A 54,630-nucleotide genomic window follows, 5' to 3' on the forward strand; every position below is an offset into this window, starting at 1 on the left:
GCGAGCCGGCGCGGAAGGCAATGCGAGCGGTCAAGGCTGTTCCGGCAAATACGCGCCGGCGCGATGATACGCCGTCTGCAGCTTCGACGGCGTGCGCCATTTCCCTCGTTTGCCGCGTGAAGAGCCTTACGAGGCGGACGCGGCGACCTTCGGGCGTACGCCGCGTCCGAACTCGACGTCCCAGCTGCATTCCGCCGGCGCGGCTTCGCCGCTCAGCCCGAGCTTCGGGAACAGCAGTTCCGCGACGTTGAAGACCTCTTCCAGATGCGGATAGGCGGACGCGATGAGCGTTTCGATGCCGATCTCCTGATACTCGCGGATTCGCGCTGCGACATTGTCGGGATTGCCGACGAGCGCGGTTCCGGCGCCGCCGCGCACCAGCCCGGGACCGGCCCACAGATTCGGACCGATGACCAGCTGGTCGCGCCGGCCCTGATGCAGCGCCGACATACGCTTCTGCCCGACCGATTCCGAGATGTTGACGAATCCGTTCTGGGCTTCGGCGATCAGGTCGTCGGTCACATGGCTGATCAGCCGGTCGGCGGCGGCCCAGGCCTCGTCCTCGGTTTCGCGCACGATCAGATGAATGCGCAGGCCGAAGCGGATCGTGCGGCCTTGCGCCGCCGCCGCCTTTTTCACGCGGTCGATTTTTTCGGCGAGCTGGTCCACCGGTTCGCCCCAGCTCAGATAGGCGTCCACATGCTTGGCGGCGATCGCGATGCCGGCATCGGATGAGCCTCCGAACCAGAGCGGCGGATGCGGTTGCTGAACGGGCGGGAAGGAGATGTCGGTGCCGTGCGCCGAAAGGTATTTGCCCTCGAAATCCGCCGGCTCACCGGAAAGGATCCGCCGCCAGATGGTCAGGAATTCGTCGGTCTGCGCATAGCGCTCGTCGTGAGCGAGCTTGTTGCCGTCGCCGGCAAGGTCGGCCGGATCAGCTCCGGTGACGACGTTGAGCAGCACCCGGCCGCCGGAAATGCGGTCCAGCGTGGCCGCGTGGCGCGCGAACAGCGCCGGCGTCCCGCTGCCCGGCCGGAGCGCCACCAGGAACTTCAGCCGTTCGGTGAGCGGGATCAGCCCGGCGGCCACGATCCAGGCGTCCTCGCAGCGGGTGCCCGTGGGCAGGAGCACGCCCTTGAAGCCAAGCCGGTCGGCGGCTTGGGCGATCTCCTTGAGATAGCCGAAGGTCGCCGGCCGGTGGCGCTCGTCGGTGCCGAGATAGGGGCCGTCGCCATGCGTCGGCAGATACCAGTAGAGATCGAGCGGACGGGTGTCGTTGCTGGACATCGGATTGTTCCTTCAGCGATTGCGGAATCTGGGAGCAAGCCTCAGAGCTTGCCTTTCCAGGGGATGAGGCGGTGCTCCAGCCAGCGCATGCCGCTGGTGAAGGCGAAGGCGAGGATGGCGATGACGATCAGGCCGACGAACACGACATCGGTCGCGAGGAAATTGGCCGCCGACATGATCATGTAGCCGAGCCCTGACTGGGCCGCGATCAGCTCGGCCGCGACCAGCGTCGACAATCCGGCGCCGATGGCGATCTTCAGCCCGGTCAAGATTTCCGGCAAGGCGGACGGCAGGACGATGCTGGTGAACAGCTGCAGCCGGCTGGCGCCAAGGGACAGCGCGGCGTTGATGCGTTCGACGGGCACCGAACGCACACCCGCCTGTGCCGCAAAGCAGATCGGCGCGAAGGTCGACAGCGACAGGAGAACGACCTTGGAGGTCTCGCCGATACCGAGCCAGATGATCAGCAGGGGCAAATAGGCCAGCGGCGGCAGGCCCCAATAGAGATCGATCGGCACGCTGAAGATGCCCTTGACCCAGCGGTTGAGCCCCATGAGCAGGCCGAGCGGAATGCCGACGAAAATGCCGACGCCGAGCGCCGCGGCAATGCGGCCGAGGCTTGCTAGCGTGTGGTCGAGCAGCGTGCCGTTGGCATAGCCGTCGGCCGCAACGGCGCTGAATTGGGTCAGCACGTCGGCCGGCGACGGCAGGAACAGCGGCGACGCCCAGCCGAAGCGCGCGGCGAGGAACCACAATGCGATCAGCCCCGCCAGCGTGACCAGGCTGATACCGAACGTGCTTGCCGATGCGGCCCGGCGCGGTCGGGGAGAGGGCCTTCGTTGAGTCGTCGCGGGCGGGAACGAGGTGGGGGAATTGGCGGCAAGCGTCATTGCAAGGTTCCTGTGCGGGCGCCTTCCGGCTGGTGGATGAGCGAGCGGATTTCCTGCCGCAGTTCGATGAAACGCCGGTGGGACTGGATCGGCCCGATGTCGCCGCTTTCGGCGAAGTCGCGCACGAAGTCGGCGTCGAAGCGGGCGACGATGCGGCCCGGCCGGGGCGACATCACGACGATGGTGGTGCCGAGCGTCAGGGCCTCCTCGATCGAGTGGGTGATGAACAGGATCTGCTTGCCGGTCTTGACCCAGACCGAGGCCAGCAACTGCTGCATCGTCTCGCGCGTCAGGCTGTCGAGGGCGCCGAACGGCTCGTCCATCAAGAGGATTTTCGGATCGGTGGCCAGCGCCCGGGCGATGCCGACCCGCTGGCGCATGCCGCCCGACAGTTCGTAGGGCGGCTTTTCGGCGAAATCGGCGAGGCCGACCAGTTCCAAAAGGTGCCTCGACCGCTCATGGCGCTCGCCGCGCGACACGCCCCGGTACTTCAGGCCGAGCGCGACGTTGTCCAGCACATTGGCCCAAGGCAGCAGGGTGTCCTTCTGGAACACGACACCGCGATCGCCGCCTGGCGCCACGATTTCCTGCCCGTCCAGCGTGATGGTGCCTTCGGAGAGCGGCAGGAAGCCGGCGATCGCGTTCAGCAAAGTCGATTTGCCGCACCCGGAAGCACCGACCGCGACAACGATGGAAGCGGGAGCGATATCGAGCGAGACGTGATCGAGCGCATGCACGTCCTGGCCATCGGAAGCCGGAAAGGTGACGCTGGCATCGCGGATTCGAAGCATGGGTGGCCTCCGGGCGATTTGGCTGGCAAGCCAGCCAAGTCGGCGTTCCTTCAGGGATTGCTAGTTTGAGGCCTTGGCCACTTCGACATATTGCGGATCGGCGAAGGCCGCGTAGCTGTCCTTGACCGAGGTGATCTTGTGCTGGTCCTTCAGGAAGCCCGCGGTGTCCTTGAGGATTTTCGCGACCGCGCTCTTCTCGCCGCCGCCCAGCCATTTGTCGGAGACCTGCTCGTCGAGCGGCGGGACGACCGTCGTCTTCAACTGCTCCGAATTCTCGGCCGCCGTGCCGCCCTGCAATTTTGCGATTGCCTTGGCGCTCTCGGAGTCCGGGCCCCAGGCGGCAGGGTTGCTCAGATAGGCCTGGTTGTAGCCGTCGATCAGCCGGACATACTGGCCGAGGAACTCCGGATTGGCCTTGGCGAACGCGCCGGTAACGACCAGCGCGCTGAAGGTCGGCGCGCCGCGATCGGCGACCTGGCCGGCCGTGAGCAGGACCTTGCCGTTCTTCTTGAGTTCGGACAGCGCCGGATCCCAGACGAAGCCCCCGTCGATGTCGCCGCGCTTCCAGGCCGCGACGATCTCTGGCTGCGGAATGGCGATGACCTGGGTTTCCTTTTCGGAGATGCCTTCCTGCTTGAGCACGGCCAGAAGCTGGTAATGGTCGGTCGAGACCGGCGCCGCGGCGAGCTTCTTGCCGCGCAGATCCGCCGGCGACTTGATTTCGGGCCGCACCACCAGGGCCTCGCCGTCACGCGAGACCGACGAGATGTAGAACGCCTTCACGTCGATGCCCTTGCTGGCGGCGGCCGAGAACGGGCTCGACCCGACATCGCCGATCTGGACATCGCCGGATGCGATGGCGGCGAAGATGTCGGCGCCGGAATTGAAGCGGCGGAATTCGATGTTCCAGCCGGTCTTCTTGGCAAGGTCGCCATTGGCGATGCCGAGATTGTAGGGGTTGGCGCCGGTCTGGTAGGCGATGACGACTTTCTTGTCGTCCGCGGCGTTCGCCGCGGTGTGCGCGGAAGTCAGGGCAAGCCCGAAAAGGGCGGCGGAAATCAATTTTCGCATGGGCTTTAATCCTTTGAACTGAGGGCACAGCCTCGATTGCAGCCACCAGAGGGCCGTGAATTAAAGTCCACTAACCCGATAGAATTAGACAGGAATGATATTCCGAAAGGACGATCCGCGATGAAAAAGAATTGAGCTGAAATGCGAGGTGACCCCGCAGGGTCATTCTACGCAGGCGCGGTTCGCGCGTCGCAAAGGCCCGTCAACGGCGAGGCCGAAGCGTGGCGTTACGACTGCCTGGCGGCAAGGACCGCGGTCATCCGCTCGGCCAGCTCCGCGACCGGCCCCGTCTTTTCCCAGGCATAGAGCGAAACCACCATCGAGGGCTCCGCGCCAAGCGGCACGTAGGGGCGGACACGATGCCCGATCGTCACGCTCCGGGGCAGCAACGACAGGCCTAGCCCGGCCTCCACGCCGACCAGCACGTTGCGCAGGCTGCTGCCGGAGAAGGCGATGTACCAGCGGCGCTGCTCGCGCTCGATCCGCTCGAACATGGCCTCACGATAGAGCCCGCCTGGCGGGAAGGCGACCAGCGGGATGGGATCGGCCCAGTCGGATCGGGCCGGGTCGGCGCGTTCGAACCACGCCATGGGTTCGGGAAAGCTCGCGCGGCAGTCGGGTTCGGCGGTCGCTTCCTTGACCACCACGATGTCGAACTCGCTGGCGCGATAGCGCCGGGTCAGATCGCGACTCAGGCCCGTGGTGACGTCCAGCCGCGCCGCGCGGTGCCGCCTGGCGAAATCGCCGAACACCTCGGCCATTGTTGTGTTGACGATGTCCTCCGGCACGCCGATCCGCACCGGCGTGGTGCCGGCCGGATCGCCAAGCGCCGTTTCCGCTTCATGCTGCAGGGCAAGGATGCGACGCCCATAACCGAGCAGGCGCTCGCCCGCGGCTGTCGGCAGGATTGGCCTCGCGTCGCGATCGACCAGGATTTGGCCGACCGCGTCCTCGAGACGGGCAAGTTGCTGGCTGATTGTCGATTGCGTCATGTTCAGCCGCTCCGCCGCCTGCGTGAAGCTGCCGGCGTCGGCAATCGCGATGAAGGCACGCAGAAGGCGCGGATCGAGCATCTTCCCACTCCGCCGGCGCAAGGTGTCGTCTGGCCATTTAAAATCGTAATGAGAAAGATGCACGCATTTAATTTCTAAATGGTGTCACGCGGACCTATCTGGAAGTGCGGACAAGGCCATGCGTTGGCCGTTACCGCAGGAGCCAGGAATGCGTCGTCTCCTTTTTGCCTTTGCCTTGCTGGCGCTCGCTTCCGTTTCGGCGATCGCGTCAGGAGAAACCATGCGCACGACCCCTTTGCATGCCGCGGCCGCCCAGGATGATGTGGAGGCGATCGGCAAGCTTTTGTCGGAAGGTGCCGAGATCGACGCGCGCGACGGTACCGGCGCCACGCCGCTGCTTGTGGCGACGCACGACAACAAGATAGCAGCCGCCGGGGCGCTTATCGCCGCCGGCGCGAACGTCAACGCCAAGGACAATATCGAGGACAGCCCTTACCTCTACGCCGGCGCGCGCGGGCATCTGGAAATCCTTAAGCTGACCCTTGCCCATGGCGCCGACCTCAAGAGCATCAACCGCTATGGCGGCACCGCGCTGATCCCGGCTTCCGAGCGCGGCCATGTCGAGACGGTGCGCGCGCTGATCGCGGCCGGTGTCGACGTCGACCATGTCAACAAGCTTGGTTGGACCGCGCTGCTCGAGGCCATCATTCTCGGCGACGGCGGCCAGCGCCACCAGCAGATCGTCTCGCTGCTCATCAAGGCCGAAGCCGACGTCAACCTCGCCGATAGCGATGGGGTGAAGCCGCTGCTTCATGCCCGTGACCGCGGCTTCAAGGAGATCGAAAAGCTCCTCATGGCCGCCGGCGCAAGCTGAGAAAATGGGCGACGTCATGAACGGACAAAAAAGTATCGAGGCGACTTCCGGCCGCTTTCTCATGCTTGCCGTGGTCGCCCTGGTCGGGCTCAACCTCAGGCCGTTCATCACCGGGATCGGCCCGCTGGCGGCGAGCGTGCGTGCCGAGACCGGCCTTGGCGCCCAGGGCATCGCGATGCTGACGCTGGTGCCGATGCTGCTGATGGGGATATTCGCCTTTGCCGGGCCGTCCTTGCATGCGCGCCTTGGCGCGAGCCGGGCGGCCATCGCGGCGCTCGCCATTCTCGCCCTTGCTTCGTTCCTGCGCCTCTTCGTGTCGACCGGCCTTGCGATGGTCGGCACCGCGGCTCTGCTCGGCCTTGGGGCCGCTGTCGTGCAGGCGGTGTTCCCCGGCATTATCAAGCGGCAATTCCCGCGCCATGTCAGCCTTGTCATGGGGCTCTATTCATCGATGCTGATGGGCGGCGGCGCGCTTGGCGCGCAACTCGCGCCGCTGATCGCCACGGCTTCGGGCGACTGGCATTTCGGGCTCGCCTGGATGGCGTTGCCGGCATTGGTGGCGGTGGCGCTCGCCGTAGCCTGCTTGCCGCGCGACGTCGCTCGCCCGCAAGGTAAAAGCGCGACCGCGGGTTTGCTCAAGCGGCCTCGCACCTGGCTGCTGATGGCCTGCTTCGGCCTCGTCAATGGCGGCTACTCGACCTCGGTGGCATGGCTTGCGCCTTACTACCAGGAACAAGGCTGGACGAGCGCTTCCAGCGGCGGCCTGCTGGCGGTCATGGCCGTGGGGCAGGCGCTCTCGGCCCTGCTGTTGCCGGTTCTTGCGGGCAAGAGCGTGGACCGCCGGCCATGGCTCTGGCTGACCTTGGCCATGCAGGCAGTTGGTTTTGCCGGTTTGATCCTGCGGCCCGAGACCGCCCCTTTTGTCCTGGCGCTGCTGCTGGGGGCGGGGCTGGGCGGCTCCTTCTCGCTCACCATGATCGTCGCGCTCGAGCATCTGCCGGACCCGGCGGAGGCCGGCGCACTGTCGGCCATGATGCAAGGTGGCGGTTTCCTGATCGCCGCGATCCCGCCCTGGATCGTCGCGGTGCTGCACGATCTCACCGGCGGCTTCCACGCCGGCTGGCTGCTGCATCTCGCCTGCATCGCCATCGTGACAGTGCTGACCTTCCGTCTCGCGCCGCGCAGCTATGCGCCGGCAATGAAGTTAGAGACACCTGAACCGGTCACGGTTTGATGTAGGCTCGCCGGCCTACAGCTTCCTGAAGAAGCCCGACAGAATGTTCGGACCTGCTTCGCCCGGCCTCAGCCTGATCCCGTCCTCGAAGCAGTTCAGCGTCACGCATTCGAAGCCGTGATGCGCGAGGAGCGCAACCAGCGAGTCGCGGTCGAAATGATGCAGGTGTTCGTTGGGCAGGCGCATGCGCCACTTGGCGAACCATGTGTCGCCGTCGGCGCCGAGTTCGCGCCAGCGGCAATAAGGGACGGCGATGGCCAGGTGGCGGGTCTGAAGGCGGGAGAGGAAATCAAGACCGGGGATGTGCTCGAGCACGTCGAACATGGCGACGAGGTCCCACGTGCCGGCGAGCGCCTGATCCCAGTCGACGAAGCTGACGCCCTTGGGCAAGGGGAATTCAGCGATATCGCAGCCTGCGCAATCGGCGACGCCGGTTATTTTGGCGGCTTCGATGAATGTGCCCGTGCCATATCCGATTTCCAGCACGGACCGAGGAATCTCACCCGTGATCCCCAGCACCCAGCCAAGCCGCTGGTAGCCGAGCTTTATGGTCCGGTCGCTCAGGTCCTCATAATAGGAGATGTATTTCTTGTCGTACTTAATCGGTGCGAAGTCGATCTGGTGGATCACGCCGAACCTGTCCACCTCGTAATTGTCCAACATTAGCCGCGCGGCCTCCGGAATTCCTTGCATCGTCAGTTACACGCAGCCGCGGTCTTGAGCGCTTCGGCCCGGGAAGGTGCGGGCAAATTTCCGATCCGTCGCACAGAGGCGTAGAACCTCGGATAGTCGCCGGAGCACAGGTCGAACAAGCGAAGGAACGCCGGAACCTCTTGGCCGTAGACGGCGGTCGCGGCAAGCTTTGCGTTGTTGATGGGGCTATCGAACCAGGCGTCGTATCCGCGGTATCCTGCCCATCGCCTGTCGCGCATTTTCCGGTAGCGCATCCGCAGCTTGTCGATCGTGGCGGCTTTGGCGGCCGCCATCTGCTCCGGGCTGCGCGGGCTTCCATAGACCTGGCTCAACTCGTCCCGGGTTTTCGCGATCAGTCCGAGAAAATCCGCCTTGCGCTTGCGATCGGCTTCGTAGGCGCGCAATCCGGCGCGATTGCCGGTGGCGCGCAGCCATCTCCGCGTGCCGGTGGTTTCGACGGAAACAGCGAAAGCCTCGTTGAACGCGGAGTCGCCGTTCACATAGACCTTCTGATGCGCCAGCTCATGGAAAACAAGGCTTGCGAGGTAGGTGTCGTTCTGACGCAGCATGGTGCTGAGCAGCGGGTCGCTGAACCAGCCCAGTGTGGAATAGGCCGTGATGCCCGTCACATAGACGTCCAGCCCTCGTCGCTGCAACGCAGCGGCATTTTCGAGCGCGTCTTTGCGCGAAAAATAGCCCTTGTAGGGAACGCAGCCGAACACCGGAAAGCACCACGTTATCGGGGCGAGAGAGAATTGCGGCGCGGCAAAGACCGCCAGGGTCACATCGTTCCGACCGACGTCGACATAGCTGCGGTAGCTGCTGTTGTCGGGCAGCGCCAGCTCTTCCGTCGCAAAGCGGCGTATGGCGCTGGCCGACGTCAGCTTGGCGCGCAACGGCTCCGGCGTCGAGGGATCACCGATCAGCTTCGTAACATTCTTGCGCGCCGCCATGATCTCGACATGGCCCTCCAATGACTGCGCATAGTAGGCAATGCTGGTGCATCCGGTCATACCGGACGCCATGATCGCAGCGGCAAGCAATCGAAAAACGCGCTTCAAAGCCAGGTCACCGCCCGCTCATCTCCCATGGAGCAAATCTCTCCATTGCTCCATGTCTCAAACGGGCGCGCCTATTTCGTCAAGACCTGGAGGGCAGCGGGCCGGATTTTCGATTTCTCAGCGCTCGATGAAGATCTCAATCCCGCCTCGCCACCAGCCGCAGCCAGGGAGCAAGGTGGAAGGCAGCCATCAACAGATACATCGGCACCATGCCGCTGAGCACCGAGGCGCCCGACATGCACATCATGTCGTGGCCGCCATAAGCAGCCGTCAGCATCGCCATCGTTGCAAAGGTCGGCGCCGCGGCGAGGCACAGCCAGTCGGCGAGGCCGAAGCCGCTCAGGCCGGCCGGGCGAGGGGAGTCGATATTCATGATATCCACCTTCTGGAGCGATCAGGCTTTCAAGCCCTTGGGAACAAGGGCGTAGCGGGATCGGGCCGGCGGCGCTCGGTTTGTGCCGCCGGTTCCGCTTCATGATCAGGCGTTCTTGTTGCGGAACGCCGCTTCGCCGGCATCCGACACCTCGACCCATCTCTGGTCGGGAGCGGCGCCTGCTTCGTAATTGTCGTGCCAGTTCCACCATTTGTAGGTCTGGGTCTGCGGATAACCCTCGGGCGAATCCTCCCACACCTCCTGGCGGCCGAGCGGCGTGATGTCGAGGTAGCTCCAGACCGTGCCAAACGCTTCGTCGCCGCGGTTGTTGACGAAATAGGTGCGGAAGATGCGCTTGCCGTCATGGATGAAGACGTTGTGGCCGTGCCATTCGTCGACGCCGAAATCCTTATCCCAGCTGTCGGTGATGGTGTACCAGGGCATCTTCCAGTCCATCCGTTCCTTCACCCGCTGGATGTCGGCCTGCGGTGCGCGCGAGGCATAGGCGAGCGTGGTGTCGCGGGCGTTGAGATGGGCGAGGTTGCCGACCTGGTCGGCACCGAGCGAGCAGCCGCGGCAGGCGTGCTCCGGCCAACCAAAGACGCCGGGCTCGAAGAAGGCGCGGTAGACGACGAGCTGGCGGCGGCCTGCGAAGAGGTCGAGCAGGCTCACCTTGCCGTTCGGGCCTTCGAAAACATAGTCCTTCTTGACTTCCATCCACGGCATGCGGCGGCGTTCGGCGGCCAAAGCGTCGCGGGCGCGGGTCAGGGTCTTTTCCTTCACCAGCATCTCTTCATACGCGCCTTCCCACGCTTCCTGCGAAACGACCGGCGGTGTCTTCATGTGTTGGGTCATTGCTCTTGTCCCGTTCTTGGGTTTGGTTGGGGGTGACGAGGACAGACATAGGGCCGCACGCTTCGATGGTGAGAGTTACAAGTGTGACGCGATTTGCTGCGGCAGCCCCTGAGGCGATGGCATGGACTCGCTGATCAATGCCGCCGGCCGCGCGCTCGCCGCTGGCGATCCGCTCGGCGCTTTGAAGCGCGTCGCGCTGCGCGACGACGCGCCGGCGCTGGCGTTGCGCGGCATCGCGATGGCGCAGCTCGGCGACTTCGCCAAGGCCAAGGTGCTGCTGAAGGATGCCGCCCGCGCCTTCAGCCCGAGGGAAGCCGTGGCCCGCGCCCGTTGCGTCGTCGCCGAGGCCGAGATCGCGTTGGTGTCACGCGACCTCGGCTGGCCGGAGAAGGCCTTGCGATCCGCCCGCGCGACGCTCGCCGCGCATGGCGACCGGCTGAACGCTGCCTATGCCGGCAGCCTCGAGGCGCGCCGACTGATCCTGATCGGCCGGCTCGACGAGGCAGAACGCCTGCTGGCGGATTTCGATCCGGCGCCGCTGCCGCCGGTCGCGCGCGTCGCGCATGAATTGGCCGCGGCCGGCATCGCCGTCCGTCGCCTCAGGACCAAGGCGGCGCGCTCGGCCTTCGGCCGGGCATCGCTCGCCGCCTACGAGGCCAACATCCCTGCCTTGCGGGCCGAAGTCGAGGCGGCGTCCCTGGTGCTGAACACGCCGGTCGGACGGCTGATCGCGCGCGGCGCGGAGAAGGAACTGCTGCTCGACGAGGTCGAAGCGCTGCTGGGTTCGGGCGCGATCGTCGTCGATGCCTGCCGCAACGTCGTTCGCCAAGCCAACGCAGTCGTTTCGCTGGCGACCCGTCCGGTGCTGTTTGCGCTGGCGCGCACGCTTGCCGAGGCATGGCCGGCCGACGCATCGCGCGAAACGCTGCTGAGGCGCACCTTCCGGGCAAGGCATGCCGATGAATCGCATCGCGCGCGGCTCAGGGTCGAGATGGGGCGGTTGCGCGCTGAGCTCGCCTCAGTGGCCGAGATCAATGCAACGGCCGCCGGTTTTACGCTGACGCCGCTGAAGGCCGCCGAGGTCGTCGTGCTGGCGCCGCCGGTCGAGGAGGAGCACGGCGCGGTGCTCGCCTTCCTGACCGATGGTGAGTCCTGGTCGAGCTCGGCGCTGGCGATCGCGCTTGGCGCCAGCGCGCGCACCGTCCAGCGGGCGTTGGAGGAATTGTCGTCGCAACACAAGGTGCAGGCGGTCGGGCGCGGCCGGGCGCGCCGCTGGATGATGCCGCCGGTGACCGTATTCCCGACTGTCTTGTTACTCCCGGGTCCGCTGCCGACCGACTAGTGTGCGGCCATTGTTCGAATGGAGATTGAAAATGAAACGAGCCGCTGCCGAGATCCTGCGTGAATACGGACCGTTCCCCGGCGTCGAGCGCGTCAACGGCGTTACCTATGACGGCGAAAACGTCTGGTTCGCCAGCGGCGACAAGCTGAACGCGCTCGATCCGGATAGCGGCATGATCGTGCGTACGATCGATGTCGCCTCGCATGCCGGTACTGCCTTCGACGGCCAGTATCTCTACCAGATTGCCGAAGATCGCATCCACAAGGTGGACCCGAAGATCGGCAAGGTCATCGCAACCATTCCCGCCCCCGGCAACGGGGGTGACTCGGGGCTCGCCTGGGCCGAGGGTTCGCTTTGGGTCGGCGAATACCGGGCACATAAAATCCATCAGATTGATCCTGAAACGGGCAAGGTGATCCGCACGATCGAATCGAAGCGCGTCGTTACCGGCGTCACCTGGGTCGATGGCGAGCTCTGGCATGCCACCTGGGAGGGCGAGGACGGCGATCTGGTGCGCGTCGATCCCGACACAGGCGATGTGCTGCAGGAATTGGCGATGCCCTCCGGCGTGTCGGGGCTGGAATCCGACGGCGGTGGCTGCTTCTTTTGCGGTGGCGGCAGCAGCGGCAAGATCAAGGCCGCGCGGCGTCCGGGCCATAGAGCAATTCCAGGAAAAGTGTGAGCGGTTTTCCGTCCGGAATTGCGTAAAAACAAGGAGATAGGGCGTTTCGCCGTTTCCGTGAAACGGTGAAACACACCTAGCACCGGCAAGTAAGGACTGGTGGAAGGGCGGCCCGATCAGGCCGCTTCGCGCGCCGGCCGCGTCATCGGCTTGTTGGAGGCCTTCGCGGCATTCGGCCTGTCCATATGGGCCCAGGCCGGCCGCTCGAACAGGAAGGTGCCGAAGCCGATGCGCTTGACGATGAAATAGAGCACCACCGGGCTGATGATCGAGACGAGCAACACCGCGAAGCTCAGCATGCCGGTGTCGGTCAGGAGGCCGCTTGCCAGCATGACACCGCGGAAGATCGACATCGGTATGGTGAAGGCGACATAGACGACCAGCGAATGCTCGCCGAGCCACCGTAGCCATTCCATCGAGGCGAACTTCGACAGGAAGCTGCCGGCCACGCAAAGCGCCACCGCGCCGGCGACGGCTAGCATCAGATGCAGCGGCGGCCATGCCGCCAGGCCCATCTGCATCCCGACCGGCTGCACGGCATAGCCCGGCGAATAGACGAGCAGGCCGTTGGCGAGCGCCCAGGCGAGCAGGCCCGCAACGGCGATCGCCGGGCAAGTCTGTGTCCATTCGACCAGCCGGAATATCAGCGGCGCCAGGACGAAGCCGAGATAGAAGAACACGAAATAGGCCGCGAACTGCTCAAGCGCGTAGCTGTCCGGTTTCGGCGCCCACATCTGCAGCGCGGCGGCAGCCAAGATGACGATCCAGTGCGGCACTTTGAATTCGCGCAGTATGCGTATGACGATGCCGAACACCGCAAGCATGTAGATGAACCACAGGACGCCATAGGGCTGGACGGCGGCCATTGCGAGGTCGTGCAGCATTCCGGTCGGATCGCCGCTGAAGATGCCGATCTTCAGCCCGATCGAGATGACCGCCCACAGCACGTAGAAATAGAGATAGTGGACGACGCGCCGGTCGACATAGCGCCGCCATGGCCGGTCGATCACCTGCGACAGGAACAGGCCCGAGATCAGGAAGAACTCCGGCATGCGGAAGGGGGTCGCAAAGCCGATGACATAATGCAGGAAGCCGACGCCGCCGGTGTATTCACCGGTGTTGTAGGCCGAATACATCATCACCACCAGGATGATGGAAAGGCCTTTTGCCGTGTCCACCCACGGCATGCGGTTCGGGTTGCTCATACGCGATCTCGAGGAAATTCAACTGCCGCGATTGTAGCGGACACGCAAATCCCGCGCAGCATCAAGCTTCCATTAACGTAAACGCGGCACTCCGTCTCGGAACCGGTCTCAACTGTCGGCTGATGTCGGAACCACGGCGGCGGAAGGTGTCTCGCGCATCGCTATCGCCACGATCGCGCCCGACAGGAAGGTCAGCGCCGCGATCGCCACGATCGCCGCGGAGAAGCCGAAGAAGTCGGCGATCAGGCCCGCGGCGAGGGCGCCAATCGCATAACCGAGATCGCGCCAGAAGCGATAGACGCTGAGCGAGCGCGCCCGCCAGGAGGGGTGCGATGCGTCCGACACCGCCGCGATCAGGCTCGGATAGACCATCGCCGTGCCGAGGCCGAGCAGCAGGCTCCCCAGCAGCCACCAGCCGAAATCGCGCGTCATGGCGGTGGTGAGAAGCCCCGCCGCCTGCACCCACATGCCGGCGACGATCAGCCCCTTGCGGCCCCACCGGTCGCTCAATGGCCCGGTCGCGACCTGGAAGATGCCCCACACCGCCGGATAGACCGCCTTGAGGATGCCGATGCGCTCGACGCCCAGCCCATTGGCGACGAAGAAGAGCGGAAACAGCCCCCAGCTCATGCCGTCGTTCAGATTGTTCACCAGGCCGGCCTGCGAGGCGGCGAACAGGTTGCGATCCCCGAACGAGGTCAGCATGAAGATCTCGCGGAAGCTGAGCGGCGAAGCCTCTTTTGGATGGTTCGCCAGTTCCTGCCGGACATGCTCGCGCGTGTCGCGCACGAGCAGGATCGACAGCGCGGCGCCGAGGATCGCATAGCCGACGCCGAGATAGATCGGCACCGGACGAAAGCCGTAGCGGCTCGCCAGATAGCCGGTGAGGAAAGCGGTGACGCCGACGGCGAGATAGCCGGCGAATTCGTTGAGCCCGACGGCCAGCCCGCGCGATTTCGGCCCGACCAGGTCGATCTTCATGATCACCGTCATCGACCAGGCGAACCCCTGGTTGATGCCGAGCAGCGCGTTGGCGGCGACGATCCAGCCCCAACTCGGCGCTGAGATGATGATGAACGGCACCGGCAGGCCGAACAGCCAGCCCAGGATCAGCACGCGCTTGCGTCCCCATGTGTCGGCGAGCTGGCCGGATATAAGGTTGGCGCAGGCCTTGACCACACCGAAGCTGACGATGAAGGAGGCGACGAGCGTGGTCGAGGCGACACCGAATTCTTCCGCGCCGATCAGCGGCACCACGGTCCGCTCGATGCCGACCATGCCGCCGACGAAGGCGTTGATCAGCACCAGGAGCGAAAACTGCTTCCAGTTGGCCTTGAGGCCAAGCGCGACGGCGGGCGCCGCTGCGCTCAAGATTTCGCTCCGGCGTTGATGGCCCGGATCCGGGCGGCCTCCGGCGGCGGGGGAGGGATGTCGGCGGTCATGGCGGCGACGAACTCACCCTCGTCCTCGATGCGGAAGGCCTTGTTGAAGCGCCGCTCGAAACCGATCGTCGATGTCGGCTTGCCGCTCAGGGAGCGGCCGCAGACCGAGCCCGAATAGGCGCCGGGCAGCACCTCGATATGGTCGGACAACTCCTTCAGCCGGCGCGCGCTGGCGAAGAGCGCGCGCGCCCCGTCCTCGGCGCTGGAGGCAAGCTCGGTGCGGCCGAGGTCGCCGACCATCAGCGTGTGCCCGGTGAGCACGAACCAGGGTTCGGACGACCGCGTCCGGTCGGTGACCAAAAGGCTCAGATGCTCCGGCGTGTGGCCGGGTGTATGCATCACCGTCGCCGTGACATTGCCGAGCTCCAGCACCTCGCCGTCCTTCACGCGCCGGAACGGGAAGCCTGCCTGGGCTCCTTCGAACAGCACATAGTCGGCGCCGGTCGCCTCGGCCAGCGAGCGCCCGGCCGAGATATGGTCGGCATGGACATGCGTGTCGACGACATAGAGGATGCGCATGCCGGTCGCGCGCGCCGCCTCGACATAGGGCGCGATGTCGCCGACCGGATCGACGACCGCCGCGCAAGCCTTGCCGCCGCAGCCGAACAGATAGGAGGCGGCAACCGGGTCGGTGTGCAGGAACTGCCTCAGAATCATTGCCTTCCCTCCGAACGGACAAACCGCGCCGAGCGAGCCGCCCGGCTTGACAGCAAGTCGAAACTGTCATTCAATTATTCTATTGAATGACGATGCGTCGCAGAAAGGCCGATGTCAATCCGCAATCCGAAGCAGGCGCTCTACGAACAGTTCGCAATCGTCGCCAAGGCGTTCGGGCACCCGTTGCGCCTGGAAATGATCGAGCATCTGGCGCAGGGCGCCCGCAGCGTCGAGGCGCTCGCGGCGAAGCTCGGCCAGCCGGTCGCCAACATCTCCCAGCATTTGCAGGCGCTGCGCCGCGCCGGCATCGTCTCGGCCGAGCGCGACGGCAAGTTCGTGCATTATTCACTGGCCGATGCGAGCGTGCTGTCGGCCGTAGCCGCGGTGCGCGGCCTCGCCGAGCGGCAACTCGCCGAGGTCGATCGCATCGTGCGCGGCTATTTCGACGCGCGCGACGATATGCGGCCGGTCACGCGTGACGAGCTTCAGACGCTGATGCGCGATGGCCTTGTGACGCTGATCGACGTCCGCCCGCCGGACGAATTCGCGCTCGGCCATGTGCCAGGCGCGATCAATGTCCCGCTGGGCGAAATCAAGACCTGGTCCGCCGACGCCGCTCCCGACCGCGAAGTCGTCGCCTATTGCCGCGGCCCGTGGTGCGTGATGTCGTTCGAAGCGGTCGCGGCCCTGCGTTCGCTTGGCTATTCCGCGCGGCGCCTCGAGGACGGCCTGCCGGAATGGAAGGCCGCCGGCCTGCCGGTGGAAATGGCCGCCTGACTGCGGGTTATGCTTGGAATAGCAAACGGCCCGCCTGTTTGAGGCGGGCCGTCGCAAGGATGGCCCTAAAATCTCAGTCCTTGGCGCGCTCGACGTAAGAACCGTCGGCGGTCATCACCACCACGCGCGTGCCAGTGGAGATGTGCGGCGGCACGGTCGTGCGCACGCCGTTCGAAAGCACGGCCGGCTTGTAGGAGGAAGACGCCGTCTGGCCCTTGGTGACCGGCTCGGTCTCGACAACCTCGAAGGTGGCGCGCTGCGGCAGCACCAATGAGATCGGCACGTCGTTGAACTGCGCCAGCTGCACGGCCATGCCTTCCTGCAGATAGGGCGCGAAGTCGCCGACCACGCCTTCCGAGGCCACGACTTGGTCGTAGCTTTCCGGGTTCATGAAGTGAAAACCTTCGCCGTCGGAATAGAGGAAGGTGTGCTCACGCTCCTCGACATAGGCGCGCTCGACCATTTCGGTCGTGCGGTAGCGTTCCGACACCTTCACCCCGTCGCCGATGCGGCGCATGTCGAGCTGGGTCACCGGCGTGCCCTTGCCAGGGTGGATGTTTTCGGCAAAGAGGATGACATAGAGCTTGCCGTCCTTATCGACGACGTTGCCTTTGCGTAAGGAGCTGGCGATGACCTTGACCACGATATTCGATCCCGTTCGAGTTTTTCGGCCTGCAAGCGTCGATTTCCGCGAAGCGGCGACGACGGCCATCGCGTGCGCCGTAGCGCATCTTGCGCCGAACCGCCAGCCTTTCGCGCTATTTTCCTGCCCATGACAGCCGCTTCGCCCTGGTGGACGCCGCATGTCCATGCCGACCGCCGGCCGCGTCTGATGGCACGCAATGCCATCGCCACGGCGCTCCGCGGCTGGTTCGGGACACGCGATTTCATCGAGGTGACGACCTCGGCGCTGCAGGTTTCGCCGGGCAACGAGGCGCATCTTGCCGCCTTTGCCACAGAGGCGATCGGCCCCGACACATCGCGCCGGCCGCTCTATCTCCACACCTCGCCGGAATTCGCCTGCAAGAAGCTGCTTGCCGCCGGCGAGGAGCGCATCTTCAGCCTCGGCCCTGTCTGGCGCAACCGCGAGCGCGGGCCGCTGCACCACCCCGAGTTCACCATGCTCGAATGGTATCGCGTTGGCGAACCTTACGAGCGCCTGATGGATGACTGCGCCGAATTCCTGGCGCTCGCCGCAGAAAGGGCCGGCGCCAAGAGTTTCCGTTTTCGCGGCCGCGAGGCCGACCCCTTCGCCGGGCCGGAACGGCTGAGCGTGGCGGAGGCCTTTACCCGATACGCCGGCATCGATTTGCTGGCGACCGTCTCCGCCGACGGCGGCACGGATCGCGACGGGCTTCACGCGGCGCTGGTCCGGGCCGGCCTGCGCACCGCGCCAGACGACAATTGGGCCGATCTGTTCAGCCGTGTGATGGTGGAAAAAGTGGAACCCGTGCTGGGGCAGGGGCGGGCGACCATTCTCTACGGCTATCCCATTTCCGAGGCGGCGCTCGCCCGGCCGAGCGCCGAGGACCCGCGCGTCGCGGAGCGCTTCGAACTCTATTGCTGCGGCGTCGAGCTTGCCAACGCCTTCGGCGAGCTTACCGATGCGGCCGAACAGCGCCGCCGCTTTACCGCCGAGATGGACGAGAAAGAACGCGTCTATGGCGAGCGCTATCCGCTGGACGAGGACTTTCTCGCCGCGTTGGCCATCATGCCGCAGGCAAGCGGCTCGGCGCTGGGTTTCGATCGGCTGGTGATGCTGGCGACGGGGGCAACAAGGATCGACGACGTGATCTGGGCGCCGGTGGCGTGACCTCGGCTGCGTTGGCCCTTCAGTCCGGTCGGGATTTTCTCTGACCCTGCAAGGCCAGGAAGTGTTTGTAACCTTTGCGCCCCATACGGGCGCGCAGCGCCTCGCGTGTCTCGGCTTCCCCGCAAGCCGCCAGGATCTCGTCGAAATGATCGTTCAAGATATCCTGAATTGCGGGGTCGTTGAAAAATGCGTTCAACGGAACCCCGTCCGGCGCGCTCGGGGCATCCATCAGGGTCCAGAAAGCACGTCCATGGGTCGAGACAAAATCCCGGGCACGTGAAGCCAGTTCGCGCACGATAGCGCTTCGCCGCGCGCGCGAACGCTGGTGGGCGGCTTTGCTGAATGTCCTCAGCTCCGGCATTGAGGGTTGTGCGCCGTGCACGTTGCTTCCGTGAATCCGGTAGGCCGAAAGCGGAAGGTCTATGCAGGCCGAACCAGCCAAGGCATGCACGAACGGCATGAAATAGTTGTCGGTCGCTGCATTGCCGACAACGGCCCGGGTTGGCTTGCATCGGACGAGATAGTGCCGCTTGTACATGTTCGCCGTTCCGGGAGACCAGTGCCAGCCGGGCTCGTGAGGTTCTATCACCGTGGATTGCTGCCAGAGCAACTCGCGCTCTCGCCGTTCCAGAATCATGTGATCTGAATTTGAACCACCGGGATCGAAAGGCTTGCCCGCTCTGCGATGCAGCAACCATGCAAAACCAGAAGACAGCGGCCGCCCGGCATGGTCGGTTTCAAGAACGCCGCTCGATGTTGCGGCGATCGCCGGGCAGTCGCAATGAAGCTGGGCGTGAAAGGCTGCGAAGGTCGCGAACAGGAAATCGTCGGCGTCCACGATGCAGACCAATTCCCCCGCCAGGCGATCCAAGACGTGAAGGAAAGCGCCCATCTGGTGCAGGTTGCTATCCAGATATTCGAACGCCAGCCTTGGGTCGGTATCCTCGAACCTCGCGATGACGTCGCGGCTGTCATCGGTCGAGGCGTTGTCGACGACAAGGCATTCGAAGTCGTCATAAGTTTGCGACAGGACGCTCGATATCGCTTGGCCGACATACCGGCCGTAATTGTAGTTGATGATGAGGAAGCTGATCTTCGGCGCGGCCACTATCGCTTCTGTCCTATCCTCAGAAAAGCGCGGACGTCACGCGACACCGACTTGTGAAGGTGGCGCAGCGGAATTCGGCCTCCGAAACCGGCCCGCAGGATCAACCTGGCCTGTGCGCCGGAAAAACGGTTGGTGATCTCCTTGCGAAATCTCTCGTCGCCGAAAACAGACCTCAGCTGTGGCGCGTTTTGCCTGAAAATTTCAACCGCGAGCTCATTCCTGAAATAGTCGCGCAAAGCGGCCCCGCTCTCGCCCGTGATTCTATCGACAACCGGCCAGAATTCTGCTCCCAGCAGCCAGTCGAAACGATCGCTCTGCCCAATCAGGAACCTCACGCTTTCATATGTGAATTTCTGCGAGTTGGCCGCGTAGCTTCTTGTTCCTCCGCGTATGCCCTCGATGCTTTCGCCAGCCGCAAAGTAGTTGCTTGAATGCAGACGATAGCCCGACAGGGGCATATCGATGAGCGCGCTGCCGGCAACTGCGTGGCAGATCCTATTGAAATAACCATCCGCCGACGTCATCCGCGGGTTGCTGCCGTCGTCCAATCGCAACAGACGCAGCACCGCGGTGCGGAACATGTTGGCGGTGCCCGGCGCCCAGAACCAGCCGGTGTGCCATCGCGGTATGGTCGCGCTGCTGGCGTCGAGGAGCCGGTATTGCGACGGGGAGACCGTCGGCAGCCGCAATACCGCCTGCTCGCCTCGAAGGCCGCGTTGCGCATCCGGTTTGTTCAGCCGGAGTTGCTGGTACGAGGCCGTCAGGGCTTTGCCCGTCGAATCCATCTCGGCCACATTGGCCGACGTGAAGCCGACGCTGCGTTGCAGCGCCATATGCACCTGCACGTGCATCGAAGCGTAATTGTCGAACAGCACGTCGTCCGCGTCCACGAAGGTGACGAACCCGCCATTCACCTTGTCCAGCGCCCAAAGGGCGGCGCCGAGCTGGCCATGGTTCTGCGCCAGCGTTTCCATCCGGAAACGCGGATCACCTTCGATATGCCGGGCAATCACCTCCGCGCTGTCGTCGGTCGAGCCGTTGTTGATGACGATGCACTCGAAATGCGGATAGTCCTGCCGGCGTATGGAATCGATCGTCTCTCCGACATAGCGGCCATAGTTCCAGTTGATGACGACAAAGCTGACAAGCGGCGGCGACAGCGCGCCACCGGCGAGCTCGCCGATGTCGCGCCCCGCAATCGTGAACGACCTGGTCGCGACGATCCCGCTCTTGCGAATGACGACCTGCTCGCCCCGGTGCAACAGCTCGTATTCTCCAGCGACCTGGCTCAGGAAGGCTTCGATCCCTGCCTCGGGACGCCTGGCCATCGGCAGATCCGGTCCCCACCGATAATCGTCCAGAATCATGACACCGTCATTGTCCAGCAGGTCCCAGGCCTGTCGGGCATCGCTGTAGGTGGCTGTGGCGCGATGGTCGCCGTCGACATAGATCACGTCGTATAGCCGGCGTTCGGCGGCAAGGCCCGGCAGGATCGTCACCGAGTGGCCCTTGCGTTTCTCGACCCGGCCGGCGAAAGGCTTGAGGTTGCGGTCGAAGCGTCGTTCGACCTCGGCCATATCCGATACATACTTCGAACCAGGCCCGACATGCTCTTCGCTGCCCTGGAAGCTGTCGACGCAGGTAATGTGGGACTTTGGCAGGAACTGCAGGAAAAACAGCGCGGAACGGCCCTCGAACGAGCCGATTTCGAGCACGGCCGTCGCCGTATCGGCCTTGTCGCCGAGAAGCTCTTCCCAAAGCTTCAGGTGATGGGAGGTCCAGTTATAGGTAAACTCTCCGTCGACGAAGTAATCCATTCTTCCCCCGTTAGCCCCGGCGTCATCAGCTCGGCGCTGACGCACGCGGCCAAACCCCCTTCATCAGAGCGTGAACGCTCTTCCCGCGATCGGAACCCCTTCCTGTCGCTTTTGGGCGATTTGGTCGCGGTATCCTGATTGCCCCGCGCCCATTGCACAAGCGGCAATGGAACAATAGATGGTGCGGGAGCATCCACAAATGGTGCGGTGGCAACCACGGATGGACGCGGCCGGATGCGGCTTGGCAGACTGCGTGAACAAACAGGAACAACCTGATGATCGATAAGCTCGACGCAGCGAAATTGACCGATCGCGTCGCGGCGCTCGTCGAGGCGGCCAGGCGCGCCGGCGCCGACGCGGCCGACGCGGTGGCGGTGCGTGGCCGCTCGGCCGGCGTCTCGGTTCGGCTGGGCAAGGTCGAGGGCACCGAATCGTCGGAGAGCGAGGATGTGTCGCTGCGCGTCTTCGTCGGCCAGCGCGTGGCGAGCGTCTCGGCCACCGCCGCGTCCGACCCGAAGGCGCTTGCCGAGCGTGCCGTGGCGATGGCCAGGGTCTCGCCCGAAGATCCGTTCCAGGGCCTCGCCGATCCTGCGCTGCTTGCCCGCAATCTGCGCGATCTCGATCTCTTCGACCCGACCGAGGTGTCGGCCGACCAGCTCAAGGAAGCCGCTCTTGCCGCCGAAGCGGCCGCATTGGCGGTCAAGGGCGTCACCAATTCCGCGGGCAGCAGCGCCGGCGCCGGCCTGGGCGGCCTGGTGCTTGCCACCTCGCACGGCTTTGTCGGCCAATATGTCGCCTCGCGTTTCTCGCGCTCGGCCAGCGTCATTGCCGGTGAAGGCACGGGAATGGAGCGCGACTACGAATTCTCTTCGCGTCAGCATTTTTCCGACCTCGACGCGCCGCAAGATATCGGCCGCAAGGCAGGCGAGCGCGCCGTGCGCCGGCTCGGTGCTCGCAAGGCGGCGACCGGCCCGGTCGACGTGGTGTTCGATCCGCGCGTCGCGCGCGGCATAGCCGGCCATCTCGCCGGCGCCATCAACGGCGCCGCGGTCGCCCGCAAGACCAGCTTCCTGCGAGACATGATGGGCAAGCAGGTGGCGTCGGCCGCGATCACCGTCACCGACGAGCCGTTGCGGCGGCGCGGCCAGGCCTCGCGCCCCTTCGATGGCGAGGGCGTCGAGGGCGAGAAGCTGCTGATGGTCGAGAAGGGCCTCTTGAACCACTGGTTCCTGTCGACCTCGGCCGCGCGCGAGCTCGGCCTCGTCACCAATGGACGCGGCTCGCGCAGCGGCTCATCGGTTTCGCCGTCATCGACCAACCTTGCCATCGAGCCGGGCGGGCGTTCGCCGGAAGATTTGATCGCGTCGCTGAAGAGCGGCTTCTATGTCACCGAGGTTTTCGGCCAGGGCGTCGACATGGTGACCGGCGAATACAGCCGCGGCGCTTCCGGCTACTGGATCGAGAACGGCGCGCTGGCCTATCCGGTGGCCGAGGTGACGATCGCCTCGAACCTGAAGACCATGTTCCTCAACATGGTGCCGGCGAACGATCTCGACCGCAATTTCGGCACGGCGGCGCCGACGCTCCTGATCGAAGGGATGACCCTTGCCGGCGCTTGACCAATTGACCTCGAGCGCGGCCCGCGACGACCTCGCCCTGTTGCGCGATGCCGCCCGCGAGGCCGGCGTCATCGCCATGGGCTATTTCGGCAACAACCCGCAGGTGTGGATGAAGGGCGGCACCTCGCCGGTGAGCGAGGCCGATCATGCGGCGGACGCCTATCTGCGCGAGACCTTGCTCCGGGCGCGTCCGGATTATGGCTGGCTGTCGGAGGAGACCGCCGACGATCATGCCAGGCTGTCGGCTCGCCGCACCTTCGTCGTCGATCCGATCGACGGCACGCGCGGCTTTCTCGATGGCCTGCATTCCTGGTGCGTCAGCGTAGCCGTTGTCGAGGACGGGCGCTCGCTCGCCGGCGTGCTCGAATGCCCGGCCAAAAGCGAGACCTATTGGGCGCTGCCGGGCGAGGGCGCCTATCTCAACGACAAGCGCATCCACGTGCGTCCGCTGGGGCAGAACGTAGATATCGGCGGACCCAGGCCGCTGGTCGACCTGATGCCGCAGGCTTGGCAGGACCGGCTGCGCCGGACGGCCTACATTCCTTCGCTTGCCTATCGGCTGGCGATGATCGCCGCCGGCAAGCTCGATGCGACCTTCGTAAAGCCCAGCGCGCATGACTGGGACATCGCCGCCGCCGATCTCATCCTCACCGAGGCCGGCGGCGCGCTGCTCGACCGCGCCGGCAAGCCGCCGCGCTACGCCGGCGAGGTGATCAATCACGGCGCGCTCGCCGCCGGCAGCGGCGAATTGCTCAGCGTGCTTGCCGGGGTCATCGCGGGGATTGACCAAGGGTGAGTCGGCCCGCAGTTCCAAAATCGGCTGCTTTGGGCTAAACGTTTCACAAAACTCATGAATATGCGAAGGATCGGCATGGTCGCGGAAGACGGAAAGAAGCAGCTTTTGCACCTGGTGTTCGGCGGCGAGCTGAAAAAACTGGGTGGAACCGAGTTCCGTGATCTCGACTCTCTCGACATTGTCGGCATCTATCCCGACTATCAAACCGCGCTTGGCGCCTGGAAAGCCAAGGCGCAGGCAAGTGTCGACAATGCCCATATGCGCTATTTCGTTGTTCATCTGCACCGTTTGCTCGATCCAGACGCGAAGGTCGGCGGTTGACGTCGATGGAGCATGAAGCGGTGAAAGGGGGGACCCGGCGGCGCGCCGCCAGACGCGGTGGAACGCGCACCCTTTGGCGACGCATCCGCGAGCCGTTGGCGCAGTCGAGTTTCGTCAAGAATTTCATCGCCAGCCTGTTCGCCTGGTTCTTGCGGCTGATTCGCATCACCAGCCCGCTCGTCGAGGGCTCGACGCAGGTAGCAGGCGGCGCTTATGCCCATCTTGAGCCCGGCATCATCGCGCTCTGGCACGGCCAGCATCTTTTGACCCCCGCCTATTACCCCAAGGGCCGGCAGCTAGTCGCCATGGTTTCACGCAGCGCCGACGCCGAGCTCCAGGCGCTGATGATCGAGAAATTCGGCATCGAGGCGGTGCGCGGCTCCGGCGGCCGCAACAGTTCGAGGCATTTGGACAAAGGCGGCGCCAAGGCCTTGATCGCGCTCAAGAGGGCGCTCGTCCTCGGCAAGAACGTCGCCATGATTGCCGACATTCCGAACGGCACGCCGCGCGACGCCGGGCTTGGCATCGTTCTTCTGGCAAGGCTTTCCGGCCGGCCGATCCTGCCCTCGGCCATCGCCACCAGCCGCCGCAAGGTGCTGGAGAAGAGCTGGGACAAGACCACCATCAACCTGCCTTTCGGCCGCTCCGCGGTCATCGTGGGGCCGCCTGTCTTCGTGCCCGCCGATGCCGACGAGGCCGAGATGGAGCGCAAGCGCCAGGAGGTAACGGTCTCCCTGAACGCCGCGACGGCTGAGGCTTATCGCCTCGTGGACGGCGGCAAATGAGCGAGCGCTGGGCGCGTGCCGCCCTCACGGCCTATCGCTATGCGGGGGCGGTCGCCTATCCGCTCGTCGGTCCCTATGTCGCCTGGCGCGCCTCGCGCGGCAAGGAGGATCGCGCCCGCCGCCGCGAGCGCTATGGCGTTGCCGGCCGGCCTCGGCCGGCAGGGCCGGTGATCTGGATCCATGCCGCAAGCGTCGGCGAGACGATCGCGGTGGTGCCGCTGGTCGAGAGCATCCTCGACTATGGCGTCAACATCGTGTTGACCACCGGCACCGTGACCTCGGCGAAAGTCGCCGACGAGCGCCTCGGTGGCCGCATCATCCACCAATATGTGCCGCTCGATCTCAAGCCGGCGGTAAGCCGTTTCCTCGATCACTGGCGGCCGGAACTGGCGATCATCGCCGAATCGGAGATCTGGCCGATGACCATCCTGGAGCTCGGCGCCCGCAATGTGCCGCAGGTTCTGGTCAATGGCCGGCTGTCGGACCGCTCCTTCCTCTCGTGGAAGAAGCGCGCCAGCGTTGCCGAGGCGCTGTTCGAGAACCTCGCCCATGTCATCGCCCAGTCGGATGTCGACGGCGAACGGTTTCGCGCGCTCGGCGCCCGGCCGGTCACGGTTTCCGGCAACCTCAAGGTCGACACCAACCCGCCGCCGGTCGACGAGCGGGCTTTGGCCACCCTGCAGCGCCAGATCGGCGACCGCCCGACCTGGGCGGCGATCTCGACCCATGACGGCGAGGAGGTCGTGGCCGCCGAGGTCCATGCCAGCCTGCACAAGCGCCATCACGGCCTCTTGACCATCATCGTGCCGCGTCACCCCGACCGCGCCGACACGCTTGCCGCGCAGATTTCCGGCATGGGCCTGACGGTGGCAAGGCGCAGCAAGGGCGACCGCATCTCGCCCGACACCGATATCCTCCTGGGCGATACGATCGGCGAAATGGGCCTTTATTTGAGGCTGACCGAGATCGCTTTCGTTGGCCGCTCGCTGACTTCGGAAGGTGGCCAGAACCCGCTCGAGCCGGCAATGCTCGAAACCGCCGTGCTGGCCGGCCGCAACGTGCAGAATTTCCGCGAGGCCTATCAGCGCCTGCTCGACAGCGGTGGCGCCAAGCTGGTGCGCGACCGCGACATGCTGACCGGAGCCGTCAATTTCCTTTTGAGCAACGAAGCGGCGCGCCACGAAATGATGGCGGCCGGTGCTGCCACCGTCGACGAGATGCGCGGCGCGCTTGCCCGCACGCTGAAATCGCTGGAGCCTTATATCCAGCCCCTGGTCGTCAAGGCGCGCCTGAAAGGCGCAAACGGGCGCTAAAGCAATTCCAGGAAAAGTGTGTAACGGTTTTCCGTCCGGAATTGCGTAAAACGAAGGGATAGAGCGCATGACCCCAAAAATCGGATCCGATTTTTGGAAAGGATCATGCGCGAAATCAAATTGCGCGGAACCCACGCGATGACCAGCGAAGCGCCACCCTTCTGGTGGGAAAGGCCGGACTGGCGCGTCTTCGCGCTGTCGCCGGCGTCGGCGGTCTATGGGCTGGTCGCCGGCCGCCGCATGCGCCACGCCCCGCGCGAGAAGGTCGAGGCGCCGGTGCTGTGCGTCGGCAATCTGACCGTCGGCGGCAGCGGCAAGACGCCGGTCGCCATCGCCTTGGCCAAGCAGGCCAAGCGCATGCGGCTCACGCCAGGCTTCCTGTCGCGCGGCCATGGCGGTTCGTTTGCCAGGCCGCATGTCGTCGATGCGCATCACGACGCCGCCAAGCATGTCGGCGACGAGCCGCTGCTCCTGGCCGAACATGCGCCGGTCGCGGTGACGGCGAACCGCGCCGCCGGCGCGAAGCTGCTCATCGAGGGACATGGCTGCGACTTCCTCATCATGGATGACGGCTTCCAGTCGGCGCACATCCATATCGACTATGCGCTGGTCGTGGTCGACGCCCGCTTCGGCATCGGCAACGGCCGCGTCGTTCCGGGCGGGCCGCTCCGCGCCAGGGTCGTCGATCAGCTGGTCTTCACCAGCGGCCTGCTGAAGATGGGCGAGGGGGCTGCCGCCGACGGCGTCGTGCGCCAGGCGGCGCGCGCCGGCCGGCCGATCTTCCTGGCGCATGTCGAGCCGGCGAACCCGTCACGCTTCGCCGGCGGCCGCTTCCTTGCCTTCGCGGGCATCGGCCATCCGGAGAAATTCTTCGACACGGTGCGCGGCGCGGGTGGCGAAGTGGCTCGGTCGCGAGCCTTCCCGGACCATCATTTCTACGCCCAGGACGAGCTAGGCGACCTCCTGACGCTTGCGCGGCAGGAGGGGCTGCGCCTCGTCACCACGGCAAAGGATGCAGCGCGGCTGCGCCACGGCGAGACGCCTGCCGGTTTCCTCGATCAACTGGATGTGCTCGATATCGAGGCTGTGTTCGAGCTCGATCATGTGCCCGAACGCATCGTTGACGAGACGCTCGACGCCTGGCGCCTGCGCAAGATGCGGGGCTGAGCTTCGGGCGTGGTGCCGAAAAGCGTCAAGCGGTCTTCAGGTCTGCCTGGCGCGCGCCGTCAATTGCCGTTGATCAGCCGGCGGAAGTAGCGAACCGTCTCGCCGAGCCCATCTTCGAGAGCGACGCGAGGAGACCAGTCCAGCGTCGATCGCGCCAGGCCTATGTCGGGTTGGCGCTGGCGGGGATCGTCCTGCGGGAGGGGCTTGAACTCGATTTTGGACTTGCCGCCGACGATACCCAATACAAGTTCGGCCAGTTCCAGGATCGTGACTTCGGTCGGGTTGCCAACGTTGAGGGGGCCCACGAAATCGTCGGGGGTAGCCATCATCCTGGCCATCGCGTCCACGAGGTCGTCGACATAGCAGAAGCTGCGCGTGTGGCTTCCGTCGCCGTAGATGGTTATGGGGTCGTCCCGCAGGGCCTGGACGATGAAATTGCTGACCACCCGACCATCAGACGGGTGCATGCGCGGCCCGTATGTGTTGAAGATGCGCACCACCTTGATCGGCACTTTCGACTGGCGCCAGTAGTCGAAGAACAGCGCCTCCGCGCATCTCTTGCCTTCGTCGTAGCAGCTGCGCGGCCCGATCGGATTGACGTGGCCCCAATAGGCCTCGGTCTGAGGATGGACTTGCGGATCGCCATAGACTTCGGATGTCGATGCCTGAAGGATCCTGGCCCCGGAAGCGCATGCAAGATCGAGCATGTTGATCGCTCCATAGACGCAGGTCCTGGTCGTCTCGATCGGAATGCGCTGATAGTGAACAGGCGAGGCCGGGCAAGCGAGATTGAAGATTTCATCCGCCTCGGCCTGCACAGGCACCGTGATGTCGTGCCTCAGCAGCCTGAACCGTACATTGCCCAGGAGGTGCCGGATGTTCTCCTCCGAGCCGGTCGAGAAATTATCGAGACATGTTACGTCTCGGCCTTTTGCCAACAACAGGTCGCATAGATGCGAACCAATAAAGCCGGCGCCGCCGGTCACAAGAACCTTCACTGCAATCCCCCAATACCCACAGCATTGTCTATAGCCGTGGATTCACGAGACTGTCACGCGTATCGGAAGAGGGTTTTTCGCCGCTGCGATCGATTAGCCGATATTTGGCTGCGAACCTGCGTGGGGTTCGATTCCACAAGACGACGGCGTGGGGTCGTGAGCGGCATGCGAAGGCGCGCCTCGCGCGGCCTATCCCCGCTTGCGCAATTCCGGGTGCATCTCGATCTCGCGGGCAAGCGAGACCGTTGCGTTCACATAGGGCTCCTGCCGGGCGACGCTCCAATATTTGAGCTCGTCGAGGGGAATGTTCTCGCTTGTCACCGCGCAGCGCACGAAAGAGCCGGGACTGGTGACCTGGAAGTCGCCGTCGAGATAACGGATCCGGGCTTCTCTGCCGCCCGGGCCTTCGAAACGGTTCATCATGAAAGGACGCTTGAGTTCATCGGGTTTCAATCGCCACAAATCGCCAGCAACGTCAAGCTTGACGCAATGCTCATGCAGTATGGCAGAGCGGCAAAATGGTTTCCGGAAACGGCATGGACATCACCTCGACCCGCTTGAACACACTGATCGGTGAGGCGCTCACCCCGCAGGCGGTGCCGTCGCCCAAGGCCGATCCGGGGGTGGCGGCTTTGATCAAGACGCTGGTCCAGCCGCCGGCGCCCTCGACGGGGCAGGCGGCGCAAATCGCGGCCCAGTCGCTGCAAAGCGCGCAGCCGCGCCCGGCCGCTCAGGCATCGCAACGCCTCTCGTCCTCCGAGGTCGAGGATGCCTACCGGGCCGTCATGGAGCCCGATGCCGCCGCCGACGATGCGTCGGCAAGGCCCTCGACGGGCAGGTCGTCGTCGGATCCCGATCAGGCTCCGCGCGGCTTCGGCTCACCGCAGGCAGCGGTTACCGACAATACGTCCAGGCCCGCGCTTGCGCCGGCATTGTCCACTTTTTCGCCAGCCGTCGCTTCCGCCGCGGTGCTGGTCGCTGCCAACGCCAACGCGCCGCAGCCTCGCGGTGCCGCGGTCCGGCCGGCCGGTCGTGCGCCGCGATCGGAATCCGCGCCGATATCCCTTTGGACGATCTCTGTCGTCACGGCCATCGTCTCGGCGGTGACGGCAACGATCATGGTTCTGCTGCTTCGCTGATCCGATAACCCAGCGCTGCGGTTCTGCGCTAGCCGTCGTCCTGCAGGAATGCCTCCACGGCCTCCGAAGCGAGCCCGGCCTGGTCGGCAATGCGCCTGGCAAGATCCGCCGCCGCCGCGCGCGCCCGGCCGACCGGGCGGTCCATCCAATAAGACACCGGGTTGAGCGCAACGCGCTCATCGACACCAACGATACGGCCGGATTGAAGCTGGTCCGCCGTCAGCGGCGGCCGCGCCAGCGCGATACCCAACCCATGCGCAGCCGCGTCGAGCACCAGATTATAGTCCTCGAAACGCCTGTCCTGCGGACGGGGACGGTAATCGACGTCCTGGGCCGCGAACCAGGCGCGCCAGCCTGACGCGTCGGAATCGTTGATCAGTGGGAACTTCAAGAGCCGGGCAGGGTCGCCTCGTCCGATCTCGTTGGCCAGTTCCGGCGAGGCGATGGGGAAAATGTGCTCCTTGAAAAGCTGCACCGATACACGGCCTGGAATGCGGCCGCGCCCGCAGCGCACCGAAAGGTCGATGCCTTCGTCGGCGAGGTCGGCCTGGCGGTTGTCGACGTCGAGCACGATACGCAGCCTGGTCGGATGGTTCTCGAGCGCCGCCATGCGCGGCATCAGCCACAGCCCGCTCACCGACGGGATCGAGGCCAGCCGCACCACGGCGGTGCCGCGCGGCTCGACCCAGCGGTCGGAGTTGAACGAGATCAGCGCGAACGCCTCGGCGGTCCTCAAATGCAGGCGATTGCCCTCGATCGTCAGCGTCACGCCGCGCGCGTTGCGCTCGAACACTTTCAAGCCGAGCCAGTCCTCCAGCTTGGCGATCTGGCGGCTCACCGCGCCATGGGTGAGGTTGAGTTTTTCGGCCGCCGCGGAAAAACTCCCGGTACGCGCCGCCGCATCGAAGGCGCGCAAGGTTTCCAGTGGCAGTATCTGTTCCGAGCTGTGATCCATGCTCACAGCTGACCCTCGAATTGGTCGTTTGTCAATTGGCCGGCAATGGCGTTTTCTGCCTTCATGGCACAGAAAGACGAGGTTACGGCAATGAGCGCTTACACCGGCACGTTGAATGAGACACAGCGCGTGGACACCACCGCGGCGATCGCGGTGACATTGACGGTGCTCGGCTGGGCTTCGGCTTTCCCGGCGATCCGCGCCGGCCTCGCCGCCTTCCAGCCGCTGGAGCTCGGCGCGCTGCGCTTTGCCATCGCGGCGGTTCCGGCCGCCATCTTCTTCGCGGTGAAGCGCCCGGCACTGCCCAGGATCGACGAGCTATGGCGCTTCGGCTTCGGCGGCGCCATCTTCGTCGCGCTCTACACCGCCATGCTCAATTTCGGCGAGCTCACCGTCTCGGCGGGCGCGGCCGGCTTCATCATCAATGTCAGCCCGATCTTCACCGCCATCATGGCCATGGCGCTGCTCGGCGAGCGCTTCTCGAGGCTCGCCTGGCTGGGCACCGTCATTTCCTTCGCCGGCATCGGCATCATCGCGGTGGCCGACGGACACGGCCTGCATTTCAATGCCGGCGCGCTGCTGGTGCTGGGCTCCGCGCTTTGTTCGGCCGTCAACACCATTGTCCAGAAGCCGCTCTTTGCCCGCCATCATCCGTTGACGATCGCGGCCTCCAACATGGTGCTCGGCGCGCTCTGTCTGTCGCCCTTCCTGCCGGAAGCGTTTTCGCAGGCAGCGGTCGCCAACACCGCCGGTCTCGGCGCCGTCATCTATCTCGGCATCGTGCCGTCGTTGATCGCCTATGCCGCCTGGGCAACCGCGCTCTCGCGCCTGCCGGCCGCGCGCGCCTCGAACTTCCTCTATTTGGTCTCGCCGACCTCCGCCCTGATCGGCTTCTTCTGGCTGGGCGAAGTGCCAAGCCTGCTCGGCATCCTCGGCGGCGCGTTGGCTCTGGGTGGCGTGATCGTGGTGAATTTGAAGAGGTAGATCAGAAGCTTGGGGCCGTTTCCGGACTCAATCTGCTAGGTTGCATCTCACCGGCTCAGCCCCCTTGATGCAGGCCTGAAGCAAGCTATCCTGATCCGCCTTGACGAAGGGGTTGGGATGCGAAGAGGGACTATCGCCGCGGTCGGCTGCTTGCTGCTGCTAAGCCAGAAAGCATTCGCGGGCTGGTACCAGGTCGAGAACTACGAAGGCTCGATCGGATCGAACCCGGTCCATCTTTCACTGCAGAAATATGCCAGCTTCGGCAGCGGCATCACCGTCGAGGGAAGCTATTTATACGACACAAAGCAAAGTCCTATCGCAATCTACGGCAAGGCTGACGGCTCAAGGCTCTCGCTATGCGAGATCGCGGACGACAAGGAATTTCAACGCGTCCTTGTCATAGGGTCGAAGACATCCGTCGATACCACGGGATGTCCTTTCTCTCTCGAGATCAGTGAAAGCGGCGCGGCGGGAAGCTGGAGCAAAGGCGCGGATAAATTTCCCGTCACGCTCAAGAAGGTCGCGAGCCTCGACGATACCGGCGACTTGAAGATCGATGGGACTGTCGAAATTCCCTTTTGGGCTGAGACGGCCCGCGACAGATTTGCAGGGATTTACGCGAAGTCCGACGCCGGCATCTGCATGACCAAACTGCAGGTCATCAACAAGAAGACAAAGAAGGCCGTTCAGGAGATCGGCTTCGACGATGAGGACTGCAACGCCGGTATGTCGACGACGCCCATTTATATGAACGTGCAAAAATGGGTGGAGGGAGGCAAGGACATCATCTCCGTAGATTTTGGAGGTGGCAAATTCGCAGGCGCGAACGACTACGTCCTCAACCCGAAGACAAGAAAATACCATCTAAAGAAATGATATTCAGGGCGCCAACCCTGGTGTTGCGCAACGAGCCACGGGGCGCTCAGCGCCGACCGAACAGCCTTTCGATATCGGCGAGCTTGAGCTCGATATAGGTCGGACGGCCGTGGTTGCAGGTGCCGGATCCCGGCGTCGCCTCCATCTGGCGCAGCAGCGCGTTCATCTCCTCGGCCTTGAGCAGCCTGCCCGAGCGCACTGAACCATGGCAGGCCATGGTCGCGGCTATCTTGTCCAGCCGTTCTTTGAGCGTCTCGACCGTGTCGTTGTCGGCGATCTCGTCGGCAAGGTCGCGCACCAGCTGCTGCACATTGGTCTCGCCAAGCATTGACGGCGTCTCGCGCACAGCCACCGCGCCCGGACCGAAGCGCTCGAGGCCGAGGCCGAATTTGGCGAGCGTGTCCGAATGCATTGCCAGCCGCTCGGCATCTTCTTCCGGCAGGTCGACGATCTCGGGCAAAAGCAGCATCTGCGACGGTACCGCGCGCGAATGCAGCGCGTTCTTCAGCGCTTCATAGACCAGCCGCTCATGCGCGGCATGCTGGTCGACGATGACGAGCGAATCCCTCGTCTGGGCGACGATATAGTTCTCATGCACCTGCGCGCGCGCCGCGCCCAGCACCATGCCGAGCAGCGCTTCGGCCGGCTCGGCCATGCCGGCCCGGGCGTCGGCGCTGGCCAGCGGTCCGGTGTCGAAGGCAGCCTGCTCGTTCTCGGCAAAACCATTGGTTCGCGGCCTTGCCTCCCCGTAACCCATGTCGAGCGGCCGCTGCGCCGAACGCGAAAGGTCGAAGCCGCCGGGGGCGCGATAGGCGGCGTCGTAGCTGCGGTGCCCGTTGGCTGGCCCAGGATTGGAATAGGGCGCAGCACCGGGCCGGAACGCCGCCATCATGCCGGCGGCGCCCGTCGTTGCCGCGCGGATGCCGGCGCCGGCCAGCGCCTCACGGATGGCCCCGACGATCAGCCCGCGCACCAGGCCTGGATCGCGGAAGCGCACATCCGCCTTGGCCGGATGCACATTGACGTCGACCGTCGAGGGATCGAGCGACAGGAAAAGCACGGTCACCGCATGCCGGTCTCGCGGCAAAACGTCGGCGAAGGCGCCGCGGATCGCGCCGGCGATCAGCTTGTCGCGCACCGGCCGTCCATTGACATAGGCATATTGCTGCAGCGCATTCGCCCGCGTGTAGGATGGGATCGAGACGTGGCCGGCAAGATGCACGCCGTCGCGGACGGCATCGATGGCAATGGCGTTGTCTGGAAAATCCTTGCCCATTACCTGCGCGACGCGGGCAAGCCGGCCTTCCGGCGTGTCGTCGGTCGCCGGCAGTTCCAGCGTCGAGCGGTCGGGTCCGGCAAGCGTGAAGCGCACGGCCGGGAAAGCGATCGCGATGCGCTTGACCACGTCGCTGGTGGCCGAGCTTTCGGCGCGCTCGCCCTTCATGAATTTGAGCCTGGCCGGCGTGGCGAAAAAGAGGTCGCGCACCTCGACCGTGGTGCCGCGGTTTGCCGCCGCCGGCTTCACCGGCGAGACGCGGCCGCCGTCGATGCCGATCTCGGCCGCGCTGTCACCGCTTGCGGTGCGCGAGCGGATCGACAGCCGCGCGACGGAACCGATCGAGGGCAGCGCCTCGCCGCGGAAGCCGAGCGAGCGGATGTCGTGGATGTCGTCGGAGAGCTTCGAGGTGCAGTGCCGCGCGATCGCCAGCGCAAGCTCCGGCTCGGCAATGCCGGAGCCATCGTCGGTGACGCGGATCAGGTTCAGCCCGCCGCCGGCGGTGACGATCTCCACGCGCGAGGCACCCGCATCGAGCGCGTTCTCGACCAGCTCCTTCACCACGCTCGCCGGACGCTCGATAACCTCGCCGGCGGCGATCTGGTTGATCATCGTTTCGGAAAGCTGGCGGATGGGCATACGGTGATTATAGGCGGATTCGACCGGCATGGGGGAGGGGTTACTTCCAGAACCTCAAGCCTGCGCCACCAGCCAGTCCCTGACCCTGCGCGCATTGTCGCTGAGGTCGCGGTTCTTCGGCCAGATCACGTGGAAGCCGATGCCGGTCCGCATGACGTGATCGGTCAGCGGCACCAGCAGCCCCGATGCCACGAGGCGCTCGACCAGATGCCGCCATCCGAGCGAGATGCCTTGTCCCTCCATCACCGCCTGGATCACCAGCGCATAGTCGTTGATGCGCAGGCCGCGCTCCGCATTGCGTAGGCTGGTTCCGGCCGATACGAACCATTCGTCCCAGTTCGGCGCCTCGCGATAGGGCTCCTCGAGATGGATCAGCCGGTGCGTGGCCAATTCCTCGACCGTCCTCGGCTTGCCGAACTTGGCGAGATAGCTCGGACCTGCCACCGGGAATATCTCCTCGTCGGAGAGCGACAGCGTGTGATAGTCCGGCCAGTCGCGCGGCACGCCGCCGCGCACGCCGAGCGGAATACCCTCGGCGATGATGTCGAGATCGCGGTCGGCGGTCTGGATGCGGAGATCAATGCCTGGCAATTCATCGCGGAACTGCTGCAGGCGCGGCATCATCCAGAATGAGCCGAAAGCGGTCGAGGCGGCCAAGGTCACATGCCCGCCGGTCGCCTGCAGGCGCAGGTCCTCTGCCGACTTGCGGATGTGCGACAGGCCGAGCGAGACGTCGGCATGGAAGCGCTCGCCGGCTTCGGTCAGAAGCACCTGGCGGTGGCGGCGCTGAAACAGCTTGGCGCCGAGCTGTTCCTCCAGGCCGCGCACGGCATACGAGACCGCTGCCTGCGTCATGCCGAGCTCGCGCCCGGCGGCGGTGAAGCTCGACAGACGGCCGGCGGCTTCGAAGACGATCAGGCTGCCGGCGGAGGGCAGGAGGTGGCGCAGGCTTCGCATAAGCACAACTTATACAGAAGATCAGGATTTTCCAGCGTCACAGCCATGTTTTGCCTCGCTAACGTTGGTGGCGGGAAGAAGGAGGCTCCATGAACGCACCGGCCGTTGAATTGACCGAACAGACCCACCGCCGCGGCGGTGGCCGTCTTGGCCGCAAGGCGCTGAGAAGCGCGCCGATCGCGTCCTTCCCGACCCTTGTGCGAAAGATCCCCGCCTATGAAATCGTGCCCGACGAGGCGGTGGAACTGATCCACGAGGAATCGCTCAAGATTCTCGAGGAGGTGGGTTGCGAATTCCGTGACGACGGGGCGATCGAACTCTGGAAGGCGGCCGGCGCCGATGTCAGGGAGACACGTGTCCGCATCGACCGCGCGCTCTTGATGGAACTGGTCTCGAAGGTTCCGGCGGAATTCACGCTCAATGCGCGCAACCCCGAGCGCACCGTGCGGGTCGGCGGCAAGAACTCGATCTTCGTGCCGATGTACGGCGCGCCCTATATCCGCGATCTCGACAACAAGCGGCGCTACGGCACGCTCGCCGACCTCAACAATTTCCACAAGCTCGCCTATATGGCGCCGGCGCTGCATTCCTCGAGCTCGGTCATCTGCGAGCCGATGGAAATCGCGGTGCCGAAGCGGCATCTGCACATCATCCACTCGGCGCTGAAGCATTCCGACAAGCCGTTCATGGGCATCGTGACGTCGAAGGAGCGCGCCGAGGACACGATGGCGATGGCCGGCATCGTCTTCGGCGAGGAGTTCGTGCGCGACAACCCCGTGCTGGTGGCGATCACCAACTGTAACTCGCCGCTGGTGTGGGACGCCACCATGATCGACGCCATGCGGGTCTATGCGAGCCACAATCAGCCGCTGATCCTGGCGCCTTTCGCGCTGTGCGGCGCCTCGACCTCGGCTTCCGCGGTCGGCGCGGTGGCGCAGGTCAACGCCGAGGCGCTTGCCGGCGTGGCCCTGACCCAGCTCATCCGGCCCGGCTCGCCGCAGCTCTACGGCCAGTTCATGGTCACCGTCGACATGAAGACCGGCGCGCCGATGGGCGGCACGCCGGAGGCCGCGCAGATGATGTATCTGATGGGCGCGCTGGCCAGGAAATACAAGCTGCCCTGGCGCACCTCCGGCTTCCATGTCGGCTCCAAGCTCAACGACGCCCAGGCCGGCTATGAAGCGAACATGCTGATGCATGCCGCGATCCTTTCCGGCGCCAACTACATCTGGCATTCCGCCGGCTGGCTGGAGGCGGGCCTGACCTGCGGCTATTCGAAATTCGCCACCGACTGCGAGCAGCTGGTCGGCTGGTACAAATATGCCGGCGGCGTCCCCTTCGACGATTTCAAGGAGGCTCTTGCCGCGATCCGCGAAGTCGGGCCGCAGGGCCATTTCCTAGGCACGCAGCACACGCTCGAGCATTTCGAGAGCGCCTTCTTCATGCCCAACATCATGGATTTCAATTCCTTCGAGCAATGGAGCGCCGAGGGAGCAAAGGACCATGACACGCGCGGCCGCGAAAAGGCGCGCGCCATGCTCGCCGACTACCAGGAGCCGAAGCTCGACGAGGGCATTGCCGAGGGTCTCGCGGATTTGATCGCGCGGCGTGAGGAAAAACTGCCGGACAGCGTTAGTTGATGGATGGCGACGTTAGTTGGAACCAACCGGGCGAAGACCTGAAGAAATCAATGGGAGAAAGAGAATGACACTATTCAGAAGCAATGGTGACCGGGTCCCGGCCGCCATCGAAGCGATGGCCGAGGAGGCGCGGGCGGGCCGTGTCGACCGGCGTGAATTCCTGGCGCTGGCCAGCGCCTTCGGCGCATCGACGGCTTTCGCCTATGGCATGCTCGGCCTTGCCGCGCCGACCAAGGCGCTCGCCGACGAACCCAAGAAGGGCGGAACGCTGCACGTCGCGATGTCGGTCAAGGCGCAGAAGGATCCGCGCACCTACGACTGGACGGAGATGGCGAACGTCACCCGCACCTGGCTGGAGCCGTTGGTGCGCTACACCCACCAGTTCACCTTCGAGCCGGTGCTGCTCGAAAGCTGGGACGTCAATGACGACGCCACCGAATACACGCTGCATCTGCGCAAGGGCGTGACCTGGAACAATGGCGATGCCTTCAACGCCGATGACGTGGTCGCCAATCTGAACCGCTGGTGCGAGAAGGGGGCTTCCGGCAATTCCATGGCCGCCCGCGTCGGCGCGCTGATCGACACCAAGACCGGCAAGGCCAAGGATGGGGCGATCACCAAGGTCGACGACCACACGGTCAAGCTGAAGCTCAACGAACCCGACATCGCCATCATCCCCGGCTTCACCGACTATCCGGCGCTGGTCGTGCACCGCGACTTCGACAAGGATGGCGCCGATCCGATCAAGAAGCCGGTCGGCACCGGAGCTTTCGAGCTGGTGTCTTATTCGGTGGGGTCGAAGGCGGTGGTCAAGCGCCGCGAGAACGGCAAGTGGTGGGGCGGCGAAGCACCGCTCGACGGTGTGGAGTTCATCGACTACGGCACCGACTTCAACGCCACGCTCAATGCCTTCGATTCCGGCGAGATCGATCTCGATTTCGAGACGCCGGCCGATTTCATCGACCCCCTCGACAAGATGGATCTGGTGAAATCGGAGGTCGCGACGGCGACCACGCTCGTTGCCCGCACCAACGTCACGCACAAGCCCTATGACGACAAACGGGTGCGCAACGCGCTGCAGATGGCGGTCGACAACAACCAGGTCATGCAGCTTGGCTACAACGGCCGCGGCACGGTCGGCGAGAACCATCACGTCAGCCCGATCCATCCCGAATACTACCCGCTGCCCAAGAAGGAACGTGACGCCGCCGGCGCCAAGAAGCTGATGGCCGATGCTGGCCAAGCCGACTTCGAGCATGAGCTGATCACGGTCGAGGACGAATGGCAGAAGAACAGCGGCGACGCCATCGCCGGCCAGTTGCGCGACGCCGGCATCAAGGTGAAGCGCACGGTGCTGCCTGGTTCGACCTTCTGGAACGACTGGACGAAATATCCTTATTCCATGACGATCTGGTACATGCGCCCGCTGGGCGTGCAGGTGCTGGCGCTCGGCTACCGCACCGGCGAGGCCTGGAACGAGACGGCCTATTCCAATCCGGAGTTCGACGCCAAGCTCAAGGACGCGCTGTCGCAGATCGACGTCGCCAAGCGCAAGGAGGTGATGAAGGACGTCGAGGCGATCCTGCAGGACTCCGGCGTCATCATCCAGCCGTTCTGGCAGAAGCTCTACTGCCACATGAATAAGAAGGTGAAGAACTATTCGATGCACCAGACCTATGAAATGGACTTCCAGAACGTCTGGCTGGATGCCTGAGCGCGCCTGGACTTCATGAGCCGCAAAAAAGCCGATATGCAGGATGCGTGGTGGCAAGATCGCCACCACGCCGCCGAACCTCCGGAGATCCTGCATGAAGCCGATATTGCTTGCCGCTGCCATGTCGATTGCCTTGCCCGGCGCCGTGCTGGCCGGGCCGGCGTCCAACACCGTGAAGTTCTTCTACGTGCCCGAGGTGAAGTTCGAGGCGGACGCCAAATACCGCGATCGCTTCACTGAGCCGGTCACCAAGCTGTTCGAGGCCAACGACAAGGCGCAGAAGGAGAAGCCCGACGAGGTGTCCTGCATCGACTTCGATCCAGGCCTCGACGCTCAGGATTTCGATCAGAAGACCCTGTCGAAGACGCTGAAGCTCACCGAGACCGTCAATGACGACACCGCCGAGGTGACGGCGAGCTTCAATCTTTTCCCGGAAGGCGATGACTCCAAACGCGAAATGGTGTGGTCGCTGAAGAAAATGGACGGCAAGTGGAAGATCGCCGACATCACCTCAAAGACCAGCGACTGGAAGCTCAGCGCGCTGGAATGCGGCGCCTCGCCGGAGTGACGCCGTGCTTCGCCGTCTCGTCGTCGCGCTGTCGAGCTTGTCGATGCTGGTCGCGGGGCTGAACGGCGCCGTCTCGGCGCAGGGGCTCTTCGGCGCGCCGCCAAAAGCCTCATCCGGCGACAATGCGCCGGCAGAGTCGCCGCCTGCGGTCGACACGTTGCCGCCAGCCGCCGCAGCGCCGGAAAACAAGCCGGTCGAACTGCCACCCCCTGCGCCTGTCCTGCCCGGATCGCCGACCGCGCTGGTGAAGCCGTTCTATGAGCATCTCGGGCTGGAGCTCGATCCGGCCCAGCGCAAGAACTTCATCGACCCGGCCAAGACCGTGCTCGACAAGAGCGATGCGTTGCGCGCCTCGGGACAGGGCGAGTGCCTCGACCCCAACATGGCGCTCGACAATGCCAACTATGACAAGCTCGCCATCGACAAGAGCTTGCGGACGATCGAGGCCGTCAATGGCGACCAGGCCAAGGTGGTGGTCGCCTTCGTCGTCGAGGGCCATCAGCACCGGCTGGAATGGAAGCTGAAGAAGGTCGGCGGCGGCTGGAAGGTCTCCGACCTTCTGTCGGTGACCGGCGAATGGGCGTTGAGCCAATACCAGTGCGAGTGACGATGGCGGTCCGCTCAACCGCGCCCGCGATAGGGCGCAACGCCGGTATCCGGCAGCCATACGTCCTTGGGTGGCGCGCCGGTCTGCCAGAACACGTCGATCGGGATGCCGCCGCGCGGGAACCAGTAGCCGCCGACGCGCAGCCAGAGCGGCTTCGTCGCCTCCACGATGCGGCGGCCGATCATGACGGTGCATTCCTCATGGAAGGCGCCGTGGTTGCGGAACGAGGTCATGAACAGCTTCAGCGACTTCGATTCCACCAGCGTCTTGTCGGGCGCGTAGTCGATGACGATGTGGGCGAAGTCGGGCTGGCCGGTGACCGGGCAGAGCGAGGTGAATTCGGGGCAGGTGAAGCGCACGATCGCCGGCGGGCCGTCGCCGCGCTGGAACGGCACGGCCTCCAGGACTGCCTGTTCCGGGCTCTGTGGCGGCTCGACGTGCTTGCCGAGCTGGGTAAGGTTCTTGGCGTCAGTCATCAGTGGCTCCTTGCCGCCGGTGCGAAGCGCGGTTCGCGAGTGGCGGGCGTGAAACGAAGAACGAAGAAGGCACCGCAATTCTTTCCGGGCGGCACGTTTAGCCGCTCATTAGCACAATTTGAAACGGCAGGAAGAAGATGACCAGCAACGACCCGCTTCTCCAACCTTACCAGCTCAAGCACCTGACGCTGAAGAACCGGGTGATGTCGACCAGCCATGAGCCGGCCTATTCCGAGGACGGCATGCCAAAGGAGCGCTACCGGCTCTACCACGCCGAGAAGGCCAAAGGCGGCATGGCGCTGACCATGACGGCTGGATCGGCGATCGTTTCGCGCGACAGCCCGGCCGCCTTCGGCAACCTGCATGTCTATGACGACAGGATCGTTCCATGGCTCGCCGAACTGGCGGATTCCTGCCATGAGCATGACTGCAAGGTGATGATCCAGATCACCCATCTCGGCCGCCGCACCGGCTGGAACAAGGCCGACTGGCTGCCGGTGCTGTCGGCCTCGCCTGTGCGCGAGCCAGCGCACCGCGCTTTCCCGAAGACCATCGAGGAATGGGACATCGAGCGCATCGTCGCCGACTATGCTTCGGCCGCGCAACGCTGCCAGGCGGCCGGCCTCGACGGCATCGAATTCGAATCCTACGGCCATCTGATGGACGGCTTCTGGTCGCCGCTCACCAACCACCGCGACGACGAGTTCGGCGGCTCGCTCGACAACCGGCTGCGCTTCACCGACATGGTGCTCGATGCCGTGCGCGCCGCCGTCGGCGAGAAATTCATCGTTGGCATCCGCATGGTCGCCGATGAGGATTTCGAAAAGGGCATCTCGAAGGAGGTAGGCGTCGAGATCGCCAGGCGGCTCGCCAATTCCGGCAAAGTCGATTTCCTCAACATCATCCGCGGCACGATCGAGACCGACGCATCGCTGACCAAGGTGATCCCGGTGGCCGGCATGCGCTCGTCGCCGCATCTCGATTTCGCCGGCGAGGTGAGGGCGGCCACGAAGTTCCCGACCTTCCACGCGGCGCGCATTTCCGACGTCGCCACCGCCCGCCACGCCATCGCCACCGGCAAGCTCGACATGGTCGGCATGACGCGCGCCCATATCGCCGACCCGCATATCATCAAGAAGGTGATGGAAGGCCGCGAGCACGAGATCCGCCCTTGCGTCGGCGCCACCTATTGCCTCGACCGCATCTATGAAGGCGGCGAGGCGCTCTGCGTCCACAACGCCGCGACCGGGCGCGAGGCGACCGTTCCGCATATCATCGCCAAGAGCGAAGGACCGAAGAAGAAAGTCGTGGTGGTGGGCGCGGGCGCCGGCGGCCTGGAAGCCGCCCGTGTCGCGGCCGAACGCGGCCATCAGGTGACGGTGCTCGAAGCCTCCAGCCAGGCCGGCGGACAGGTGCGTTTGGCGACACAGAACCCGCGCCGCAAGGAGCTGATCGGCATCATCGACTGGCGGTTGGCCGAGCTCGACCGCCTCGGCGTCGAGATCCGCTACGACACCTGGGCCGAGAAGGACGACGTGCTGGCGCTGGCGCCGAACGTGGTGATCGTGGCCACAGGCGGCATGCCTCAGAACCCGCCGCTGACGGAAGGCGACAATCTCGTCACCTCGAGCTGGGACATCATGGCCGGAAGCGTCAAGCCGGCCGAGAACGTCCTGCTTTACGACGACAATGGCGGCCATCAGGGCATGGGCGCCGCCGAACTCATCGCCAACGGCGGCTCGAAGCTCGAGCTGGTCTCGCCGGAGCGTTTCTTCGCGCCGGAAATGGGCGGTCTGAACCACGTGCCCTATATGCGCGCCTTCCACGAAAAGGGCGTCACCGTCACCATCAACACAAGGCTGCGCTCGGTTCGGCGCGAGGGCAACCAACTTATCGCCGAGCTGGCATCGGATTTCGCCGGCGGCTGGCGCGGCGAGCGGCGCGTCGACCAAGTGGTGGTCGAGCATGGCACCGCGCCGCTCGATGACCTCTATCTGTCGCTCAAACCGCTGTCGAGGAATGCCGGCGCGGTCGATTATGAGCGGCTGGTGAGCGGCGGCGACATCTTCCCCACGCGCAATGCCGAAGGCGGTTTCGTGCTGTTTCGCATCGGCGACGCGGTCGCATCGCGCAACATCCACGCCGCCATCTATGACGGCATCCGGTTCGGGATCAGGATCTGATTGGACAAGGCATGATCGAAAGAGATCATGCCCAAACGAAAAAAGACGCGCAACGGGCCGTTGCAAGGAGAGCCACCTGCCGCTTCGGTCCGTTGTGCGCCGCGCCCGGTCGGGTTCGCCGGCCGTGCGATTTCAAAACAGCTTGGCAGTCGCCATGCAAAACACGGTGATGATGAGCAGCCCGCCGGCGATGCGTTCGCCCCTGGTCATTTTCGCCCGCAGCCCAGTCTGCGTCGCTTGGTCGGCGCCGGCCAACTGCCTGCTGGCGGAAGCCACAAGCGCGCCCTGCACGCCGGCGGCGATCAGCGCTGTCAAAATGCCGAGCGCGAGCACCTTCTCCATCGGGCCGAAAGCGCCCTCATGGAAGAAATACCAAAGCAGCAAACCAGTCAGAAACACCACGCCGGAGGCGCCGAGTTGCGGCCGGATAAAGCGCTCCGCCTTGATCTCAGGATCGCGGGCAACAGCGATGGTCGTGCCGGCCCAGAAGACGCCGGCCATCACATGCAGGCCGATGGTGACGATGTAGACATATTGCATGACTGCATTCCTCTCTGCCACCCGCCGTGCCTCGCAGTCGTGTTGCGACGCCATCAATAGGACAAAGTTAGATATCTAATGATTAGATGTCAATGCATAGAGCCGAGTTCCACCTTGCCATTGCATGCTCTACTGTCACGTCATGACACCGTTTGACCGCCCGCCCGTCGGCATGAATCTCGCCCGCACCTCGAAAGTGGTGGCGCAGGCTTTCGATGCTGCCATGGCCGAAGCAGGCGGCACGCTGCCGGTCTGGCTGACCCTGCTGTCGGTCAAGTCCAAGGAACTGGCCAACCAGCGTGAGCTTGCCGGCATGATCGGCATCCAGGGCGCGACGCTGACGCATCACCTCAACGCCATGGAAGCGCAAGGGTTGCTGACGCGCCGCCGCGATCCTGAAAACCGCAGGGTCCATCAGGTGGCGCTGACCGAGTCCGGCGAAGCGCTGTTCGAAAAGCTTCGTCTCGCGGCCGTCGCCTTCGACAAGCGGCTGCGGGCCGGTATTCCCGACGACAGGCTGGCGGAATTCGCCGAGATGTTGGCGTCGCTGCGGGCGAACGTCGAAGCGTCGAGCTTCGGACGTTTGCTGGCATCTTTCCCCGGTGACGAGAACGACATCCCGCCTCGCCCTGGCGGGCCGGCTCGCGCAATCAAGTCATGATCTTCTAGCGATCGTAACCCGCTATCGCGCCGAAGGCGTAGCGGCGCAGCCTCAGCGCCGCGATCAACGCCGTCAGCTGGGCCTTGCCGTTGAAGGTGTCCTGGAACATCTCGTCATGCATGAGCAGGATCAGCTTGTTCGGCTTGGCGAAATGGCCGTAGCCGAACAGATGGTCGATCTCGCTGACCAGGTGGTCGACGCTCTGCACCGGCTTGCCGCTGTCCTCATGCACCCATTCGTGATCCCAGCCATAGAGCCAGAAGCCCGACGCCGCGACGAATTCGTAGTCCGGATCCTCGCGGCCGGCCTGCGCCAGCCCCAGCGAATTGTCGTTCTTCGAATAGCTGGGCAATCTGAAAACATTGCGCCCCGGCAACCGGGCATCCACGGCAGGCTTCAAGCCGAGCACGGTATTGGCCCTGAGCATGTCGGCGACCACGCCCTCGGTGTCGCCGTAGAAATGCCGGTAGTGGTTATAGGCGTGGCTATAGCTGTGGTTGCCGATCATCACCAGCGGCATCGATTTCGCCCGCTGCAGCAGCGCCCGATTGGTGGCGTTGGCCTCGGCATGCATGCCGACCATGAACAAAGTCGCCGGCACCTGCTCGGCCTGCAGCACGTCGAGAATGTTGCTGGTGCCGTTCAACGGACCGTCGTCGAAGGTGAGATAGATGGTGCGGTCGGCGGCCAAAGCCGGCGACACGACAAGCAGCAGCAGGAACGGCAATATGAAACGAAGCGGCATCCGCGAGGTCCGGTTGCGATCAGATAGGCCGCCACGCCCGCCCGGTTGTGTCAAGTTTGTCGACGTTCTTGCTAGGCTAAGCTGCCCTGCAGCACTTTCAACTTCGCCTTCTTGGGGCTGCGCGCGATCAGCCACTCGCGCGCCTTGTCCTGCGGCATCGGGAAGGCGATGGAATAGCCCTGCACCTGGTCGCAGCCGATCGCCATCAGCGAGTCGAGTTCGGCCTCGGTTTCGGCGCCCTCGGCAACGATCGAGATGCCGAGCCCCCGGGCAAGCTCGGTGATGGCGCGCACGATCTTGGTGTTGTCGCCATTCTCGTTGATGTTCTGGACGAAACGGCGGTCGATCTTCAGCCGGTCGATCTCGTTCGGATTGACGTGGCTGAGCGAGGCATAGCCGGTGCCGAAATCGTCAAGTTCGAGATGCACGCCGGCGGCGCGGATGTGCCTGAGCTTGGCGGCGATGCCGGTCTTCTCGTCGTCGAGGATGACGGATTCGACGATTTCCAGCGAGAGTTTCTGCGGCGCCAGCCCGGCGCGCTCCAGTGTGCCGAACAGGAAGGCGTCGAAATCGGGCTCGCGCAGCTCCGTGCCCGAGACATTGACGGCGATGCGCCCGAAATCGATGCCGGCGCGATCCCATTCCGCGGCTTCCTCGATCGCCTTGCCGATGACGATGCGGCCGATATCCGGCATGAAGCCGCATTTCTCGGCGACCGGAATGAACTCGCCGGGCGAGATCATGCCGCGCGTCTCGTGCTTCCAGCGCACCAGCGCCTCGATGCCGCTGATCTTGCCGCTGGTCAGCGACACCTGCGGCTGGAAATAGACCTCGAAACTCCTTTTGGCGATCGCGGTGCGGATGTCCTGTTCGAGCTGCTTGCGGTAGTCGAGCTCGCGGCGCAGTTCCTCGGAGAAGAAGGAGAAGCTGCCGCCACCGAGCTTCTTGGCGGAATAGAGCGCGAGATCGGCATGGACAAGCAGGTCCTGAGCATTGTCGGCGTCGACCGGGTAGACCGCGATGCCGGCGCTGGCGCCGGGCATGATGGTCGTGCCCTGGAACGTGATCGGCTCGTTGATCTCGCCCAGGATGCGCTTGGCCAGCGCATGGATATCCTCGGTGGTGCCGGCGCCGTTGAGGATCATGACGAACTCGTCGCCGCCGAGCCTTGCGCAGAGATCCGACGCGCGACAGGAATCGCGCATGCGCTGCGCCGTTACCACCAGCACATAGTCGCCGGCGGCATGCCCTAGGGTGTCGTTGATCTGCTTGAAGCGGTCGAGATCGAACTGGATCACCGCCAGGCGCTCGCGGCGGCGGTGCGCGCCCTTGATCAGCGTGTCGAAATGGTCGGTGAGGAAGGTGCGGTTGTGCAGCCCTGTCAGGCCGTCATGCACGGCGATGAAGGCCATAGAGTTGCGGGCGTCGACCAGCTCGCGCGTCTTGCGCAGGATGGCGTTGGACATCGGCCGGAAGATGAACAGCGCCACCAGCACGATGACGCCGAGGGTGGCGAAGAACAGCTTGCGGTGCAGATCGAGGATATTGCCGGCCTTTTCGTTGGCGAAGGCGCTGATACGCTGACCGAGCGCGGCATAGCCCGACATCGTCGCGTTGGCGACGGAGGCGTCGAGACCGACGCGTTCGCCGCCGCCCTTGTAGCCGTCGCTCTGTATGCCGAGCTGCGACTCGAAGGACGAAGCCAGCCTGTCGCCATTGGCGACGAGGCCGACCGAGAAGTAATCGAGATGGAAAGGCTTGCTGAACAGCACATATTCGATCGATTTCGGATCGTTGCGCGCTGGTGACAGCGGATCGGCGCCCGTCTCCTTGAGCAGCCGGTCGTAATTGGTCTCGAACTCGCCCGTCGCCTGCTTGAGCGCGGTGACCAGCGCCGGCTGCTTGTCGCGCGCCGCGGCGCCGGTGGCGCTGGCCAGGAAGACGATGCGCTGCGACAGCGCCTTCTGCGTCGAGACGATGTCGAGCAGCGTGTCGTTGTGCTGCTGTTGCGCCATAAGCTGCTGCAGAAGGATGAAGGAGGCCACGACCATGGCGGCAATGATCGTCAGCGCCAGCCAGTAGCCGGTCTTGATGAGCAGGATCAGCTTGCGCGAAACGCTATGCACTGGCTGCTGCGACATAACTTGCTGACCCCTCCGGTCGACGGATTCCTGCCCTGGATTCGTGGCAGGAAAACGCTTGCCTTGAAAGAGTTAACAGGTCGGCAAGGGACGTTGGCGGCCGTAGTGGCGGTTCGACAAAGCTCGCAAGATGGTTATCACGTCCTTTCCCGCTCACCCCTTTTTTGATCGTAATGCCGCAGCGCCGTCGCAAAGGATTGCGACCGGGCTTTTGCGACGCCACCGAAGCGGTCGCTTTTGCGATGGATTTTTTGTAGCCATGGCGCGACAGTCCGGCCTCGAACCGAACAGGGCCGGACCATGAGCAAAGCATTCCTTTCCCACATCGACAGTGAGCTCCAGGGCCTGAAATCGGCCGGGCTCTACAAGTCCGAACGGGTGATTTCCTCCATGCAGTCCGCCGAGATCGAGGTCGGCGGCCAGAAGGTGCTGAATTTCTGCGCCAACAACTATCTCGGCCTCGCCGACAACCAGGATTTGCGCGACGCGGCAAAGCACGCGCTCGACCGCTACGGCTACGGCATGGCCTCGGTGCGCTTCATCTGCGGCACGCAGGAAGAGCATAAGGAGCTCGAGGCGACGATCTCCTCCTTCCTCGGCATGGACGACACCATCCTCTACTCGTCCTGCTTCGACGCCAATGGCGGCCTGTTCGAGACACTGCTTGGCGAGGAGGACGCTATCATCTCCGATGCGTTGAACCACGCCTCGATCATCGATGGCGTCAGGTTGTCGAAGGCGAAGCGCTTCCGTTACGCCAACAACGACATGGCCGATCTCGAAGCCCGCCTGAAGGAGGCGAAGGACTGCCGCTTCCGGCTGATCGCTACCGACGGCGTGTTCTCGATGGACGGCATCATCGCCAACCTCAAGGGCGTCTGCGACCTCGCCGAAAAATATGATGCCATGGTCATGGTCGACGACAGCCATGCGGTCGGCTTCGTCGGCAGACAAGGCCGTGGCTCGGCCGAGCATTGCGGCGTCGAGGGCAGGGTGGATATGATCACCGGGACGCTCGGCAAGGCGCTGGGCGGCGCCTCCGGCGGCTACACGTCGGGCAAGAGAGAGGTCGTCGACTGGCTGCGCCAGCGCTCGCGGCCCTATCTCTTCTCCAACACGCTCATGCCGGCCATCGCCGGCGCCTCGATCAAGGTGTTCGACCTGATCCGCCATGGCGACGCGCTGCGCCAGCGCCTGTATGCCAATGCGGACCGGTTCCGGTCCAAGATGGGCAAGCTGGGCTTCACGCTGGCCGGCGCCGATCACCCGATCATCCCGGTGATGCTGGGCGACGCGGCGCTGGCGCAGGAGATGGCGCAGCGGATGCTGAAGCGTGGCATCTATGTCATCGGCTTCTCCTTCCCCGTGGTGCCGAAAGGCCAGGCGCGCATCCGCACCCAGATGTCGGCTGCCCATTCCAGCACCGACATCGACCGCGCGGTCGAGGCGTTCGGGGAAGTCGGGCGCGAGCTCGGAGTGGTTGGGTAAATTTGCAGATGTCTTCGCTCTACGGCGCAAGCCTCCAAACCATTGGGAGATCCTGATGTCCAACATGATGAAGGCGCTGGTGAAGGCCAAGGCCGAGCCGGGCATCTGGATGGAAGAGGTGCCGGTGCCGGAGATCGGCCCCAACGACGTGCTGATCAAGGTCAAGAAGACCGCGATCTGCGGCACCGACGTCCACATCTACAATTGGGACCAGTGGGCGCAGAAGACCGTGCCGGTGCCGATGGTGACCGGTCATGAATTCGTAGGCACCGTTGCCGATTTCGGCGCGGCGGTCACCGAGTACAAGGTCGGCCAGCGCGTCTCAGGCGAAGGCCATATCGTCTGCGGCCATTGCCGCAACTGCCGGGCCGGGCGAGGGCACCTCTGCCGCAACACGCTCGGCGTCGGCGTCAACCGCCCCGGCGCCTTCGGCGAATACATGGTCATCCCGCAGCATAATGTCGTGCCGATCCCCGACGATGTGCCGGACGAGATCGCCGCCATCTTCGATCCGCTGGGCAATGCCGTTCACACCGCCTTGTCCTTCGATCTGGTCGGCGAGGACGTGCTGGTCACCGGCGCCGGCCCGATCGGCATCATGGGGGCGCTGGTGGCGCAATGCGTGGGCGCGCGCAAGGTCGTCATCACCGATATCAACCCCGTCCGGCTGGATCTGGCGCGCAAGCTCGGCGTCCAGCATGTCGTCGACGCCTCGAAGGAGAAGCTGCGCGACGTGATGCCGTCGATCGGCATGAGCGAAGGTTTCGACGTCGGGCTGGAGATGTCGGGCGCGGCGCCCGCCTTCCGCGACATGATCGACACCATGAACAATGGCGGCAAGATCGCTATCCTCGGCATCGCGCCGACCGGCTTCGAGATCGACTGGAACAAGGTCATCTTCAAGATGCTGCATCTGAAGGGCATCTACGGCCGCGAGATGTTCGAGACCTGGTACAAGATGATCGCCCTGGTGCAGGGGCCGCTGGATGTTTCGGGGCTGATCACGCATCGGATCGGGATCGATGATTTCCAGGCTGGGTTCGATGCGATGCGGAGCGGGAGTTCGGGCAAGGTGGTGATGGATTGGTAGCGCTTTAAAGAGACGCCGAGTTCCTTCGCTCCCCTCTCTGTCCGGCAGGACAGAGAGGGGAGCCTCGCGCCAGCCTATCAGCTCTTCTCTTCCAAGGCTCCCTCCAGCGCCGCCACCCCTCCCACAACCGCCATTCGCTCCTCCACGCTCAATCTCTCCAGCAGCTCCCTCTCAAACGCCTTAGCCAGCGGCACCATCTCCCGATACGCAGCCAGCCCCGCCTTGGTCAGCGCCAGATGCTCGACGCGCCGATCATTCTCGTCAGCTGTCCGCGTCAGCCAGCGCCTTCGCTCCAGCTCGGCCACGGCGCGCGAAACCTTGGTCTTGTGCATGGCCGACTGCTCGCCGAGCTCCGTCGCCGTCATCGTGCCGCGCTCGCCAAGCCCGGAGAGCGTGCGCCATTCCGGCCGTGTTAGCCCATGGCGCTCCTTGTAGATGCGCGAAAACTCACGGCTGATGGTGTCTGCCAGCCGATAGAGCCGGTAGGGCAGGAAGCTTTCCAGTTCGAGGATATCCGGTTCCATGAAGCGTTCCCGGGATGCAGCGAGCCATTGATAGTTACATTTTCGATGGTTACAAATGAAACCAGTTTGGTCAACATCGCCGGCGGGCAACGCTTCGAGAGCTTGCAAAGCCGGATCAGGGAGGATCGGATGGGCTTTTCCTACATGCCGGGCTTCGGTAATGATTTCGAGACCGAGACGCTGCCTGGATCGCTGCCGCAGGGCCGCAACTCGCCGCAGCGACCGGCCTATGGCCTCTATGCCGAGCAGTTGTCCGGGTCGCCCTTCACGGCGCCGCGCGGCACCAACGAACGCTCCTGGCTCTACCGCATCCGTCCGAGCGTAAAGCACACCGGCCGCTTCAAGGGCGCGAGCTATCCCTTGTGGAAGACCGGGCCTAGCATTGGCGACCACGAGCTGGCGCTCGGCCAATACCGCTGGAACCCGACGCCGATGCCCGGCGAGCCGACCGACTTCATCTCCGGCATGCGCACCTTCACCACGGCCGGCGATGCGGTCGGCCAGTCCGGCATGGCAGCGCATGTCTATGTCGCCAACCGCTCGATGGTGGACGATCATTTCTTCAATGCCGACGGCGAATTGCTGGTCGTGCCGCAGGTCGGCGCGCTGCGCTTCGTCACCGAGATGGGCGTGATCGAGCTTCGGCCCGGCGAGATCGCCGTGCTGCCGCGCGGCTTGGTCTTCAAAGTCGAGCTCGCCGACAAGGAAGCACGCGGCTATGTCTGCGAGAATTATGGCGCAAAGTTCACCATGCCTGACCGCGGCCCGATCGGAGCCAATTGCCTGGCCAATCCGCGCGACTTCAAGACGCCCTGCGCCTGGTTCGAAGAGAAGGAGACGCCCTGCCGGCTGATTGTCAAATGGTGCGGCACCTTCCATGTCACCGAGCTCGGCCATTCGCCGTTGGATGTCGTCGCCTGGCACGGCAACTACGCGCCCTATAAATATGATCTTGCGACGTTTTCGCCGGTCGGCGCCATCCTGTTCGACCACCCCGATCCGTCGATCTTCACCGTGCTGACGGCGCCGAGCGGCGAGGAGGGCACCGCCAATGTCGACTTCGTCATCTTCCCGCCGCGCTGGCTGGTGGCGGAAAACACGTTCCGGCCGCCTTGGTACCACCGCAACATCATGAGCGAGTTCATGGGCCTGATCCACGGCCAGTACGACGCCAAGGAGGAAGGTTTTGTGCCTGGCGGCATCAGCCTGCACAACCAGATGCTGGCGCATGGACCGGACGCTTCCGGCTTCGAGAAGGCGACCCGCGCGGAGCTGAAGCCGGTCAAGCTCGACAACACCATGGCCTTCATGTTCGAGACCCGCTTTCCACAGATGCTGACCCGCTATGCCGCCGAGCTCGGCACACTGCAGGAGAACTACATCGATTGCTGGGCCGACCTGAAGAAGCGCTTCAACGGCACGCCCGAAGGCGATTGGTCCTGATCGGCGCATCATTGTCAGGAAAACTCGCTCGGGCGACTTGACGATCGCCCGCGCGCGCTTTGATGTGTGACAAAGCGGTGAAAAGGCCGCCAGGAGAGGAAACCGCATGAAGCTTGCCACTTTGAAGAACGGGACGCGCGACGGAAAGCTGGTCGTGGTCTCGCGCGATCTGACGCGGTTCACCGACGCTTCCTTCCTGGTACCGACGCTGCAGGCCGCGCTCGACGACTGGCGCCGCATCGCGCCGCATCTGGCGGCCATGGCGGAATCGCTGGAAACCAACGCGGTGCCTTCGGCGCGCTTCCACGAGCATGACGCGCATTCGCCGCTGCCGCGCGCCTATCAATGGGCCGACGGCTCGGCCTATGTGAACCATGTCGAATTGGTGCGGAAGGCGCGCGGCGTCGAGATGCCGGCAAGCTTCTGGACCGATCCTCTGATCTACCAGGGCGGCTCGGACTCATTCATTCCGCCGCGCGACCCTATCCGCATGGCCGACGAGGCTTTCGGCATCGACATGGAGGCGGAGGTTGCCGTCATCGTCGACGATGTGCCGATGGGCGCCGGGCTGGCGGAGGCGAAAGAGGCGATCCGCCTCGTCGTGCTGGTCAACGACGTGACGCTGCGCGCCATCACCGGACCGGAGCTGGCCAAAGGCTTCGGCTTCTTCCAGTCGAAACCGTCTTCGGCTTTCTCGCCGGTCGCGGTCACGCCGGACGAATTGGGCGATGCCTGGGACGGCGGCAAGGTCAGCCTGCCGCTGCTCGCCGATCTCAACGGCAAGCCGTTCGGCCGCGCCAATGCCGGCATCGACATAACCTTCGATTTCCCGGCGCTGATCGTGCATGCCGCTAAGACCCGGCCGCTCGCCGCCGGCACCATCGTCGGCTCGGGCACGGTCTCCAACAAGCTGGATGGCAAGCCGGGCAGGCCCGTCTCGGCGGGCGGCGCTGGCTATTCCTGCATCGCCGAGCTGCGCATGATCGAGACCATCGAGTCAGGCGAACCGAAGACGCCCTTCCTGCGCTTCGGCGACACGGTGCGCATCGAGATGAAGGACAAAACCGGACATTCGATCTTCGGCGCCATCGAGCAGAAGGTCGAGAAATACGAAGGGTAGCTGATGCCGGGCGAAGCGCTCTATGTGCTGTTTGGGCTGTGGGCGCTGGCCATGCTGGTGGTTTTCGTTCAGGCGACCCGGCTGAGTTACCGCATCGAGGCGCGTTCGCCGGGCCTCACCAACCGGAGCGGCGTTCCGCGCAAGGCGATGCTGTTCCACACCATCACCAATCTGAACGTGGCGCGGGACGCGGAGACGCAAGCGCTGCGGCGGCGCATGATCATGCTGCTGCTGGTCGTCGTCGCCGGCTTCCTGGCCATGGCCGCCGGCATCGGCCTGGCCAGCGGAAGCGCGCCATGACCTTGCTCGAGCATCTGCGTCGCATGGCGCGCAACAATCTCTGGTCGAACGACCGGCTCTACCGCGCTGTGCTTGCGCTGAAGCCGGGCGAATTCGAGGCCAGACGCACCAGCTTCTTCCCGTCGATCAGGGAGACGCTCAACCACATCCTCGCGGTCGACCTTCTCTATCTCGACTTCCTGGCCGATGGCGGTCTCGACGCCTCGGCCTATGACGATTTCGTACCGTTCGACGGCGCGGCAAGCCTGGCGGCGGCGCAGGCCGATTTTGACCGCAGGCTGATCGCCTTCTGCGACGGCTTGTCCGAGGCCGATCTTGATCGCCGCGTCATCACCGACCGGCGCGAGGACGGCATGATCCCCGAGAGGATCGGCGACATCCTCGCCCATGTCTTCCTGCACGACATCCATCATCGCGGCCAGGTGCATGCCATGCTTTCCGGCACTTCGGTGGCGCCGCCGCAATTGGATGAGTTTCTGCTCGATTATGACGCGAAGCTCAGGAAGGGCGAGGTCGAGCGGCTGGGGCTGGAATGATCAAGCCAGCGCTACGTCGTAGGCTGAAAAATGCCGATCCGCGGTGACCAGAATGAGGCCTTCAATTTGAGCCTGTGCGATGAGCAGGCGGTCAAAGGGATCGCGATGATGGAGCGGCAAGTGTTCAAGCCTTGCCGCATGCAGTTCGTTGACGCCAAGGATTGGGATTCCGTTCGATCGCAGAATGTCGACGATATTGCCGGTGAGTGTGATCTTACCGAGCGACTTCTTGATGGCAATCTCAGCCACCGAGATGGTGCTGACGGTTACATCCTTGCCCGCCAGAAAAATGTCACGGTGGTGATCCGAAAGACGTGAGTCTGCGTTAAGCACCCAAAGCAGAATATGGGTGTCGACCAAATATCTGTGGCTCATTTAATGTACTCGTCCCATTCGGGACCGAGTTCATCAAAATCATCCGCTATCCAGATTTGGCCTTTCAGGGCTCCAAACAGGCCTTCGCTCCCGCCAGCCCGAACGGGAGCGCTCAAGGTCGCGACAACCTCTCCATGCTTTGTCAGATGGATCTTTTCGCCAGCCTGGGCACGTTTAACCAACTCGGAAAGCTGCGCCTTGGCTTTTGCCATCGGAACGTTCATGCCAGACCTCTTATGACCATAATTTAGGTCATAATCGGTCGAGCCGCAAGCTCAGGCGCTACGCCGCCTTGCCGTCCAGTTTGATCACGCCACGCTTGATCTGGTCCTGCTCGATCGATTCAAACAGCGCGCGGAAATTGCCTTCGCCAAAACCTTCGTCGCCCTTGCGCTGGATGAACTCGAAGAAGATCGGGCCGATCACCGTCTTCGAAAAGATCTGCAGCAGGATCTTGGTCATGCCGCCATCGACGACGCCTTCGCCGTCGATGAGGATGCCGTGTTTCTTCATGCGCTCGATCGGCTCGTCATGGCCGTTCACACGGGTCTGAGACATCTCGTAATAAGTGTCGGGCGGGCCGGGCATGAACTTCAGCCCGTTGGCGGCGAGCTTGTCGGTGGCCTCGTAGATGGCGTCGGTGCCGACGGCGATATGCTGGATGCCCTCGCCATTATACTTCTTCAGATACTCGGCGATCTGGCTGGTCTCGTCCTTGGACTCGTTCAGCGGAATGCGGATCTTGCCGCAGGGCGAGGTGATGGCGCGGCTGACCAGACCGGTGATCTTGCCGTCGATGTCGAAGAAATGGATCTGCTTGAAGCCGAACAGGTCGCGGTAGAAGTCCCACCACTTGTCCATGTTGCCGCGATAGACATTGTGGGTGAGGTGGTCGAGGAAGTAAAAGCCGACGCCTTCCGGTTTCGGGTCGCGCGCGCCCAGCCATTCGAACTCGGCGTCATAGGCCGAGCCCTTCTCGCCATAGGCCTCGATGAAATAGAGCAGCGAGCCGCCGATGCCGACGATCGCCGGCATGTCAAGCGCCTTGTCGGTGCCTTGATAGGGCGTGGCGCCCTTCGATACCGCATGGTCGAAGGCATGCTTGGCATCGACCACGCGCCAGGCCATCGAGGCGGCGCAGGGGCCGTGCTTTTCGACGAACTTCATCGCATGCGAGCCAGGCTCTGCATTGACGACATAGTTGATGTCGCCCTGACGCCAGACGGTGATGTCCTTCGAGCGATGCTTGGCCACCGCGACATAGCCCATGCGGGTGAACAGCTCGGCAAGCTTTGCCGGCTCGGCATGCGCGAATTCCACGAACTCGAAGCCGTCGGTGCCGGCGGGGTTTTGCTTGCTGATCCTGGCGGGCGGGGCGTCGTGCGGGAAGGGGCCCATGGCAGTCCTCCGAAAGCTGTTGCGGCCGGTCTTGGCCAACTTTCACCATGATAGCGCGGAGCGTCCGCACGGTGCTTGCATTCAACCGCTTGAAATGCTCATGATGTGCGCAAATTGTGCATGAATGGAGGAGTATTCATGGATGATACGCGCCCCGATCAATTTGACCGCAAGATAATGGCGCTTTTGCAGGATGACGCGCGCTACACCAACAACGACCTTTCGGAGCGTGTGAACCTCTCGCCATCGCAATGCTCGCGCCGCCGCCAGC

Annotated in this window: 56 protein-coding genes (1 of these 56 only partly in view); 28 read left to right on the forward strand and 28 right to left on the reverse strand. The window is 64.2% G+C overall.

All coding sequences use genetic code 11. The annotated features are described in order from the left end of the window. Positions 1 to 126 precede the first annotated feature (126 nt). From ssuD to FJ471_RS00540, 5 genes are all read right to left on the reverse strand, one after another. The gene (gene ssuD, locus FJ471_RS00520; RefSeq protein WP_140801213.1) at positions 127 to 1,287 is read right to left on the reverse strand and encodes an FMNH2-dependent alkanesulfonate monooxygenase; all 1,161 of its coding nucleotides are present in this window, start codon (positions 1,285 to 1,287) and stop codon (positions 127 to 129) included. Between the two features lie 41 nt (positions 1,288 to 1,328). Then, complete coding sequence (locus tag FJ471_RS00525) at positions 1,329 to 2,177, reverse strand: ABC transporter permease subunit (protein WP_140801214.1); 849 nt, start codon at positions 2,175 to 2,177, stop codon at positions 1,329 to 1,331. Further along, on the reverse strand, positions 2,174 to 2,968 hold the full coding sequence (locus tag FJ471_RS00530) for an ABC transporter ATP-binding protein (RefSeq protein WP_140801215.1): 795 nt from the start codon (positions 2,966 to 2,968) through the stop codon (positions 2,174 to 2,176). Before FJ471_RS00530 ends, FJ471_RS00525 begins: the two co-directional genes overlap by 4 nt. 60 nt (positions 2,969 to 3,028) lie before the next feature. Next, complete coding sequence (tauA, locus tag FJ471_RS00535) at positions 3,029 to 4,039, reverse strand: taurine ABC transporter substrate-binding protein (protein ID WP_140801216.1); 1,011 nt, start codon at positions 4,037 to 4,039, stop codon at positions 3,029 to 3,031. A 227-nt stretch (positions 4,040 to 4,266) separates the two neighbouring features. Further along, positions 4,267 to 5,112, reverse strand: coding sequence for a LysR family transcriptional regulator (locus FJ471_RS00540; RefSeq protein WP_140801217.1), 846 nt, complete (start codon positions 5,110 to 5,112; stop codon positions 4,267 to 4,269). Between the two features lie 220 nt (positions 5,113 to 5,332). On the opposite strand from FJ471_RS00540, the gene FJ471_RS00545 reads away from it, so the two are divergent. Together FJ471_RS00545 and FJ471_RS00550 are read left to right on the forward strand one after the other, a co-directional pair. Beyond that, the gene (locus FJ471_RS00545; RefSeq protein WP_246684562.1) at positions 5,333 to 5,926 is read left to right on the forward strand and encodes an ankyrin repeat domain-containing protein; all 594 of its coding nucleotides are present in this window, start codon (positions 5,333 to 5,335) and stop codon (positions 5,924 to 5,926) included. 16 nt (positions 5,927 to 5,942) lie between these two features. Further along, positions 5,943 to 7,160 (forward strand): cyanate transporter, encoded by a 1,218-nt coding sequence (locus FJ471_RS00550; protein WP_140801219.1) that lies wholly within the window; start codon positions 5,943 to 5,945, stop codon positions 7,158 to 7,160. A gap of 15 nt (positions 7,161 to 7,175) precedes the next feature. Here the strand turns inward: FJ471_RS00550 and FJ471_RS00555 are convergent, their stop codons facing one another. From FJ471_RS00555 to FJ471_RS00570, 4 genes are all read right to left on the reverse strand, one after another. Further along, positions 7,176 to 7,805 carry a class I SAM-dependent methyltransferase gene (locus tag FJ471_RS00555; RefSeq protein ID WP_246684558.1) on the reverse strand — a complete coding sequence of 210 codons (630 nt, stop codon included), beginning with the start codon at positions 7,803 to 7,805 and terminating at the stop codon, positions 7,176 to 7,178. Between the two features lie 50 nt (positions 7,806 to 7,855). Continuing rightward, positions 7,856 to 8,878: an aminopeptidase gene (locus FJ471_RS00560; protein WP_140801333.1), complete on the reverse strand. Its 1,023-nt coding sequence runs from the start codon at positions 8,876 to 8,878 to the stop codon at positions 7,856 to 7,858. Positions 8,879 to 9,050: 172 nt separating this feature from the next. After that, positions 9,051 to 9,287 carry a hypothetical protein gene (locus FJ471_RS00565; protein ID WP_140801221.1) on the reverse strand — a complete coding sequence of 79 codons (237 nt, stop codon included), beginning with the start codon at positions 9,285 to 9,287 and terminating at the stop codon, positions 9,051 to 9,053. A 105-nt stretch (positions 9,288 to 9,392) separates the two neighbouring features. Next, positions 9,393 to 10,142, reverse strand: coding sequence for a DUF899 family protein (locus FJ471_RS00570; protein ID WP_140801222.1), 750 nt, complete (start codon positions 10,140 to 10,142; stop codon positions 9,393 to 9,395). Positions 10,143 to 10,263: 121 nt separating this feature from the next. Between FJ471_RS00570 and FJ471_RS00575 the strand changes: the two genes are divergently transcribed. Together FJ471_RS00575 and FJ471_RS00580 are read left to right on the forward strand one after the other, a co-directional pair. Then, a complete protein-coding gene (locus FJ471_RS00575; RefSeq protein ID WP_140801223.1) occupies positions 10,264 to 11,484 on the forward strand; it encodes a helix-turn-helix domain-containing protein in 1,221 nt (406 codons plus the stop codon). 31 nt (positions 11,485 to 11,515) lie between these two features. Further along, positions 11,516 to 12,166 (forward strand): DUF5074 domain-containing protein, encoded by a 651-nt coding sequence (locus FJ471_RS00580; RefSeq protein WP_140801224.1) that lies wholly within the window; start codon positions 11,516 to 11,518, stop codon positions 12,164 to 12,166. Positions 12,167 to 12,282: 116 nt separating this feature from the next. Here the strand turns inward: FJ471_RS00580 and FJ471_RS00585 are convergent, their stop codons facing one another. The 3 genes from FJ471_RS00585 to FJ471_RS00595 all read right to left on the reverse strand — a co-directional run bounded on the left by FJ471_RS00585 (position 12,283) and on the right by FJ471_RS00595 (position 15,470). Beyond that, positions 12,283 to 13,371 (reverse strand): acyltransferase family protein, encoded by a 1,089-nt coding sequence (locus FJ471_RS00585; protein WP_140801225.1) that lies wholly within the window; start codon positions 13,369 to 13,371, stop codon positions 12,283 to 12,285. 108 nt (positions 13,372 to 13,479) lie between these two features. Next, the gene (locus tag FJ471_RS00590) at positions 13,480 to 14,742 is read right to left on the reverse strand and encodes an MFS transporter (protein ID WP_246684559.1); all 1,263 of its coding nucleotides are present in this window, start codon (positions 14,740 to 14,742) and stop codon (positions 13,480 to 13,482) included. Next, positions 14,739 to 15,470, reverse strand: a complete 732-nt coding sequence (locus tag FJ471_RS00595) for an MBL fold metallo-hydrolase (RefSeq protein ID WP_140801227.1) — start codon at positions 15,468 to 15,470, stop codon at positions 14,739 to 14,741. The genes FJ471_RS00590 and FJ471_RS00595 overlap by 4 nt, the downstream gene beginning before the upstream one ends. Positions 15,471 to 15,581: 111 nt before the next feature. On the opposite strand from FJ471_RS00595, the gene FJ471_RS00600 reads away from it, so the two are divergent. Next, a complete protein-coding gene (locus FJ471_RS00600; protein WP_140801228.1) occupies positions 15,582 to 16,247 on the forward strand; it encodes a metalloregulator ArsR/SmtB family transcription factor in 666 nt (221 codons plus the stop codon). A gap of 73 nt (positions 16,248 to 16,320) precedes the next feature. Here the strand turns inward: FJ471_RS00600 and efp are convergent, their stop codons facing one another. Beyond that, entirely contained in the window at positions 16,321 to 16,890 is a 570-nt protein-coding gene (gene efp / locus FJ471_RS00605) for an elongation factor P (protein ID WP_140801229.1), read from the reverse strand. 129 nt (positions 16,891 to 17,019) lie between these two features. On the opposite strand from efp, the gene epmA reads away from it, so the two are divergent. Beyond that, positions 17,020 to 18,060 (forward strand): EF-P lysine aminoacylase EpmA, encoded by a 1,041-nt coding sequence (gene epmA, locus FJ471_RS00610; RefSeq protein ID WP_140801230.1) that lies wholly within the window; start codon positions 17,020 to 17,022, stop codon positions 18,058 to 18,060. 19 nt (positions 18,061 to 18,079) lie between these two features. Here epmA and FJ471_RS00615 read toward each other — a convergent pair whose 3' ends face one another. Beyond that, positions 18,080 to 19,168: a glycosyltransferase family A protein gene (locus tag FJ471_RS00615; protein WP_181179038.1), complete on the reverse strand. Its 1,089-nt coding sequence runs from the start codon at positions 19,166 to 19,168 to the stop codon at positions 18,080 to 18,082. Continuing rightward, positions 19,168 to 20,985, reverse strand: a complete 1,818-nt coding sequence (locus FJ471_RS00620; RefSeq protein ID WP_140801232.1) for a glycosyltransferase — start codon at positions 20,983 to 20,985, stop codon at positions 19,168 to 19,170. Before FJ471_RS00620 ends, FJ471_RS00615 begins: the two co-directional genes overlap by 1 nt. A gap of 275 nt (positions 20,986 to 21,260) precedes the next feature. Between FJ471_RS00620 and FJ471_RS00625 the strand changes: the two genes are divergently transcribed. The 6 genes from FJ471_RS00625 to lpxK all read left to right on the forward strand — a co-directional run bounded on the left by FJ471_RS00625 (position 21,261) and on the right by lpxK (position 26,986). Beyond that, positions 21,261 to 22,604, forward strand: a complete 1,344-nt coding sequence (locus tag FJ471_RS00625; protein ID WP_140801233.1) for a TldD/PmbA family protein — start codon at positions 21,261 to 21,263, stop codon at positions 22,602 to 22,604. After that, on the forward strand, positions 22,591 to 23,400 hold the full coding sequence (locus FJ471_RS00630) for a 3'(2'),5'-bisphosphate nucleotidase CysQ (RefSeq protein ID WP_140801234.1): 810 nt from the start codon (positions 22,591 to 22,593) through the stop codon (positions 23,398 to 23,400). The genes FJ471_RS00625 and FJ471_RS00630 overlap by 14 nt, the downstream gene beginning before the upstream one ends. A 75-nt stretch (positions 23,401 to 23,475) precedes the next feature. After that, on the forward strand, positions 23,476 to 23,721 hold the full coding sequence (locus tag FJ471_RS00635; protein ID WP_140801235.1) for a DUF4170 domain-containing protein: 246 nt from the start codon (positions 23,476 to 23,478) through the stop codon (positions 23,719 to 23,721). Positions 23,722 to 23,726: 5 nt separating this feature from the next. Beyond that, on the forward strand, positions 23,727 to 24,506 hold the full coding sequence (locus FJ471_RS00640) for a lysophospholipid acyltransferase family protein (RefSeq protein ID WP_140801236.1): 780 nt from the start codon (positions 23,727 to 23,729) through the stop codon (positions 24,504 to 24,506). Beyond that, the gene (gene waaA, locus FJ471_RS00645; protein WP_140801237.1) at positions 24,503 to 25,819 is read left to right on the forward strand and encodes a lipid IV(A) 3-deoxy-D-manno-octulosonic acid transferase; all 1,317 of its coding nucleotides are present in this window, start codon (positions 24,503 to 24,505) and stop codon (positions 25,817 to 25,819) included. Before FJ471_RS00640 ends, waaA begins: the two co-directional genes overlap by 4 nt. A gap of 138 nt (positions 25,820 to 25,957) precedes the next feature. After that, on the forward strand, positions 25,958 to 26,986 hold the full coding sequence (gene lpxK / locus FJ471_RS00650; RefSeq protein WP_140801334.1) for a tetraacyldisaccharide 4'-kinase: 1,029 nt from the start codon (positions 25,958 to 25,960) through the stop codon (positions 26,984 to 26,986). 59 nt (positions 26,987 to 27,045) lie between these two features. On the opposite strand, the gene FJ471_RS00655 is transcribed toward lpxK, so the two are convergent. Together FJ471_RS00655 and FJ471_RS00660 are read right to left on the reverse strand one after the other, a co-directional pair. Beyond that, positions 27,046 to 27,972 (reverse strand): UDP-glucuronic acid decarboxylase family protein, encoded by a 927-nt coding sequence (locus FJ471_RS00655; protein ID WP_348643320.1) that lies wholly within the window; start codon positions 27,970 to 27,972, stop codon positions 27,046 to 27,048. Between the two features lie 201 nt (positions 27,973 to 28,173). Next, positions 28,174 to 28,407, reverse strand: a complete 234-nt coding sequence (locus FJ471_RS00660; RefSeq protein ID WP_140801239.1) for a DUF2093 domain-containing protein — start codon at positions 28,405 to 28,407, stop codon at positions 28,174 to 28,176. A gap of 95 nt (positions 28,408 to 28,502) precedes the next feature. Here FJ471_RS00660 and FJ471_RS00665 point away from each other — a divergent pair, with 95 nt between their 5' ends. Beyond that, complete coding sequence (locus tag FJ471_RS00665) at positions 28,503 to 29,123, forward strand: hypothetical protein (protein WP_140801240.1); 621 nt, start codon at positions 28,503 to 28,505, stop codon at positions 29,121 to 29,123. A 28-nt stretch (positions 29,124 to 29,151) separates the two neighbouring features. Here FJ471_RS00665 and FJ471_RS00670 read toward each other — a convergent pair whose 3' ends face one another. Further along, the gene (locus tag FJ471_RS00670; protein ID WP_140801241.1) at positions 29,152 to 30,078 is read right to left on the reverse strand and encodes a LysR family transcriptional regulator; all 927 of its coding nucleotides are present in this window, start codon (positions 30,076 to 30,078) and stop codon (positions 29,152 to 29,154) included. A gap of 90 nt (positions 30,079 to 30,168) precedes the next feature. On the opposite strand from FJ471_RS00670, the gene FJ471_RS00675 reads away from it, so the two are divergent. Both FJ471_RS00675 and FJ471_RS00680 read left to right on the forward strand, forming a co-directional pair. Further along, positions 30,169 to 31,062, forward strand: a complete 894-nt coding sequence (locus FJ471_RS00675) for an EamA family transporter (protein ID WP_140801242.1) — start codon at positions 30,169 to 30,171, stop codon at positions 31,060 to 31,062. A gap of 150 nt (positions 31,063 to 31,212) precedes the next feature. Continuing rightward, positions 31,213 to 31,938: a hypothetical protein gene (locus tag FJ471_RS00680; protein WP_140801243.1), complete on the forward strand. Its 726-nt coding sequence runs from the start codon at positions 31,213 to 31,215 to the stop codon at positions 31,936 to 31,938. Positions 31,939 to 31,984: 46 nt separating this feature from the next. Here FJ471_RS00680 and mutL read toward each other — a convergent pair whose 3' ends face one another. After that, on the reverse strand, positions 31,985 to 33,853 hold the full coding sequence (gene mutL / locus FJ471_RS00685; protein ID WP_140801335.1) for a DNA mismatch repair endonuclease MutL: 1,869 nt from the start codon (positions 33,851 to 33,853) through the stop codon (positions 31,985 to 31,987). A gap of 54 nt (positions 33,854 to 33,907) precedes the next feature. After that, positions 33,908 to 34,810 carry a LysR substrate-binding domain-containing protein gene (locus FJ471_RS00690; protein ID WP_140801244.1) on the reverse strand — a complete coding sequence of 301 codons (903 nt, stop codon included), beginning with the start codon at positions 34,808 to 34,810 and terminating at the stop codon, positions 33,908 to 33,910. 89 nt (positions 34,811 to 34,899) lie between these two features. Between FJ471_RS00690 and FJ471_RS00695 the strand changes: the two genes are divergently transcribed. From FJ471_RS00695 to FJ471_RS00710, 4 genes are all read left to right on the forward strand, one after another. Continuing rightward, a complete protein-coding gene (locus tag FJ471_RS00695; protein WP_140801245.1) occupies positions 34,900 to 36,450 on the forward strand; it encodes a trimethylamine methyltransferase family protein in 1,551 nt (516 codons plus the stop codon). 64 nt (positions 36,451 to 36,514) lie between these two features. Beyond that, positions 36,515 to 38,164: an ABC transporter substrate-binding protein gene (locus FJ471_RS00700; RefSeq protein ID WP_140801246.1), complete on the forward strand. Its 1,650-nt coding sequence runs from the start codon at positions 36,515 to 36,517 to the stop codon at positions 38,162 to 38,164. A gap of 94 nt (positions 38,165 to 38,258) precedes the next feature. Next, on the forward strand, positions 38,259 to 38,732 hold the full coding sequence (locus tag FJ471_RS00705) for a DUF3828 domain-containing protein (protein WP_140801247.1): 474 nt from the start codon (positions 38,259 to 38,261) through the stop codon (positions 38,730 to 38,732). Positions 38,733 to 38,736: 4 nt separating this feature from the next. Then, on the forward strand, positions 38,737 to 39,339 hold the full coding sequence (locus tag FJ471_RS00710) for a hypothetical protein (protein ID WP_140801248.1): 603 nt from the start codon (positions 38,737 to 38,739) through the stop codon (positions 39,337 to 39,339). Positions 39,340 to 39,353: 14 nt separating this feature from the next. Here the strand turns inward: FJ471_RS00710 and queF are convergent, their stop codons facing one another. After that, positions 39,354 to 39,815, reverse strand: coding sequence for a preQ(1) synthase (queF, locus tag FJ471_RS00715; RefSeq protein ID WP_140801249.1), 462 nt, complete (start codon positions 39,813 to 39,815; stop codon positions 39,354 to 39,356). Between the two features lie 137 nt (positions 39,816 to 39,952). On the opposite strand from queF, the gene FJ471_RS00720 reads away from it, so the two are divergent. Further along, entirely contained in the window at positions 39,953 to 41,998 is a 2,046-nt protein-coding gene (locus FJ471_RS00720) for an NADH:flavin oxidoreductase (protein ID WP_140801250.1), read from the forward strand. 132 nt (positions 41,999 to 42,130) lie between these two features. Here FJ471_RS00720 and FJ471_RS00725 read toward each other — a convergent pair whose 3' ends face one another. Continuing rightward, positions 42,131 to 42,538, reverse strand: a complete 408-nt coding sequence (locus tag FJ471_RS00725; protein ID WP_140801251.1) for a hypothetical protein — start codon at positions 42,536 to 42,538, stop codon at positions 42,131 to 42,133. A gap of 142 nt (positions 42,539 to 42,680) precedes the next feature. Between FJ471_RS00725 and FJ471_RS00730 the strand changes: the two genes are divergently transcribed. Next, positions 42,681 to 43,199, forward strand: coding sequence for a MarR family winged helix-turn-helix transcriptional regulator (locus tag FJ471_RS00730; protein ID WP_140801252.1), 519 nt, complete (start codon positions 42,681 to 42,683; stop codon positions 43,197 to 43,199). A gap of 4 nt (positions 43,200 to 43,203) precedes the next feature. Here the strand turns inward: FJ471_RS00730 and FJ471_RS00735 are convergent, their stop codons facing one another. Together FJ471_RS00735 and FJ471_RS00740 are read right to left on the reverse strand one after the other, a co-directional pair. After that, positions 43,204 to 43,944, reverse strand: a complete 741-nt coding sequence (locus FJ471_RS00735; RefSeq protein ID WP_140801253.1) for a polysaccharide deacetylase family protein — start codon at positions 43,942 to 43,944, stop codon at positions 43,204 to 43,206. A gap of 71 nt (positions 43,945 to 44,015) precedes the next feature. Next, a complete protein-coding gene (locus FJ471_RS00740) occupies positions 44,016 to 46,085 on the reverse strand; it encodes an EAL domain-containing protein (RefSeq protein WP_140801254.1) in 2,070 nt (689 codons plus the stop codon). A gap of 300 nt (positions 46,086 to 46,385) precedes the next feature. Between FJ471_RS00740 and FJ471_RS00745 the strand changes: the two genes are divergently transcribed. Together FJ471_RS00745 and tdh are read left to right on the forward strand one after the other, a co-directional pair. Next, on the forward strand, positions 46,386 to 47,573 hold the full coding sequence (locus tag FJ471_RS00745) for a glycine C-acetyltransferase (RefSeq protein WP_140801255.1): 1,188 nt from the start codon (positions 46,386 to 46,388) through the stop codon (positions 47,571 to 47,573). Between the two features lie 55 nt (positions 47,574 to 47,628). Next, positions 47,629 to 48,663 (forward strand): L-threonine 3-dehydrogenase, encoded by a 1,035-nt coding sequence (tdh, locus tag FJ471_RS00750; RefSeq protein ID WP_140801256.1) that lies wholly within the window; start codon positions 47,629 to 47,631, stop codon positions 48,661 to 48,663. A gap of 77 nt (positions 48,664 to 48,740) precedes the next feature. On the opposite strand, the gene FJ471_RS00755 is transcribed toward tdh, so the two are convergent. Continuing rightward, entirely contained in the window at positions 48,741 to 49,187 is a 447-nt protein-coding gene (locus FJ471_RS00755; protein WP_140801257.1) for a MarR family transcriptional regulator, read from the reverse strand. A 129-nt stretch (positions 49,188 to 49,316) separates the two neighbouring features. On the opposite strand from FJ471_RS00755, the gene hmgA reads away from it, so the two are divergent. The 4 genes from hmgA (at position 49,317) to FJ471_RS00775 (ending at position 52,586) form a co-directional block, all read left to right on the forward strand. Then, positions 49,317 to 50,630: a homogentisate 1,2-dioxygenase gene (hmgA, locus tag FJ471_RS00760; protein WP_140801258.1), complete on the forward strand. Its 1,314-nt coding sequence runs from the start codon at positions 49,317 to 49,319 to the stop codon at positions 50,628 to 50,630. 106 nt (positions 50,631 to 50,736) lie between these two features. Continuing rightward, the gene (locus tag FJ471_RS00765; protein ID WP_140801259.1) at positions 50,737 to 51,750 is read left to right on the forward strand and encodes a fumarylacetoacetate hydrolase family protein; all 1,014 of its coding nucleotides are present in this window, start codon (positions 50,737 to 50,739) and stop codon (positions 51,748 to 51,750) included. A gap of 3 nt (positions 51,751 to 51,753) precedes the next feature. Further along, the gene (locus FJ471_RS00770) at positions 51,754 to 52,050 is read left to right on the forward strand and encodes a hypothetical protein (RefSeq protein WP_140801260.1); all 297 of its coding nucleotides are present in this window, start codon (positions 51,754 to 51,756) and stop codon (positions 52,048 to 52,050) included. Next, positions 52,047 to 52,586, forward strand: a complete 540-nt coding sequence (locus FJ471_RS00775; protein WP_140801261.1) for a DinB family protein — start codon at positions 52,047 to 52,049, stop codon at positions 52,584 to 52,586. The genes FJ471_RS00770 and FJ471_RS00775 overlap by 4 nt, the downstream gene beginning before the upstream one ends. Here FJ471_RS00775 and FJ471_RS00780 read toward each other — a convergent pair whose 3' ends face one another. Genes FJ471_RS00780 through hppD form a run of 3 tightly spaced genes read right to left on the reverse strand, consistent with a single transcriptional unit; the run spans position 52,587 to position 54,359 of the window. Further along, positions 52,587 to 52,961 carry a type II toxin-antitoxin system VapC family toxin gene (locus FJ471_RS00780; RefSeq protein WP_140801262.1) on the reverse strand — a complete coding sequence of 125 codons (375 nt, stop codon included), beginning with the start codon at positions 52,959 to 52,961 and terminating at the stop codon, positions 52,587 to 52,589. It lies immediately after the preceding gene. Beyond that, on the reverse strand, positions 52,958 to 53,185 hold the full coding sequence (locus tag FJ471_RS00785) for a type II toxin-antitoxin system prevent-host-death family antitoxin (protein WP_140801263.1): 228 nt from the start codon (positions 53,183 to 53,185) through the stop codon (positions 52,958 to 52,960). Before FJ471_RS00785 ends, FJ471_RS00780 begins: the two co-directional genes overlap by 4 nt. A gap of 58 nt (positions 53,186 to 53,243) precedes the next feature. Next, entirely contained in the window at positions 53,244 to 54,359 is a 1,116-nt protein-coding gene (hppD, locus tag FJ471_RS00790) for a 4-hydroxyphenylpyruvate dioxygenase (protein WP_140801264.1), read from the reverse strand. 138 nt (positions 54,360 to 54,497) lie between these two features. On the opposite strand from hppD, the gene FJ471_RS00795 reads away from it, so the two are divergent. After that, positions 54,498 to 54,630 carry the 5' end (the start) of an Lrp/AsnC family transcriptional regulator gene (locus tag FJ471_RS00795; protein WP_140801265.1) on the forward strand. 335 nt of this gene lie beyond the right edge of the window, so the window shows 133 of its 468 coding nt (coding positions 1–133); it begins with the start codon at positions 54,498 to 54,500; its stop codon lies off the right edge, out of view.

The organism is Mesorhizobium sp. B2-7-1, assembly GCF_006440735.1.
Taxonomy (GTDB): domain Bacteria; phylum Pseudomonadota; class Alphaproteobacteria; order Rhizobiales; family Rhizobiaceae; genus Mesorhizobium.

Bases quoted from the DNA above. Each gene is read 5' to 3' on its own strand.
- ssuD (WP_140801213.1), bottom strand. From the start codon at position 1,287: ATGTCCAGCAACGACACCCGTCCGCTCGATCTCTACTGGTATCTGCCG.
- FJ471_RS00525 (WP_140801214.1), bottom strand. From the start codon at position 2,177: ATGACGCTTGCCGCCAATTCCCCCACCTCGTTCCCGCCCGCGACGACT.
- FJ471_RS00530 (WP_140801215.1), bottom strand. From the start codon at position 2,968: ATGCTTCGAATCCGCGATGCCAGCGTCACCTTTCCGGCTTCCGATGGC.
- tauA (WP_140801216.1), bottom strand. From the start codon at position 4,039: ATGCGAAAATTGATTTCCGCCGCCCTTTTCGGGCTTGCCCTGACTTCC.
- FJ471_RS00540 (WP_140801217.1), bottom strand. From the start codon at position 5,112: ATGCTCGATCCGCGCCTTCTGCGTGCCTTCATCGCGATTGCCGACGCC.
- FJ471_RS00545 (WP_246684562.1), top strand. From the start codon at position 5,333: ATGCGCACGACCCCTTTGCATGCCGCGGCCGCCCAGGATGATGTGGAG.
- FJ471_RS00550 (WP_140801219.1), top strand. From the start codon at position 5,943: ATGAACGGACAAAAAAGTATCGAGGCGACTTCCGGCCGCTTTCTCATG.
- FJ471_RS00560 (WP_140801333.1), bottom strand. From the start codon at position 8,878: ATGGCGTCCGGTATGACCGGATGCACCAGCATTGCCTACTATGCGCAG.
- FJ471_RS00565 (WP_140801221.1), bottom strand. From the start codon at position 9,287: ATGAATATCGACTCCCCTCGCCCGGCCGGCCTGAGCGGCTTCGGCCTC.
- FJ471_RS00570 (WP_140801222.1), bottom strand. From the start codon at position 10,142: ATGACCCAACACATGAAGACACCGCCGGTCGTTTCGCAGGAAGCGTGG.
- FJ471_RS00575 (WP_140801223.1), top strand. From the start codon at position 10,264: ATGGACTCGCTGATCAATGCCGCCGGCCGCGCGCTCGCCGCTGGCGAT.
- FJ471_RS00580 (WP_140801224.1), top strand. From the start codon at position 11,516: ATGAAACGAGCCGCTGCCGAGATCCTGCGTGAATACGGACCGTTCCCC.
- FJ471_RS00585 (WP_140801225.1), bottom strand. From the start codon at position 13,371: ATGAGCAACCCGAACCGCATGCCGTGGGTGGACACGGCAAAAGGCCTT.
- FJ471_RS00595 (WP_140801227.1), bottom strand. From the start codon at position 15,470: ATGATTCTGAGGCAGTTCCTGCACACCGACCCGGTTGCCGCCTCCTAT.
- FJ471_RS00600 (WP_140801228.1), top strand. From the start codon at position 15,582: ATGTCAATCCGCAATCCGAAGCAGGCGCTCTACGAACAGTTCGCAATC.
- epmA (WP_140801230.1), top strand. From the start codon at position 17,020: ATGACAGCCGCTTCGCCCTGGTGGACGCCGCATGTCCATGCCGACCGC.
- FJ471_RS00620 (WP_140801232.1), bottom strand. From the start codon at position 20,985: ATGGATTACTTCGTCGACGGAGAGTTTACCTATAACTGGACCTCCCAT.
- FJ471_RS00625 (WP_140801233.1), top strand. From the start codon at position 21,261: ATGATCGATAAGCTCGACGCAGCGAAATTGACCGATCGCGTCGCGGCG.
- FJ471_RS00635 (WP_140801235.1), top strand. From the start codon at position 23,476: ATGGTCGCGGAAGACGGAAAGAAGCAGCTTTTGCACCTGGTGTTCGGC.
- FJ471_RS00640 (WP_140801236.1), top strand. From the start codon at position 23,727: ATGGAGCATGAAGCGGTGAAAGGGGGGACCCGGCGGCGCGCCGCCAGA.
- waaA (WP_140801237.1), top strand. From the start codon at position 24,503: ATGAGCGAGCGCTGGGCGCGTGCCGCCCTCACGGCCTATCGCTATGCG.
- lpxK (WP_140801334.1), top strand. From the start codon at position 25,958: ATGACCAGCGAAGCGCCACCCTTCTGGTGGGAAAGGCCGGACTGGCGC.
- FJ471_RS00660 (WP_140801239.1), bottom strand. From the start codon at position 28,407: ATGATGAACCGTTTCGAAGGCCCGGGCGGCAGAGAAGCCCGGATCCGT.
- FJ471_RS00665 (WP_140801240.1), top strand. From the start codon at position 28,503: ATGGTTTCCGGAAACGGCATGGACATCACCTCGACCCGCTTGAACACA.
- FJ471_RS00670 (WP_140801241.1), bottom strand. From the start codon at position 30,078: ATGGATCACAGCTCGGAACAGATACTGCCACTGGAAACCTTGCGCGCC.
- FJ471_RS00675 (WP_140801242.1), top strand. From the start codon at position 30,169: ATGAGCGCTTACACCGGCACGTTGAATGAGACACAGCGCGTGGACACC.
- mutL (WP_140801335.1), bottom strand. From the start codon at position 33,853: ATGCCCATCCGCCAGCTTTCCGAAACGATGATCAACCAGATCGCCGCC.
- FJ471_RS00690 (WP_140801244.1), bottom strand. From the start codon at position 34,810: ATGCGAAGCCTGCGCCACCTCCTGCCCTCCGCCGGCAGCCTGATCGTC.
- FJ471_RS00695 (WP_140801245.1), top strand. From the start codon at position 34,900: ATGAACGCACCGGCCGTTGAATTGACCGAACAGACCCACCGCCGCGGC.
- FJ471_RS00700 (WP_140801246.1), top strand. From the start codon at position 36,515: ATGACACTATTCAGAAGCAATGGTGACCGGGTCCCGGCCGCCATCGAA.
- FJ471_RS00705 (WP_140801247.1), top strand. From the start codon at position 38,259: ATGAAGCCGATATTGCTTGCCGCTGCCATGTCGATTGCCTTGCCCGGC.
- queF (WP_140801249.1), bottom strand. From the start codon at position 39,815: ATGACTGACGCCAAGAACCTTACCCAGCTCGGCAAGCACGTCGAGCCG.
- FJ471_RS00720 (WP_140801250.1), top strand. From the start codon at position 39,953: ATGACCAGCAACGACCCGCTTCTCCAACCTTACCAGCTCAAGCACCTG.
- FJ471_RS00725 (WP_140801251.1), bottom strand. From the start codon at position 42,538: ATGCAATATGTCTACATCGTCACCATCGGCCTGCATGTGATGGCCGGC.
- FJ471_RS00730 (WP_140801252.1), top strand. From the start codon at position 42,681: ATGACACCGTTTGACCGCCCGCCCGTCGGCATGAATCTCGCCCGCACC.
- FJ471_RS00735 (WP_140801253.1), bottom strand. From the start codon at position 43,944: ATGCCGCTTCGTTTCATATTGCCGTTCCTGCTGCTGCTTGTCGTGTCG.
- FJ471_RS00740 (WP_140801254.1), bottom strand. From the start codon at position 46,085: ATGTCGCAGCAGCCAGTGCATAGCGTTTCGCGCAAGCTGATCCTGCTC.
- FJ471_RS00745 (WP_140801255.1), top strand. From the start codon at position 46,386: ATGAGCAAAGCATTCCTTTCCCACATCGACAGTGAGCTCCAGGGCCTG.
- tdh (WP_140801256.1), top strand. From the start codon at position 47,629: ATGTCCAACATGATGAAGGCGCTGGTGAAGGCCAAGGCCGAGCCGGGC.
- FJ471_RS00755 (WP_140801257.1), bottom strand. From the start codon at position 49,187: ATGGAACCGGATATCCTCGAACTGGAAAGCTTCCTGCCCTACCGGCTC.
- hmgA (WP_140801258.1), top strand. From the start codon at position 49,317: ATGGGCTTTTCCTACATGCCGGGCTTCGGTAATGATTTCGAGACCGAG.
- FJ471_RS00765 (WP_140801259.1), top strand. From the start codon at position 50,737: ATGAAGCTTGCCACTTTGAAGAACGGGACGCGCGACGGAAAGCTGGTC.
- FJ471_RS00770 (WP_140801260.1), top strand. From the start codon at position 51,754: ATGCCGGGCGAAGCGCTCTATGTGCTGTTTGGGCTGTGGGCGCTGGCC.
- FJ471_RS00775 (WP_140801261.1), top strand. From the start codon at position 52,047: ATGACCTTGCTCGAGCATCTGCGTCGCATGGCGCGCAACAATCTCTGG.
- FJ471_RS00780 (WP_140801262.1), bottom strand. From the start codon at position 52,961: ATGAGCCACAGATATTTGGTCGACACCCATATTCTGCTTTGGGTGCTT.
- FJ471_RS00785 (WP_140801263.1), bottom strand. From the start codon at position 53,185: ATGAACGTTCCGATGGCAAAAGCCAAGGCGCAGCTTTCCGAGTTGGTT.
- hppD (WP_140801264.1), bottom strand. From the start codon at position 54,359: ATGGGCCCCTTCCCGCACGACGCCCCGCCCGCCAGGATCAGCAAGCAA.